The following is a 55,623-nucleotide window of genomic DNA, read 5'->3' on the forward strand; positions in this document are numbered from 1 at the left end:
TAGTCACCGGCCGCCGGGATGAACGTCAGCAGCGTGCCGGAGACGACGCCCGGCATCGACAGCGGGAAGGTCACCTTGCGGAACGTGGTGACCGGCTTGGCGTAGAGGTCGCCGGCCGCCTCGTGGAGGCGGGTGTCGATGCGCTCCAGCGAGGTGTACAGCGGCAGGATCATGAACGGCAGGAAGTTGTACGTCAGACCGCAGACCACCGCCAGCGGGGTGGCCAGCACGCGGTCGCCGGTGGTCCAGCCGAGCCAGCTGGTGACGTCCAGGACGTGCAGCGAGTTCAGGGCGCCGACGACCGGGCCGCCGTCCGCGAGGATCGTCTTCCAGGCGAGGGTGCGGATCAGGAAGCTGGTGAAGAACGGCGCGATCACCAGGATCATGATCAGGTTCCGCCAGCGGCCCGCCCGGAAGGCGATGAGGTACGCGAGCGGGTAGCCGAGGATCAGGCAGAGGATCGTCGCCGAACCGGCGTAGAGGATCGAGCGCAGGTACTGCGGCCAGTACTCGGACAGCGCGTCCCAGTAGGTGGCGAAGTGCCAGGTGACCTTGTAGCCCTGCTCCAGGGAACCGGTCTGCACGGACGTGGAGGCCTGGTAGACCATCGGCAGCGCGAAGAAGACGATCAGCCACAGCATGCCGGGCAGCAGCAGCCAGTACGGCACGAGCCGGCCCCGCTGGCGCGGGGGCTTCTTCTCCGGTGCCGTCGGGGCGAGAGGCGGCGGCGCCTCGGTGAGCGTCGCCATCAGGCCGCCGCCCCTTCCTCGACACCGGCGAAGCCCTCTGTCCCTGCAAGCAGGGACTGAGCGGCGTCGAGGCCGAAGGTGTGGGCCGGGCTCCAGTGCAGGACGACGTCGGCGCCGGGCACCAGCCGGGAGTCCCGCTCGATGTTCTGGACGTAGACCTCGAACTCGGGGCAGACCGCGCTGTCGATGCCGTACTGGGTGGAGACGCCGATGAAACTGCTGTTGGCGATCTTGCCGGTGATGCGGTTGCGGCCCTCGGGGATCTCGCCCGCGTCGTCGGCGTGGGTGAGGGAGATCTTCTCCGGGCGGACGCCGACCAGCACCTTGCCGCCGGTCGTGGCGGGCGCCGAACAGCGCGACTCGGGCAGCACGAGCTTGCCGCCACCGGCCTTGAGGACGATGTCGTCGCCGTTCTTCGTGTCGACCTCGGCCTCGATGAGGTTGGAGGTGCCGAGGAAGTTGGCGACGAACGTGGTCTGCGGGTTCTCGTACAGGTCGGTGGGCGAGCCGAGCTGCTCGACGCGGCCCGCGTTCATCACGGCGACCGTGTCGGCCATGGTCATGGCCTCCTCCTGGTCGTGCGTGACGTGCACGAAGGTGATGCCGACCTCGGTCTGGATGCGCTTGAGCTCCAGCTGCATCTGGCGGCGCAGCTTGAGGTCGAGGGCGCCGAGGGGCTCGTCGAGGAGGAGCACCTTGGGGTGGTTGATGAGCGCGCGGGCGACGGCGACGCGCTGCTGCTGGCCGCCGGAGAGCTGGTGCGGCTTCTTGCGGGCCTGCTCACCGAGCTGGACGAGGTCCAGCATCTCCTCGACCTGCTTCTTCACCGACTTGATGCCACGTCGGCGCAGACCGAAGGCGACGTTCTCGAAGATGTCGAGGTGCGGGAAGAGGGCGTAGGACTGGAAGACCGTGTTCACCGGCCGCTTGTACGGCGGCAGGTGGGTGACCTCCTGGTCACCGAGGAACACGGTGCCGGTGGTCGGCTCCTCAAGGCCCGCGATCATCCGCAGGGTGGTGGTCTTGCCGCAGCCGGAGGCGCCGAGCAGGGCGAAGAAGGAGCCCTGCGGCACGGTCAGGTCCAGCGGCTGCACGGCGGTGAAGCCGTTGTCGTACGTCTTGCTGATGCCCGAGAGGCGGACGTCCCCGCCGGTTTCGTTCTTGTTCGTCACGGTGGTCACGCCCCAGTCAGCTTCGCGAACTTCTCTTCGAACTCGGTCTCTTCCTTCGAGCTCAGTGAGCGGAAGGCATGGGACTTCGCGGCCATGGCCTTGTCCGGGATGATCAGCGGGTTGTTCGCCGCATCCGCGTCGATCTTCTCCAGCTCGGCCTTCACCCCGTCCACGGGCGTCACGTAGTTGATGTACGCGGCGAGCTCGGCGGCCGGCTGGGGCTCGTAGTAGAAGTCGATGAGCCGCTCGGCGTTGGTCTTGTGCCGGGCCTTGTTCGGGATCAGGAAGTTGTCGGTCGACGTCATGTATCCGCTGTCGGGGATCAGGAAGTCGATGTCCTTGCTGTCCGCCTTCAGCTGCACGACGTCACCGGCCCAGGCGATGCAGGCCGCGAAGTCGCCGCTGGTCAGGTCGGAGGTGTAGTCGTTGCCGGTGAAGCGGCGGATCTGGCCCTTGTCGACGGCCTTCTGGATGCGGGCGACCGCGGCGTCGTAGTCGTCGGCGGTGAACTTCCCCGGGTCCTTGCCCATGTCGAGCAGCGTCATGCCGATGCTGTCGCGCATCTCCGACAGGAAGCCGACCTTGCCCTTGAGCTTGGGGTTGTCGAGGAGGTCGGAGACCGACTTCACCTCCACGCCGTCCAGCGCCTTCTTGTTGTAGGCGATGACGGTCGAGATGCCCTGCCAGACGTACGAGTAGGCGCGTCCCGGGTCCCAGTCGGGGTTGCGGAACTGGGCCGAGAGGTTGGCGTAGGCGTGCGGCAGGTTGGAGGCGTCCAGCTTCTGGACCCAGCCGAGGCGGATGAGCCGCGCGGCCAGCCAGTCGGTGAGGACGATGATGTCGCGCCCGGTGTCCTGGCCCGCCGCAAGCTGCGGCTTGATCTTGCCGAAGAACTCGACGTTGTCGTTGATGTCCTCGGTGTACTTGACCGAGATGCCGGTCCGTTTCCTGAACTGGTCGAGCGTGGGGTGGTGTTTCTCGCTCTCGTCCACGTCGATGTACTCGGTCCAGTTGGAGAAGTTGACGACCTTCTCCTTGGCCGAGTGGTCCTCCGCGGAGACGCCGCCCTGGGTGTTGCCCGCCGCGGGGATGCCGCAGCCGGTCAGCGCCCCGAGGCCGCCGACCGCGAGCGCGCCGCCCGCGGAGGCGCGCAACAGGGACCGCCGGGTCATGGCGGCCCGGCCATTGCGGAAGCTGCGCCGCATGGCGGCCACTTGGGCCGGGCTCAGGCGGTCGGGCTCGTACTGCTCCATGCGCGTGGTGCCCTTTCGGAAGTGGTCGGCCGCGGGTCGGGCGGCCTGATTCTCCACCCGGCGGTAGCCGGAAATCGACTACGTCCGGTCCCCGAAGATCGTGCGGTGCCAGTCCTTCCTGGCGACCGCCGTATTGTCGAACATGACGTGCTTGATCTGGGTGTACTCCTCGAACGAGTACGAGGACATGTCCTTGCCGAAGCCGGACGCCTTGTACCCGCCGTGGGGCATCTCGCTGATGATCGGGATGTGGTCGTTGACCCACACACACCCGGCCTTGATCTCCCGCGTCGCCCGGTTCGCCCGGTACACGTCCCGGCTCCACGCGGAGGCCGCGAGCCCGTACGGGGTGTCGTTGGCGAGCGCGATCCCCTCGTCGTCGCTGTCGAAGGGGAGGACCACGAGGACCGGTCCGAAGAGCTCGGACTGCACGATCTCGCTGTCCTGGGCGGCGTCCGCCACCAGGGTGGGGCGATAGTACGCGCCGTTCTTGAGATCCCCCTGAGGAGCCTCGCCACCGGTGACCACGCGCGCGTAGGCACGCGCACGGTCGACGAAGGCGGCGACCCGGTCCCGCTGGACGTGCGAGATGAGCGGTCCGAGGTCGGTGCCGACGGCGAAGGGATCGCCCAGCCGGACGGTCTCCATCAGCGCCGCCGTCTTCTCCACGAACGCCTCGTAGAGGGGCCGCTGCACGTACGCGCGCGTGGCGGCCGTGCAGTCCTGGCCGGTGTTGATGAGCGCGCCCGCGACGGCGCCCTGGACGGCCGCCTCCAGGTCCGCGTCGTCGAAGACGACGAAGGGCGCCTTGCCGCCGAGTTCGAGATGGATGCGCTTGACCGTGGCGGTCGCGATCTCAGCGACCCGCTTCCCCACCGCCGTGGACCCGGTGAACGAGGTCATGGCGACGTCGGGGTGGCCCACGAGATGCTCACCGGCCTCCTTGCCCGTCCCGGTGACGATGTTGATCACACCGTCGGGGATGCCGGCGTCGGTGGCGGCCTGCGCGAAGAGCAGCGAGGTGAGCGGGGTGAGCTCGGCGGGCTTGAGCACGATGGTGTTGCCCGCGGCGATGGCCGGGAGGATCTTCCAGGCGGCCATCTGGAGGGGGTAGTTCCAGGGCGCGATGGAGCCGACGACGCCGATGGGTTCGCGGCGGACGTACGAGGTGTGGTCGCCGGAGTACTCACCGGCGGACTGCCCCTGGAGATGCCGTGCGGCGCCGGCGAAGAAGGCGGTGTTGTCGATCGTGCCCGGGACGTCGAACTCCCGCGTCAGCTTCAGCGGCTTGCCGCACTGGAGCGACTCCGCGCGGGCGAAGTCCTCCGCGCGTTCGGCGAGCACGGCGGCGAACCGGTGCAGGGCGTCCGAGCGCTCGCCGGGGGTGGTAGCGGCCCAGCCGGGGAAGGCGTCACGGGCGGCGGCGACGGCCGCGTCCACGTCCGCCGGGCCGGCGAGTTCGTAGGTGTAGACCTCCGCGCCGGTCGCCGGGTCGACGACCGCGTGCGTCCGTCCCGAGGTGCCCTGGGTGAGGCGGCCCGCGATGAACTGCGCGCCGGCCGCGAGGCGCTCCTGGGCCGGGAACCGGTCCGAGGTGTCCGTGGTGCCGGGGGGTTCCGGGGTGGCGTTGCCCGGGTTGTGCATGTCGCTCGCTCTCCTCCGCCGCCGGCCCGTGTTCACAGGCGGTGGGCGTAGCTCCAGCTCGATTTGAGTGCCGATCCTGACAGAGCAACTGTCGTCCAACAAGTGATTCCGTTGTTGCCTTTTGGTTACGCGACGGAATCTGTCGACCAGGTGTCGAGCGAGCATGGAAAAGGAAGGACGGAGTGTCAGTGGCGCCTGCCAGACTCGCATGCATGACGAAGATCGATTCTCGGGACGCGCTGGTCAGAGCGGTCGAGGCGGGGGCGAGGGTCAAGTACCTGCACTTCTGGGGACACCGCCCGCTGCCGGACGGGCGGATCGGCGCGAGCTGCTTGAGCCAGTGGTGGCCGTCACCGTTCGTGGTGGACGGGGTGACGTATGCGACGGCTGAGCACTGGATGATGGCGGGCAAGGCGCGGCTCTTCGGCGACGCGGAGGCGGAGCGGCAGGTGCTGGCGGCGGACCACCCGTCCCTGGCGAAGAAGGCGGGACGGCTGGTGCGGGGCTTCGACGAGGAGACCTGGGAGCGGGAGCGCTTCGGGATCGTCGTCGAGGGCAGCGTCCACAAGTTCGCCTCGGACGCGCGGCTGCGGGAGTTCCTGTTGAACACCGGGGAGCGGGTGCTGGTGGAGGCCAGTCCGGTGGACCGGGTGTGGGGCATCGGACTCGCGGCGACGGACGAGGGGGCGTCCGATCCGGAGCGGTGGCGGGGGCCGAACCTGCTGGGGTTCGCGTTGATGGAGGCGCGGGGGCGGTTGCGGGTCGCGGAGGCAGGGCACGACAGGCCCTAGGCCGGCGTCAGGCCACGACCAGCAGGACGGCCATTCCCACGCCCAGCACGATCCCCACCGCTCCGCAGATGATCCCGGCCAGGGCCTGGCCAGGGTTGGTGGCCGTGCCCTTGCTCGCCCTGCCCCGGCCGATCGCTCCGAAGATCACGCCGAGGATGCCCAGGACGATGGCCAGCGGCCACAGGCAGAAGACGATCGCCGAGAGGATGCCGAGGACCAGCCCGGCGGTGCCCATGCCGTTGGCGGGCAGGGGCTGCATGCCGGGCCAGCCGTAGTAGCCCTGGGGCTGGCCGGGGTAGCTCGGAGGCTGGCCCGGATAGCCCTGAGGCCGGCCCGGGTATCCGTAGCCGCCGCCCGGATAGCCGTAGGGCACCTGTCCGGGACCGTCGGGCGCGATGGGGGGCGGCGGGACGGCGGCGTCCGGAGCGTAGAGGGTGGGGCCGACGGGGGGTGCGAAGGGGTTCGGCGGGGTCGCAGCCGACGGCGGGGCGAAGGGGTTGGCGGCGCCGTTCGAGGGGGCCGCGGAGCCGCCTGCCGGACCGGTCGGCGGGGCGAAGGGGTTGGCCCAGGGCTGGGGCGTGGAGGTGCCGCTCCCCGGTGCCGACGGCGTGCTGTCCGCCCCCGGCATCGAAGTGACCGTCTGCTGGTCGTGGACCGACGGAGGCGGCCAGGAGAGCGGGTCGCCGGACACGACGGTGCCGCCCGGGCCGGAGGGACCACCGGGACGACCGGGGTCGCCCGGGCCGACAGGAACACCGGGACCACCGGGGCCGCCCGGACCGGAGGGGCCACCGGAGCCACCGAGGCCGCCCGGGCCTTCCAGCTCCCCCCGCCCCTCCAGATCTTCCGGCCCTTCCAGGTCCGCAGGCCCTTCCGGCGTCGCGGAGGCGTCGCCCGACAGCGGTACGTCCTTCCCGAACACGGTCGGCATCGCTCCCGCGTCCCCGGTGGGCGGCGCCCACGGGTCCCGCCCGCTGTGCGCCCCGCTGCGCTCCCCCGCCCTGTCCGCGGCGTCCGGCTTGTCCAGCCCCACCTTGGGAGCCGTCGGCGGAGTCGACCGGTCCCGGGTCGGGTCCGGGGTCTGCGCCTCGTCGGACATGCGTGGGATCCCCTCGGTTCGGATGCTCCGTCATGCTAAGGCCAGGGCCGGTCCGGCGCGGGGGCGGCCTACGATGATCCCCGAGTCACCGATCAGCCGATCACCCGCGCCCCGCCGTACCCCGGCCGAGGGCGCCGTTCCGGGGAGGAACCTTGACCGACCGCCTTGTCGACCCCAGCATCCCGCGCGACCTGCACGCCTTCATCGCCTCGCTGCCCAAGGCCGAACTGCACGTCCACCACGTGGGCTCCGCCTCCCCCCGGATCGTCTCGGAACTGGCCGCCCGGCACAGCGACTCCAAGGTCCCCAGCGACCTCGAAGCCCTCGCCGACTACTTCACCTTCACGGACTTCGCCCACTTCATCGAGGTGTACCTGTCCGTCGTCGACCTGATCCGCACCCCGGAGGACGTACGTCTGCTGACGTACGAGGTGGCCCGCGATCTGGCCCGGCAGCAGGTGCGCTACGCCGAGCTGACCATCACGCCGTTCTCCTCGACCCGCCGCGGCATCGACGAGAAGGCGTTCATGGACGCGATCGAGGACGCCCGCAAGGCGGCCGAGGCCGAGTTCGGGACCGTGCTGCGCTGGTGCTTCGACATCCCCGGTGAGGCGGGGCTGGAGTCCGCCGAGGAGACGGCCCGGCTCGCCACCGACGACCGCCTCCGCCCCGAGGGCCTCGTCTCCTTCGGGCTCGGCGGCCCCGAGATCGGCGTACCGCGACCGCAGTTCAAGCCGTACTTCGACCGGGCCATCGCGGCCGGCCTGCACTCCGTCCCGCACGCCGGTGAGACGACCGGCCCCGAAACCGTGTGGGACGCCCTCACCCACCTCCGCGCCGAGCGCATCGGGCACGGCACCAACTCCTTCCAGGACCCGAAGCTGCTCGCGCACCTCGCCGAGGAGCGGATTCCGCTGGAGGTGTGCCCGACCTCCAACATCGCCACCCGCGCGGTGCGCACGCTCGACGAGCACCCGCTCAAGGAGTTCGTGGAGGCCGGGATCGTCGTCACGATCAACTCCGACGACCCGCCCATGTTCGGCACCGACCTCAACAACGAGTACGCGGTCGCCGCCCGCCTGCTCCAGCTCGACGAGCGGGGCGTCGCCGACCTGGCGAAGAACGCCGTCGACGCGTCCTTCCTCGACGAGCCGGGCAGGACGAGGATCAAGGACGAGATCGACACGTACACCGAGGCATGGCTCGCCCCCTGACCCCCGCACAATGGGCGCATGCAGAAGCTGACGGCAGTCGCCCATCGCGGCGACCCCTACCGCGTCCGTGAGAACACGCTCGACTCCTTGCGTTCCGCGCTCGATCTGGGCGCGGACGCCGTCGAGGTCGACGTACGCCTCACCAGGGACGGTGTCCCCGTGCTGCTGCACGACGCGACGCTGAAGCGGCTGTGGGAGCACGACCGGCCGCTGCTGTCGCTGTCGTCGGACGAGGTGCGCGGTCTCACGGACGGCAGGGTGCCGACCCTGGCCGAGGCGCTGGCGGCGGCCGACGGCGCGCGGCTGATGCTCGACCTGCCGGGCACGCCGGACGTGAAGGCGGCCCGCCGGGTGGTGGACGTCGTACGGGAGGCCGGTGCCGAGGACCGTGTGTACTACTGCGCGGGCGCCCCGGCCATGCTCGCCGTCCGCGCCGCCGACCCCGCCGCGGAGATCGCGCTGACCTGGACCTCCCTGGCCCCGCCGCGCCCCGCGCTGGTGGACGCGGTCCGCCCGCGCTGGCTCAACTACCGCTTCCCCCTTGTCGACAAGGCGCTCGCCGAACGCGTCCACCGCGACGGCTGTCTGCTCTCCGTGTGGACCCCCGACACCGTCCGCTCGATGCGCCGCCTCGTGGCCGCGGGCGTCGACTCCATCACCACCAACCGCATCGACGCCCTCTGCGCCCTGCGCGACCTGCACGCGTGAGCGTCGGGCCACCGTCGCAGTAGCCGCAGCCGCGGATGCGCCGGGCCAGCCGTTTGCGCCGGACGGAGTCCGGGCGGCCGCCCCAGCGCGTGGTGAGGTCGCGCAGGCCGGGGGCAGGCGCCGTCGAGGGCGCGGACGATGCCGAGGGCGGTCTCCACCCGTTCCCTGAGCCGCTGGACGCGCACGGTGGCGTGCTGCCTGCTGATCCGGCCGCCGCGGCCGGCTCACGCCGGGTCAGCTCGCCCGCGACCTCCAGCCAGCACAGCGACAGCAGGTGCCGGTCCTCGTCGTCGAGCCAGCGCACCGCCTCCGCGACCTCGCGCCGCCGGCCCTCCAAATGGATTCGCAGCACGGTGAGTTCGGGGAAATCGGCGAAGCCCTCTGCGGCGGAATCGTCCCGCGGGGCGGCGGCTGTCCGGCGCCGGGCGCGGTGCCGTATCTGACGCACGGAGATCGCGACGAGCCAGGACCGGAAGCTGTCCGGGTCGCGCAGGGCGCCGAGGTTGCCGACGGCCCGCAGCATGGTCTCCTGCACCACGTCGTCGACGTCGGCATGGCCGTTCAGGGCGCGGCCGACGATGTTGTGGACGAGCGGCAGCCAGCCCGCGACCAGCTCGTCCAGCGCCCGCCGGTCACCGGCCTGCGCCGCCGCGATGGTGTCGCGCCACTCCCGCGTGTCCACGTCGTCCTTCGTCGTCCTTCGTCGTCCTTCGTCGTCCGTCGTCGTCCGTCGTCGTCCGTCGTCGTCCTTCGTCGTCCTTCCGGGCCGGAGATCGCCCCACTCAGGCGGACCCCACGGCCCGGCCAGCCGGGGGGTCACAGCGGGGAGACGGAGTGAGCGCCTCCGCGATAACACCTTTTCCCGTCCCCTAGGGGAAACCCTCAGCAACTCCCGGCGCCGCAGCGACAGTTGCTGGGGGGCGCATCAGGGTCGGGCACCCTCCCCGCCGACGATCCGGGCCGGGCGGCAACGCCGCATGATCATCACGATCACCCCGTCACCCCTGGAGTCGCCTCATGCCCGCCCTGCACCGCAGGACCTTCCTCACCGCCTCGCTGGCCCTCGGCCTGAGCGCCGCGACCGGCACCCTGGCCACCCCGGCCGCCGCCCGCGGCTCCTCCGCCCCCGGCTCCTCCTCCGCCCCGGACGCCGCGGCCCTCCGCGCCGCCGTCGCCGGGCTGCCCGACGCGGACGCGACCGCCGCCCTCGTGCGGATCGGCGGCAGCGACGGCGTGTGGCGGGGCAGCTCCGGGGTGCACGACCTGGAGAGCGGGCGGGCGGCCGACCCGCGGGCCCGCTTCCGGGCCGGCTCGACGACGAAGGTCGTCACCGCCGCCACCGTCCTGCAGCTGGCCGCCGAGCGGCGCCTGGACCTCGACACCCCGGTGCAGCGCCATCTCCCGGGCCTGTTCACTCCCGACTTCGGCCCCGTCTCCGTACGTCAGCTGCTGAACCACACGAGCGGCATCAAGCCGGGCGACGGCTTCGACGACCCGTACGCCCACCGCTTCGACACGCTGCCCCCGGCACGGGTGGTGGCGTCGGCGATCGCGAAGGGGCCGGAGTTCGACCCGGGCAGGCAGCAGCACTACCTCAACATCAACTACACGGTCCTCGGCCTGCTGATCGAGAAGGTGACCGGGCGCTCGTACGCCTCCGAGGCCACCCGGCGGGTGCTGCGGCCGGCCGGGATGCGGGACACGTACTTCCCCGGCACCGACCCCCGTATCCACGGCCGGCACAACCGCGGCTACCAGCGGATGACGGCGGCGGACGGGACGACGACCCTCGTCGACGTCACCGACTGGAACCAGGCGGACCGCTGGGCGGCCGGCGACATGATCTCGACGACCGCCGACCTGGAGCGGCTGCTGCACGCGCTGTTCCGGGGGCGGATCGTGCCGGGACCGCAACTGGAGGAGATGTTCACGGTCCCGGCGGACATCGACGGCGCGATCTACAGCGCGGGGCTGCAACGCATGCCGGTGGGCGACCGGGTGTACTGGTACAAGACGGGGGCGCGGTACGGCTACAGCGCCGCCCTCGCCGCGACGCGCGACCTGAGCCGCACGATCGTCTACTCGGTCTGCGACACCGACGCCAAGGACGAGACGTCGAACCCGGTCATCGACCGGATCGTCGCGGCCGCACTCAAGTAGCGAGCGCGGCGGGCACGGAAGGCGCGGCGGGCATCGCCTCCAACCGCTTGATCTTCTTCCGTACGACGTACAGCGGTACGACCCCGAGGACCCCGAACGCCATGTCGATCACGCTCCACCACACCGGGATGCCACGGATCGGCCCGCAGACCAGCGCGAGCGGGATGATCCCGGCGCAGGCGATCATCCCGAACTCGACGACCCAGATGTTGCGGACGGGGTCGCGGTAAGGGCCGTAGAAGGCGACCGCGATGACGAGGTGCGCGAAGGCCAGCCAGTCGGTGCCGTAGAGGAGGAAGGGGTAGTCGGCGTCGGCGGTGTCGAGGCCCTGCCGGACCCGGGTGATCCAGTCCGTCAGGGCGTCGGGGGCGGGCAGGTGCCCGAGCAGCTCCTCGGTCCAGCGCAGTTCGTGGACGAGGGGGAAGGCCGTGGCGCCGCTGAGCACCAGGCAGATGACGAAGAGGACCAACCAGGCACGGATGCCCTTGAGCAGGGCGGCTCTATCGCTCATGGGAGGAGCGTACGCCTGAAGTTGAACATGTTCAAAAAGGTTCGGTGGCCCGAGATCCCAGCGGCGTCACCTGCACAGGACCTCAGCGGCGGTACGCGGTGCGGTCGTCGCCGGGTACGGGTACCACCGTGCTGTCGCTGGGGCCCGCCGTGGGAACCGGGCTGGGAGTGGAGCTCGGCCTGCGGCTGGGACCGGGGTTCGGCCCGGGCGTCCCCCGCTCGGGCGTCGGCACGGGGCTGCTCGCGGACGGCGGGGCCAGCGGGACCGTGGGGCGCGCGGGACCGTCGGAGGTCCCACGGGACAGCGGCAGTACGACGAGCGCGGCGATACCGCAGGCCACGGCGGCGCCCGCCGCGGCGCGCAGCAGCTTGCGGCGGGCGGCGCCGCGGCGGACCGCCTCGAAGCGGCCGGGCGGCGGGCCCAGATAGGCGGCCGGGGGGCGCAGGACCACGAGGAGCGGGTCGTCGGGGTCGACGTCCGGGCCCTCGTCAGAGTGTGTGATCAACGCTTCTCCTCAGGTGGGCGCGGAGCAGTTCGCGGGCCGCGTGGAGATCGGCCTTGACGGTGCCCTCCCGGCGTCCGGTCAGCACGGCCACCTCCCGGATCGGCATGTCAGCGTAGTAGTGCAGCAGGATCGGGACACGCAGTCGTTCCGGCAGCGACTGGACGAGCAACCGCACCGAGGGGTCGGCCTGTTCGGGCTGCGGGGTCATCGCCGCCTCCGTGGTCGCCCGGCGCACGGCCCGCCGTTCCCGCTCCAGCTTGCGCCAGTGGTCCCGGACGAGGTTGGCCGCGGTGACGTAGAGGAACCCCTGCGGCTCCGCGACGGACGTCCAGCGGGCCCAGAGCCGGGTGAACGCCTCCGAGGCGATCTCATGGGCCGTCTCGTCGTCGTCGACCAGCCGACGGCACCAGCCGGCGAGGCGCGGATAGAGGGCGGCGAACAGCTCGGACGCGGCCTTCTCGCGGGACCGTTTCAACGTTCTCCAGGGGACGTGGTGACTTCGGTGGGGAAGAGCCCGGGCCGACGGCGGACGTTCCGTCGGCCCGGGTTCCGGACGGCGGAGGGCCGTCAGGGGCTCGTGGAGCTCAGGGCCGCGAACACGATGACGTTGTCGCGGTAGCCCGCACCGGTTCGCGGCCCGCCGCAGGTGATGAGCCGCAACTCCGGCCGGTCCACGTCCCCGTAGACGTCCTTCGTCGGGAACTCCGCCTTGTCGACGGTCCGTAGGGAGGTGACGGTGAACTCCGCCGTGGAGCCGTTCTCCAGGCGCGCCAGGATGCGGTCGCCCCGGCGCAGTTCCGCCATGCGCCGGAACACCCCGTCCCCGTGGGGGCCGACCGTGACATGGCCGAGGATCACCGACGGGCCGGTCTGTCCCGGTGTCGGCGAGTGCTCGTACCAGCCCGCCCGATCGTGCGCCTCGACCGGCGGCACCCGCACGCTGCCGTCCGCGGCCAGCCCGAGCCGGATGACCGGGGTGTCGACGCCGATGGCCGGTATCCGGAGCCGGGCCGGGACCGAACGCGCGAGCGGGGCAGCCGACTTGGCGGTCGTGGACGGCGAAGTCGGCACTGCGGGGCGGGCCTTGGTCGTGGCCGCCTCACCGCCGCCGCACCCCACGAGGAGCGAGGCCAGCACCGCCGTACCGAAGGCACGCCTGGAGAGCGGGCTCATGCCCCGTTCGCCCTCCGCCGCCGTACGAGGACGAAGGCCCCGCCGCCCACGGCGACGGCCGCGGCGGCGCCCCCGCCGATCAGCGTGCCTCCGGAGCCCGACGAGGACTCGGCGACACCGGTGTCGGCCGCCCCGCGGGGCACGACGGAGACCTGGTCCGAGGGGGCCAGGGTCCGGTCGTCGCTCGGGGCGGCACTCGGCTCGGCGGAGGGCCGGGCCTCGCTCGGGACGGGGGTCGGCTCGGTGGAGGGCCGGGCGTCGGTCGGAACGGGGCTCGGCGTCGCGGTACCCCCGTCGGCGAAGGCGGGTACCGCACCCGCCACTACGGCAGCGCAGGCAAGTGCCAGGGCACTGATGCCGGTTCGGCGCATGAATCGCTCGCTTTCCTCTTCATCGGCGCCGCCGACTGGTCGGGTCGGCGGGCTGTGCGATGGTTCGAATGAATCGAGCGGAGAGACGAGACAGCCGTGGGGCGGGTTGCAAAGAGATGGCAAAGCCGGATGGGCGGTACCGACGCCGGTCCGTAGCCGGTCAGTTGCGCATCCGTAGCCGGTCGATGCCGGTTGCCCCGCGTTAAAGCCCCACGATGGCGTTCCACCGCTTGGCGAACTCCACGCGCTCCTTCGACGTGATGTCCCGTGCGATCGCGAGCCGTCGGCGCATCGCCGAGTCGGGGAAGACGAGCGGGTTCTCGGCCAGTTCCGCGGTCTCCTTGTCGTCGGAGGAGGCCAGGACGTCCTGCGCGGCGGGGACCGGGCAGACGTAGTTGACCCAGGCGGCCAGCTCCGCGGCGACCTCGGGGTCGTAGTAGTGGTCGATCAGCTTCTCGGCGTTCGCCTTGTGAGCCGCCAGGTTGGGGATCATCAGCGACTCCGCCCACAGCTCCGCGCCCTCCTCCGGGACGACGAAGCGGATGTCGGGGTTGTCGGCCTGGAGCTGGATGACGTCACCGGAGTACGCCTGGCAGGCCAGGACGTCACCGCTGACCAGGTCCTTGGTGTAGTCGTTGCCGGTGAAGCGGCGGATCCGGCCGTCGTGGACGTGCCGCTCGACCTGGTCGCAGACCTCGTCGAAGTCGTCCTCAGTCCACTGGGTGATGTCGACGCCGTTGCCCTGCATCAGCAGCGCGAACGCCTCGTCGAGCCCGGAGAGCAGGGTCACCCGCCCCTTGAGGTCGCTCGCCCAGAGGTCGGACACGTGGCGTATCTCGCGGCCCAGCCTCCTGCGGTCGTACGCGATGCCGGTGATCCCCGACTGCCACGGCACGGTGTACGCGCGGCCGGGGTCGAAGGCCGGGGAACGCAGCAGCGGGTCCAGGTACTCGGTGACGTTCGGCTGGTTCGCCCGGTCCATCTCCTGCACCCAGCCGAGCCGGACGAACCGCGCGCACATCCAGTCGCTGATGACGATCAAGTCGCGGTCGGTGGACTGGTGGTTCATCAGGGCCGGGCTGATCTTGCCGAAGAACTCGTCGTTGTCGTTGATCTCCTCGACGTAGTCGACGGCGATCCCGGTCTTCTTCCCGAAGGCCTCCAGGGTCGGCCGCTTCGTCGTGTCGTCGTCGTCCGTGTCGATGTACAGCGGCCAGTTCGCCCAGGTCAGCCGCTTGTCGTCGGCGGACAGATCAGCCGCGGCCCGCTCTCCGGGCGCCACGTAGGCGGCGGGCACACCGCACCCGGCGAGCGCGCCCAGCGCCGCACCTCCGCCGAGCGCGCGCAGCAGGGTCCGACGGGCGAGCGGGGGAGTCTTCGGCGTGCGGGGCATGAGGGGCATGGAGGGCAGCATGCCGTTCGCGGCCGGGGGCGGACAATCGACGCTGCGTCGAGCCGTGGCAGGCGCAGCGGACACCCTGTCGATCACGCGGGCACGGGAAATTCCAGGCCGGAGGGTACGTACGCGGGCAGCCCGACCTCCACCACCAGCCCGCCCTGCGGTCTCGTCCGGGCCAGCACGCGACCGCCGTGCGCGGCGACGACGGCCGCGACGATGGACATGCCGAGCCCGTCCCCGTCCCGTTTCCGCACCCGCTCGGGCCCCAGCCTCCGGAACGGCTGGAACAGCCCCGCGGCCTGGTCCGCCGCGATGACCGGCCCGCTGTTCTCGATCCGCAGCCCGGGCCGCCCCGCCGCGTCCACGCCCGTCCATACGCTCACCCAACTCCCCTCCCCGTCCGGGAGGTTGTGCCGTACGGCGTTGTCGGTGAGGTTGACGACCAGCCGCTCGACGAGTTGCCGGTCGCCGAGCACGGGAGCGGGGTCGAGCCGCGCCTCGACTTTCACGCCCGCGTCGGGCAGCCGTTCCCGTACGACCTCGGCCAGGTCCACGAACTCCCTCCGCTCCACGCCCCGTTGGCTGCGCGCGAGCATCAGCAGCGCGTCGATCAGCCGTTCCTGTTCCTGTCCGGCCGCCCGTACCCGGCCCAGGGCGGCCCGCAGGGCGTCCGTGGAGGCGTCGGGGTCGGCGAGCGTCACGTCGACGATCGCCTGCTGGAGCGTGAGCGGGGTGCGCAGCTCGTGCGAGGCGTTGGCGACGAAGCTCTTCTGGGCGTCGAACGCCCCCTCCAGCCGGGCGAGCACGGCGTCGAAGGTGTCCGCCATCGCCTTCAGCTCGTCCTCCGGCCCGGCCACCGCGAGCCGTTCGTGCAGGTTGTCGGCGGAGATGCGGCGAGCGGCGGAGGTCATGATGCGCAGCGGCGCGAGCACCCGCCCGGCCATCAGCCAGCCGAGGGCGACCGAGGCCAGCGCCATCACCGCGAGGGCGACACAGCCCTTGACGAGCAGTTCGTGCAGCTGGTCCGAACGGACCGCCTCCACCACGGCGTTGACGCTCGGCGGATCAAGGGTGCCGGGCACCCCGGCCGGCATCGGCCCCTGCCCCTCGACGGAGGTGACCGCCTTGCCGCCCTTCGAACTCGCGGCGAGGAAATAGGTGAACCCCAACAACAGCGCCCCGGCCACCACGAACAGGGCACTGTAGAGCAGAGTCAGCCGCCAACGAATACTGCGCGCCCCCCGCACCGGCCTCACCGCCGCCCCCCGCCCGTACTGCACGACTCGCACCCCCGCCTCACCGCCGCCCCCCGCCCGTACCAAACGGCTGCCGGGCCCGCATCACCGTCGGCGCCCCACTCCTGCGACCGCGCCCCCGCCCCCGCCTCACAGCCGGTACCCCGCCCGCTCGACCGTCTCGATCAACGGTGGCTCCCCCAGCTTGCGCCGCAGTCGGCTCATCGTGACCTTCACGGTCTGGCTGAAGGGGTCGGCCGCCTCGTCCCAGGCCCGTTCGAGCAGTTCCTCCGCCGACAGCACCCCGCCCTGCGCGGCCATGAGCAGCTCCAGTACCGCGAACTCCTTCGGGCTGAGCGGCAATTGGCACCCCGCCCGGCTCGCGGTGCGCCGCGCCGGGTCCAGCCGTAGTTCCCCGCGCACCAGCACCGGCGGCAGCGCGGGCTGCGCCCTTCGCGCCAACGCCCGTATCCGGGCGACGAGTTCGGCGAAGGCGAACGGCTTGGACAGATAGTCGTCGGCCCCGAGGCCGAGCCCCGCGACCCGGTCCGCCACCGTCCCGGACGCCGTCAGCATCAGCACCCGCGCCCGGCTGCCGCCCGTGGCCAGCCGCCGGCACACCTGGTCGCCGTGCAGACCGGGCAGGTCGCGGTCGAGTACGACGACGTCGTAGCCGTTCACCTCGGCCCGCTCCAGGGCGGTCGGACCGTCGAGGGCGAGGTCGACCGCCATCCCCTCGCGGCGCAGCCCGGCGGCCACCGTCGCGGCGAGCTCTTCGTGGTCCTCGACCACCAGCACACGCATGGCGCCCAGTGTGGCGGGCGGGCGGTTACACGCGGATAAGTGCGGCCGTTCCCGTGCCGTTACCGCCCCGGCGCTTGTGTGGAGCCCGTCAGCACCACCACCGCACCCCAGGAGGAAGCATGCGTGCTCTGGCGACCAAGCCGCAGCGGCTCGCTCTCGGCATCGCCGTCCTGACGGCCGTCGCACTCGGCACGGTCAGCGCGTCGGCCGCGCAGTCGGCCGGTACGAGGTCCACGGACGTGGCCCCGGCCGTCCGCTCCGTCTCGACGGTCGTGCAGGACGGCGGCGCGAAGGGAACCAGCCCCGGCCGTGCGAAGCACCCGAAGCAGGCGGCCTTCGCGGTCGCCTACCACCCCACAGACAACGCCCCCGACGACGTCAACGCGGCCAACGACGACTTCGCGGCCTGCATGCGCGAGCAGGGCCAGACGTCGTTCCCCGACTTCCACGCCGGCAGGGACGAGGAGGGCCGGGTACGCCTCGACGTGAAGGTGGACTCCCCGGACGCGTTCGACCCGACGTCGAAGAGCTACGAGAAGGCGCTGCAGGCCTGCGCCCCGATCCTGGCGGAGGCCGGCATCACCTTCCCGGACCCGGCGAACCTGCCGCCGCTGCCGGAGCCGGGACAGCCGGGAGACCCGGATGACGGAGAGCCGTCACTGCACCGGCGGACCGAAAGCGCCTGAGCCCGACGCGGAGGGGGAACACGGCGGCCCCGGACGGTACTTCCGACCGTCCGGGGCCGCCTGTCACGTCGTAAGGACTACGCGTCCGGCGTCACGTCGTAAGGGCTGCGCCTCCGGCGTCACGTCGTAAGGACTACGCGTCCAGGGACGTCATCACGTGCTTGATCCGCGTGTAGTCCTCGAAGCCGTACCCCGAGAGGTCCTTGCCGTAGCCCGACTTCTTGAAGCCGCCGTGGGGCATCTCCGCCACCAGCGGGATGTGCGTGTTGATCCACACGCACCCGAAGTCCAGCTTCTTGGACATGCGCATCGCACGGCCGTGGTCCTTGGTCCACACCGACGAGGCCAGCGCGTACTCCACGCCGTTGGCCCACTCAACGGCCTGGTCCTCGTCCGAGAAGGACTGGACGGTGATGACCGGCCCGAAGACCTCGTTCTGGATGATCTCGTCGTCCTGCTTCAGCCCGGACACCACGGTCGGCGCGTAGAAGTAGCCCTTCTCGCCGACCTGGTGGCCACCGGCCTCGACCTTGGCGTGCGCGGGCAGCCGCTCGATGAAGCCGGAGACCTGCTTGAGCTGGTTGGGGTTGTTGAGGGGGCCGAACAGCACGTCCTCGTCGTCCGGCTGACCGGTCTTGGTGTCGGCGGCGGCCTTCGCCAGCGCCGCCACGAACTCGTCGTGGACGGAGGACTGCACCAGCACGCGCGTGGCCGCCGTGCAGTCCTGGCCCGCGTTGAAGAAGCCCGCCACCGAGATGTCCTCGACGGCCTTGGCGATGTCGGTGTCCTCGAAGACGACGACCGGCGCCTTGCCGCCCAGTTCCAGGTGAACCCGCTTGAGGTCCTTGGACGCGGACTCGGCGACGGACATGCCGGCGCGCACGGACCCGGTGATGGAGGCCATGGCCGGGGTCGGGTGCTCGACCATGAGGCGCCCGGTGTCACGGTCGCCCGTGACGACGTTGAAGACGCCCTTGGGCAGGATCGACCCGATGATCTCGGCGATGAGGACGGTCGAGGCCGGGGTGGTGTCGGACGGCTTCAGCACGACCGTGTTGCCCGCGGCGATCGCCGGGGCGAACTTCCACACGGCCATCATCATCGGGTAGTTCCACGGCGCGACCTGGGCGCACACACCCACCGGCTCGCGGCGGACGATGGAGGTCATCCCCTCCATGTACTCACCGGCCGAGCGGCCTTCGAGCATCCGGGCGGCACCGGCGAAGAACCGGATCTGGTCCACCATCGGCGGGATCTCCTCGGACCGCGTGAGCCCGATCGGCTTGCCGGTGTTCTCCACCTCGGCGGCGATGAGGTCCTCGGCGCGCTCCTCGAACGCGTCCGCGATCTTCAGGAGGGCCTTCTGGCGCTCGGCGGGCGTCGTGTCGCGCCAGGCGGGGAAGGCACGCGCGGCGGCCTCCATCGCGGCGTCCACGTCCGCCTGCCCGGACAGCGGCGCGGTCGCGTACGCCTCGCCGGTCGCGGGGTTGACCACGTCCGTGGTCCGTCCGTCGGCGGCGTCCCGGAACTCACCGTCGATGTAGTTGCGCAGACGACGCAGCTCGGTGCTCACTGCCGGCCTCCTGTGTCCTGTCGAGTTGATGTACTGCTCGAACTGTCCATTGACTGAGACACCCACCCTAGTCACCCGACCACGTTTTCAACACCCCCGCTCCCGCCGTCGCTGCGAAATCCGCAGGTCTCAGACGCGTAAACAACGAATTTCATCGGTACGGCCTTGCGGAAGTGTCGAGACGTCGTGCACAGTGAGCTCGTGGCCAGTCGAAGCGCAGACCCCAGGGACTCCCGAGAGTCCAGGAACGGCACCCCGCACCTGGATGCCGTCTCCCTCGCCATCATCGAACAGCTCCAGGAGGACGGCCGCCGGCCGTACGCCGCGATCGGCAAGGCCGTGGGCCTCTCCGAGGCGGCCGTGCGCCAGCGCGTCCAGAAGCTGCTCGACCAGGGCGTGATGCAGATCGTCGCCGTCACGGACCCGCTCACCGTGGGTTTCCGCCGGCAGGCGATGGTCGGCATCCATGTCGAGGGCGACGTCGAGTCCGTGGCCGACGCGCTGACCTCCATGGCCGAGTGCGAGTACGTGGTGATGACCGCGGGCTCCTTCGACCTGATGGTGGAGATCGTCTGCGAGGACGACGACCACCTGCTGGAGGTCATCAACCGACGCATCCGCGCCATCCCCGGCGTGCGCTCCACCGAGAGCTTCGTTTACCTGAAGCTCAAGAAGCAGACCTACATGTGGGGAACCCGATAACCCGTGAGGACCCGATAACCGTGAGCACCAAGGACCTCAGCCAGACCGCGTACGACCACCTGTGGATGCACTTCACCCGCATGTCCTCGTACGAGAAGTCGCCCGTCCCGACCATCGTCCGGGGCGAGGGCACCCACATCTACGACGACAAGGGCAAGCGCTACCTCGACGGTCTCGCGGGCCTGTTCGTGGTCCAGGCCGGCCACGGCCGCACCGAACTCGCCGAGACCGCCTTCAAGCAGGCGCAGGAGCTCGCGTTCTTCCCGGTGTGGTCCTACGCCCACCCCAAGGCCGTCGAGCTGGCCGAGCGCCTCGCGCACCACGCGCCCGGCGACCTCAACAAGGTCTTCTTCACCACCGGCGGCGGCGAGGCGGTCGAGACCGCCTGGAAGCTGGCCAAGCAGTACTTCAAGCTGGTCGGCAAGCCCACCAAGTACAAGGTCATCTCCCGCGCGGTCGCCTACCACGGCACCCCGCAGGGCGCCCTGTCCATCACCGGCCTGCCCGGCCTGAAGGCCCCCTTCGAGCCGCTGGTCCCCGGCGCGCACAAGGTGCCGAACACCAACATCTACCGCGCCCCGATCCACGGCGACGACCCCGAGGCCTACGGCCGCTGGGCCGCCGACCAGATCGAGCAGCAGATCCTCTTCGAGGGCCCCGACACGGTCGCCGCGGTCTTCCTGGAGCCGGTCCAGAACGCGGGCGGCTGCTTCCCGCCCCCGCCCGGCTACTTCCAGCGGGTCCGCGAGATCTGCGACAAGTACGACGTCCTGCTGGTCTCGGACGAGGTCATCTGCGCCTTCGGCCGCCTGGGCACGATGTTCGCCTGCGACAAGTTCGACTACGTCCCGGACATGATCACCTGCGCCAAGGGCATGACCTCGGGCTACTCCCCGATCGGCGCCTGCATCATCTCCGACCGCCTGGCCGAGCCGTTCTACAAGGGCGACAACACCTTCCTGCACGGCTACACCTTCGGCGGCCACCCGGTCTCCGCGGCCGTCGGCCTGGCCAACCTCGACCTGTTCGAGCGCGAGAACCTCAACCAGCACGTCCTCGACAACGAGGGCGCCTTCCGCGCCACCCTGGAGAAGCTGCACGACCTGCCGATCGTCGGCGACGTCCGCGGCAACGGCTTCTTCTACGGCATCGAACTGGTGAAGGACAAGGCGACGAAGGAGTCCTTCAACGACGAGGAGACCGAGCGCGTGCTCTACGGCTTCCTCTCCAAGGCCCTCTTCGACAACGGCCTGTACTGCCGTGCCGACGACCGTGGTGACCCGGTCGTCCAGCTCGCCCCGCCGCTGATCTCCAACCAGGAGACCTTCGACGAGATCGAGCAGATCCTGCGCGCCACGCTCACGGAGGCGTGGACCAAGCTGTAACCCCCCGGCGGTTCCGCGGCCCGGGTGCACCCGTCCGAGTGAGAAGGGTGCACCCGGGCCGCGCGCTGTCCAGCGGCGCTGCCCCCAGTCCCTAGCGTGCCCTGTAACCGATCGGCCCTGTCTTCGTTCCCCCGCACGGGGGATCACCGCAGGGAAAACGGATCAGAAGAAGGTGTACGCGCATGGAGGCCCCGCCCGACAACGACGTGCTCTGGGCACGAGCCCTGCACTTCACCCACCCCGACGGCTCGCCCGCGCTGGGCGGCGTCTCGCTCGGCGTCCGCGAGGGCGAGATCCTCGCCGTGAGCGGCCCGCGCGGCAGCGGCAAGACGACCCTTCTGCACTGCCTGTCCGGGCTGATCCCCGCCCAGCGCGGCGAGGTCTGGTTCAACAGCGTCCCGGTGCACACCATGGGCCCGATGACCCGGGAGCGCCTGCGCCGCGACCGCTTCGGCTGGATCGACCCGGCACCGGTCCTCGTCCCCGAGCTCAACGTCTGGGAGAACGCCGCCCTCCCCCTGATGCTGCGCGGCACCAGCCGCCGCCGCGCCAAGGTCGCCGCCCTGGAGTGGCTGGAGCGCCTCGACATCGGTGACAGAGCCCGCAGCCGACCCCACGAACTGACCCAGCCGGAGCGCCAGCGCGCCTGCATCGCACGGGCGTTGGCCCCCGCCCCGACCGTGCTCTTCGCGGACGAACCGACGGCCCCGCTGCACCGCGCCGACCGCGGCCATGTGCTGCGCACCCTCACCACGGCGGCCCGCTCCCACGGCATCACGGTGGTGCTGGCCACCCACGACCCCGACACGGCCGCGCTGGCGGACCGTACGGTGTCCCTCCTGGACGGCCGCCGCGTGCACACCGTCCACCTTCCGCCGGTCGCGGAACCGGCAGGCCAGGGGGCCGCGTGCTCGCTCTCCGTCTGACCCGCGGCGCCCACCCGGCCGTCCACCTGCGCCGCCTCCTGGTGGCGGCGGCCACGGCCGGCACGGGCTTCCTCCTCCTCTGCACCCTCGGCTACGCGATGGCCCACCAGGACGACCCGCGCGGCTCCCTCCTCCGCCTGGCCTGGTGTCTGACCCCGCTGGCCGCCACGGTCCACTTCGCCCTCGCGGTCGCCCGCACGGACCCGGGCACCCGCCCCCGCCCCGGCCTGGCGGCCATCGGCCTGGGCCCGGCCCGCCTGATGGCCGTCTCGGCGGCGACCACGGCCCTTTCCTGCCTCCTCGGCTCGATGCTGGCGCTCCTGTTCTTCCTCCACCTCCGCGGCGACCTCACGGGCATGCCGTTCGACGGCGCCGGAGCGGACTTCCTGGCCCCCGACAAACCCCTCCCGTTGCCGGCCGCCCTGACCCTGCTGGCCCTGGTCCCGGTGACCGCGTCCCTGACGGTGGCCCTGACGATGCGCCCACGGGACGACAGGCCGAAGGGGGCGGGGAGGTCGTACGGCAGGTTCGGGGCACGAGGCGCGACGGCTGCCAGGGAGACGTTCGGGTCGTACGGCCGCTTCAGGGCTCGCTCACCTGCGAACAGCCGATCCACCCAGTCCGCGGGCAGTCGTGCCGCTGGGGCGGCACGGGTGGGCGCTGCGGGTCCCCCCTCCGGCGGAGGCACCCCGCCGGCGCGGGCAAGCGAAACGCCCTCGACGGCAGCCCCCACCGACCCCAGCCCTCTCGGCACCCTCCCACCGATCCCCCGAGAGACCCCCAGAGGCCTCCCCTGGGGCATCGCGGTACTGGCGGCCGGCCTCGCCGTAGAGGCGTACGCGGGCAAGCAAGACACCACCCCCCTCCCAGGCGGCCTCACCGGGGGAGCCCCCGCCACGCTCATCGGCTGGCTCCTCACCGCCGCAGGCCTCGCCATCGCCGGCCCCGGCCTCACCCACCTCTGCGGCCGCCTCCTCCAGTCCGCCCGCCCCGGCGCCCTCCGCCTCCTGGCAGGCCGCGTCCTGATGGCGGAAGCCACCCGCATCGGCCGCCCCCTGGGCGTGGTCTGCGCGGTCGTCTCCGGCACGTACGCCATGCGCACGCTCCACAGCACGGCGACCGCCCCGGACGTCGGCCCCCTCACCACCCTCGGCCTGTTCCTGGTCACCGGCTGCACCCTGGCCACGCTCGCCACCGCGGCCGTGGAGGCGAAACACGCCCGCGCCGACACCACCGCGGCGCTCCTCCGCCTCGGCGCTCCCGCCACGATGCTCCGCAGCGCGGCGGCTCTCCGGGCAGGCGCCGTCCTGGCCCTGTTCGGCCCGCTCACCCTGATCGTGGCGGAACTGGCGGCACTCCCCCTGACCCGCTGATCACAGGCCGCCGAAAAAAGATCTCCGGGCGCCGATGAGTTCTTGATCCGCCCCCGGTCTACCCACCGAACAGCACACACCCCGATGGGAGAGACCACGATGACCGCGACGCCCTACCAGCAGATGATCTTCGTCAACCTGCCCGTGAACGACCTGGACGCGTCGAAGAAGTTCTTCACGGAGCTCGGCTACTCGATCAACCCCCAGTTCAGCGACGACAACGCGGCCTCCGTCGTGATCAGCGACACCATCGTCGCGATGCTGCTCACCAAGCCCTTCTACGCCACGTTCACCGACAAGGAGATCGCGGACGCGACGAAGACCAGCGAGGTGCTGGTCTGCCTGAGCGCCGAGAGCCGCGAGAAGGTGGACGACCTGGTCGAGAAGGCCGTCGCCGCGGGCGGCACCGCCTCGGCGAAGGTGCAGGACATGGGTTTCATGTACGGCCGCGCCTTCGACGACCTCGACGGCCACACCTGGGAGGTCGTGTGGATGGACCCGACGGCGGTACAGGGCTGAACCGTTCCCGGAAGGCGCCGTGTCTAGCATGGGCGGGTGCAGACGATGCCCGCCCATGCGGCCCACCACGACGACCGTGAGATCGAGACGCTCGAGGAGTTCGACGCGACCGTCTCGGCCCGCCGCTCACTGGCCGGATTCCGTGTCCAGGCCGTTGATCTGACCGACCGCACCCGGGAGTTGCTCGCCACGGACACGGCGGACGCGGTGTTCCTCGGCTGCCCGATGCGCGAGAACGCGGCCGCCAAGGTACGCGCGGACGGCGCGATGGTCTTCCCGCCCGTACCGCACCTGCCCTTCGACCCGTACCGGGGCCTGCTCTACTCCCCGGACGAACTCTTCACCGGCCTCGACAAGGGCTACGAGGAGACGCTGGACGCCCGCGCGTACGCCTGGTTCCAGCAGACCAAGGCCGACGGCGACATATTCGCCTCGATGCTCCGCTCGATCCACGACGACGCCGTCTCCGACGCCCTCGACGAACTCCTGCGCGGCACACGGGTGGTGGGCGTCATGGGCGGCCACGCGATGGGCCGCGGCACGGAGGCGTACGCCGGTGCCGCCCGCCTCGGCCGGGAGCTGACCCGGGCCGGCCTCACCGTCGCCACCGGCGGCGGACCCGGCGCGATGGAGGCGGCCAACCTCGGCGCGTACGCCGCCCCGTACGACGACGAGATGCTCACCGAGGCCCTGCAACTCCTGGCCAAGGCGCCGAAGTTCACCCCGTCGATCACCGACTGGGCGGCCGCCGCCTTCGAGGTGCGGGCGCACTGGCCGAAGGGCGGCACGTCCGTCGGCATCCCGACCTGGTTCTACGGCCACGAGCCGCCGAACCCGTTCGCGTCGCACATCGCCAAGTACTTCGCCAACGCCACCCGCGAGGACGGCCTGCTGGCCCGCTCGAACGCGGGTGTGGTGTTCCTGCCGGGCGCCGCCGGCACCGTACAGGAGATCTTCGACAACGCGACGCCCAACTACTACGAGTCGCGGGGCGAGCCGACGCCGATGGTGCTCGTCGACCGGGCGCACTGGACCGAGCGGCTGCCGACCTGGCCGCTGCTGACGGCACTTGCGCGGGAACGTTCGATGGAGTCGCGAATCGCCCTGGTTGACCGAATCGAGGAGGCCCCGGAGGCGTTGAAACGTCTCGGTGGTTAATAAGCAGGCAAAGCCAATGCCCTTGATGCGCTCACGCGTTGACACTACTTACGCCGCACTTATAAACCTGTGAGCCTCTTGGGAATGGTGTTGTCGCATCCCGTGATGTTCCGTCACCACTCCTCCCACCCCCCGCAATTGCGCTTCCCGTAAAGGACAAACGTGGCAGTTCTGTCCATATCCCGTCGCACCGTCGCCCGTTCCGTGCGTGCCCTCGGTGTCGCCTCCGCCTCCGCCGCGCTCGCGCTCGGTGTCGCCGGCAACGCGCTGGCGTGCAACATCAACGAGTTCTCCGCCGAAGCCAAGTGCGACGGCACCCAGGGCGTCATCACCGTCACCGACGTCGACAAGGCCGGCGTCGAGGCCACCGTCTCCGTGTACCTGGTGGAGAACAACGCCGACGTCCGCAAGGTCGGCGAGCAGACGGTCAAGGGCTCCAAGGCGGGCACGACCATCACCTTCGAGGAGGACTGGGCACCCAACGCGGAGTACCGCGTCCACGTCGAAGCCCAGCCGTACATCAAGGGTGAGGACATCAAGCCGAACCTGACGACCCCGGCCACGGCCTGCGGCAAGGACGAGGAGTCCCCGACGCCGACCCCGACGCCGTCGGAGTCCGCCTCGACGCCCGCCGAGGAGACCGGGACCCCGACCCCGTCGGCCTCGGAGAGCGAGAGCACCGCCCCGGCCGGCTCCACCCCGAGCAGCGCCCCGTCGGCCGCCGGTGAGTCCAACCTCGCCGAGACCGGTGCCAACTCCAACACCGGCATGATCGCGGGCATCGCGATCGCCCTGGTCGCCATCGGCGGCGGCGCGGTCTTCTTCGGCCTGCGTCGCCGTGGAGCGAGCAGCAGCCGATAAGCACGGCACGCACGCGGGTGTGGCCCGTCCCCTGTCGAGGGGACGGGCCACACCCGTATCCGTGCCGCCACCCGGCCGGGCCCGCCCAGGGAGGGCCCGGTCAACCGAGCACGGCGACCTCGGCCACGTCGAACTCCACCCCCACCACGTCCCCCACCGCCGGCGCCTCCCGCAACGCACACGCCGCGTCCAGCAGCGGTGCGCCCCCGTCCCCCTCCGGACGCAGCCGCACCGTGACATGCGTGCCCTTGAAGGTGCGGGCCGTGACGGAACACCGCAGTCCGGCGAGTCCGGCGTCCACGATCCGCACCCCGGTGGGCCGCACCAACAGGCTCCGCACCCCCTGGGGGGCTCCCTCGGGGACCGGCACCTTGCCCCACGGCGTGTCCGCGGCCTCGCCGCCGACCGTCACCTCGACGACGTTCTCGAAGCCGAGGAAGCGTGCGACGAACTCGTCCGCCGGCCGCTGCCACACCTCCAGCGGCGTACCGGACTGGGCGATCCGCCCGTCCCGCATCACCACCACCCGGTCAGCCAGGGCGAACGCCTCACCCTGGTCGTGGGTGACCGCGAGCACGGTCGTGCCCAACCGCCCGAACAACTCCCGCAGTTCGACGACCAGCCGCTCCCGCAGCGAACGGTCGAGCTGCCCGAGCGGCTCGTCCAGCATCAGCAGCCGCGGCCGGGGCGCGAGCGCCCGTGCTAGCGCCACCCGCTGCTGTTCACCCCCGGAAAGCGAGGCGACGGCTCGCGAGGCGGCTCCGGGCAGCCCGACGAGGTCGAGCAACTCCCCGACCCGACCGGCCTGTTCGCCCTTGGGGGCGCCGTGCATCCGCAGCCCGAACGCCACGTTCGCGCCCACGTCCCGCTGCGGGAACAGCTGATGGTCCTGGAACATCAGCCCCACCCCGCGCTTGTGCGCGGGCACCCTCGACTGGTCCCGCCCGTCGAGCGACACCCGCCCGCCGTCGAGCGGTTGCAGTCCCGCCACCGCCCGCAGCAGCGTCGACTTCCCGCTCCCGCTCGGCCCCAGCACGCACACGATCTCGTGCTCGGCAACGGACAGATCGACCCCGTCCAGCACGGCCCGCCCGCCGAGGCGAACCGTCGCACCCTCCAGCGCCAGCAGCATCAGAACTCCCCGGTCCGGTCCGTCCGCAGCCGCTCCAGCACCAGCAGCGCCACCGCGCACACCACCATCAGAATCGTCGAAAGGGCCATCGCCTGCCCGTAGTTGAGCTCACCGGCGCGCCCGAGCAGCCGCGCCACGGCAACCGGCAGCGTGGGGTTGTCGGGCCGCGCGATGAACACGGTCGCCCCGAACTCCCCCAGCGACACGGCGAAGGCGAACCCGGCCGCGACCAGCAGCGCCCGCCGCACCATCGGCAGGTCCACCTCCCGCCACACCCGCCACGGCGACGCCCCCAGCACGGCCGCGGCCTCCCGCAACCGCTGGTCGACGGCCCGCAGCACCGGCAGCATGGTCCGCACGACGAAGGGCACCCCGACCAGCGCCTGCGCCAGCGGCACCAGAATCCACGAGGCCCGCAGATCCAGCGGCGGCTCGTCGAGCGCGATGAGGAATCCGAACCCGACCGTCACCGCCGACACCCCCAGCGGCAGCATCAGCAGCGCGTCGAAGCCCCGTACGAACCGCCCCGCGTCCCGCCGCGTCAGCGCGGCCGCGGCGAGGCCGCCGATCAGCACGGCGATGGCGGTGGCGGCGACGGCGTACGAGAGGGAGTTGCCGATCGCGTCGATCGGCGGGACCAGGAAGACTCCCCCGTCGGAGGAGGTCAGCGCCCGGTAGTACCCGAAGTCCGGTGCGTCGAGCGAGCGTTGCACCAGCACGCCGAGCGGCAGCAGAAGCAGTACGACGACGGTCAGCAGCACCCCGCCCAGCAGGGCCCACTGCCCCGCCCCGCGTGGCCGCCGGGCCGTGACCGACGCGTCCACCAGCCGCAGCGCGGTCTCCCGCCGGCGTACGGTCCAGGCGTGCAGCGCGAGGATCGCGCCCACCGCCACGAACTGGATGATCGTGAGGACCGCGGCGGTCGCGAGGTCGAAGATCTCCGAGGTCTGCCGGTAGATCTCCACTTCGAGGGTCGAGAAGGTCGGCCCGCCGAGGATCTGCACCACACCGAAGGAGGTGAAGGTGAACAGGAAGACCATGAGCGCGGCGGCGGCCACGGCGGGACCGAGCGCGGGCAGGGTCACCTTCCGCCAGGCCGCGAAGCGTGACGCGCCCAGCATCCGCGCCGCCTCTTCCTGCCGCGGGTCGAGCTGCGCCCACAGCCCGCCCACCGTCCGTACGACGACGGCGTAGTTGAAGAAGACGTGCGCGAGCAGGATCGCCCACACGGTGGTGTCCAGGCGTACGCCCCACAGCTCGTCGAGCAGCCCGCCACGGCCGACCAGCGCCAGGAAGGCCGTACCGACGACGACGGTCGGCAGCACGAAGGGGACGGTGACCACGGCCCGCAGGACCTGTTTGCCCGGGAAGTCGAGCCGGGCGAAGACATAGGCACCCGGCAGGGCGACCAGCAGGGTGAGCGCGGTGGAGACGAGGGCCTGCCAGGTGGTGAACCACAGGACGTGCCGGATGTCGGACTGCGCGAGGACGTCCCACACCCGCCCGAACCGCCAGCTCCCGTCGATCTTCAGACCGCGGGTGACGATCGCGGCGACGGGATAGGCGAAGAAGACGCCGAAGAACGCGACGGGCAGGGCCATCAGCCCGAGCCGCGCCGCGTTCCCCTTGAGGCGCGGGGTTACTTCAGTACGAGCGAGGTCCACGACTTGACCCAGTCGTCACGGTGGTCGGCGATCTTGGCGGGGTCCATGGTCTCGGGGTCCTTGGCCTGCGGACCGAACTTCGTGAACTCCGCGGGCACCTGGGCACCCTGCCGCACCGGGTAGACGAACATGTTGAGCGGCATGTCGTCCTGGAACTGCTGGGTGAGCAGGAAGTCGAGGAGCGCCTTGCCGCCCTCGGCGTTCTTGGCGTTGCTCAGCAGCCCGGCGTACTCGACCTGCCGGAAGCAGGTGCCCTCGGCCACCCCGGTGGGCGCGGTGCTCGGCTTCGGGTCGGCGTAGATGACCTCGGCGGGCGGCGAGGAGGCGTACGAGACGACGAGCGGCCGGTCTCCCTTGGCCTGCTTGCCCCCGGCGGACCCGGAGAACTCCTCGTTGTAGGCCTGCTCCCAGCCGTCGACGACCTTCACGCCGTTGGCCTTGAGCTTCTTCCAGTAGTCCGGCCAGCCGTCGTCCCCGTACGCGGCGGCGGTCCCGAGGAGGAAGCCGAGGCCCGGCGAGGAGGTGGAGGCGTTCTCGGTGACGAGGAGGTTCTTGTACGCCGGCTTGATCAGGTCGTCGAAGGAGGCGGGCGGGGTCAGCTTGTGCTCGCTGAAGTACGCCTTGTCGTAGTTGACGCAGATGTCGCCGGTGTCGATCGGCGTGACCCGGTGCTTGTCCTCGTCGACCCGGTACTCCGGGCGGATCAGGTCGGCGCCCTTCGCCTCGTACGACTGGAAGAGCCCGTTGTCGAGCGCCCGGGACAGCAGGGTGTTGTCGACGCCGAAGAAGACGTCGCCCTGCGGGTTGTCCTTGGTCAGGATCGCCTTGTTGACGGCCTGCCCGGCGTCGCCGTCCTTGAGGACCTTGACCTGGTAGCCGGAGCTCTTCTCGAAGGCGGCGAGGACGCTCTTGGAGACGGCCCACGAGTCATGGCTGACCAGGGTCACGGTCCTGGACCCGCCGGACGAGCCGGAGGAGTCGGCGCCGTCGTCGGACGAGCCGCACGCGGACAGTGTGACGAGACCGAGCCCGACGGCCAGGACTGCGGCCTTCTTGGTGATGCTCACTGGATTCCTCCTGGGGTGACCAGGAAGAGACGCGGCCCCGCCCGGGACCGGGGGAAGAACCCACCGGCTCCCGGGCAGGGCGCAACAGCTTGAGTGATGACCGAACTTCCTACCCAGAATGACCTGGGCGAGGTTCAGAGGGTCTGCGGCCCGATCGCCGCACTCTCAGCGCTGTGGCGCTCCCCTGTCGGAATATGAAGATGTACTGACGAAAGCTTTTGAAGATGTACTGACGGCAGCCTTACGGTGGCCAGACTACCGCTCGCCGGCGGCAAGCTGCCCGCAGGCCCCGTCGATCTCCTGCCCCCGGGTGTCCCGGACGGTCACCGGCACCCCGTGCGCGGCGATGGCCTCGACGAACGCCTTCTCGTCCTCGGGCCGCGAGGCGGTCCACTTCGAGCCCGGGGTCGGGTTCAGCGGGATGAGGTTGACGTGCACGGGCTTGCCGCGCAGCAGCCGCCCGAGCCGGTCCCCACGCCAGGCCTGGTCGTTGATGTCGCGGATGAGCGCGTACTCGATCGACAGCCGCCGCCCGCTCTTCTCGACGTACTCGAACCCGGCGTCGAGCACCTCGCGCACCTTCCACCGCGTGTTCACGGGGACGAGGGTGTCGCGCAGCTCGTCGTCGGGGGCGTGCAGCGAGATCGCGAGCCGGCACTTGAAGCCCTCGTCGGCGAACCGGTGGATGGCCGGCACCAGCCCGACCGTCGAGACGGTGATGCCGCGCTGCGACAGCCCGAGCCCGTCCGGGGCGGGGTCGGTGAGCGCCCGGATCGACTGCACGACCCGCTTGTAGTTGGCGAGGGGCTCGCCCATGCCCATGAAGACGATGTTGGAGAGCCGCGCGGGCCCACCGGGCACTTCTCCGTCCCGGAGCGCCCGCATCCCGTCGACGATCTGATGGACGATCTCGGCGGTGGACAGATTCCTGTCGAGCCCCGCCTGCCCGGTCGCGCAGAACGGGCAGTTCATCCCGCACCCGGCCTGCGAGGAGATGCACATGGTGACCCGGTCCGGGTACCGCATCAGCACCGACTCGACGAGCGTCCCGTCGAACAGCCTCCACAGCGTCTTGCGCGTGGTCCCCTGGTCGGTCGACAGATGCCGTACCACGGTCATCAGCTCGGGAAGCAGCGCCTCCTGGAGCTTGGGCCGTGCCGCGGCCGGGATGTCCGTCCACTGCTCGGGGTCGTGCGCGTACCGCGCGAAGTAGTGCTGCGAGAGCTGCTTGGCACGGAACGGCTTCTCACCGATCTCGGCCACGACGTCCTTGCGCTCGGCAGGAGTGAGATCGGCAAGGTGCCGCGGCGGCTTCTTGGCTCCGCGCGGGGCGACGAAAGTGAGTTCTCCGGGCTTGGGCATGGTCATACCAGTGTCGCAGATCGAATGGAGTGACCCGCGTTCCCGATCGTCACCCGCGGTGACCGGCAGTCGCCCGACGTCACCGATGAGTTCCCGGCGCCGCCCCGGTCTCCCTGGCATACGCCCGCGTACCCCCCGGACACCGGATGTGATGACGATGCCCTACGCCAAGGTCAACGGCCTGGAGATGTACTACGAGGTGCACGGCACCGCCCTGGACGCCCCCGACGCACGCCGCCCGCTGGTGCTGCTGCACGGCGGCGTCACCACCATCGGGCTGTCCTTCGGCGCCGTATTGCCCGCCCTGTCCGCCGACCGCCCGGTCATCGCCCCGGAGCTCCAGGGGCACGGCCACACCGCCGACACCGCGCGCGACCTCACCGTCCCGAACCTCGCCTCCGACGTGGTCGCCCTGCTCGACGAACTCGGCATCCGGCAGGCCGACTTCCTCGGCTACAGCCTCGGCGGGCTGACCGCGCTGGAGATCGCGGTACGGCATCCCGAGCGCGTCGGACGGCTCGTGACGGTCTCCGCGCCGTACACGCAGGACGGCATGCGGGACGAGATCCGCACCCCCGACTACAGCTCGCCCCTGCTGCCCACGCAGGCCGACTTCCAGGAGATGGCCGACGCGTACGCCGCCGTCGCCCCGGACCCCGAGCACTTCCAGGCCTTCCTCGCCAAGGTCTCGGCGGCGGCCCACGCCCCGCTGCCCTGGACCGCGGACGACCTGCGCGCCCTGGCCGCCCCGACCCTGCTGCTGATCGGCGACTCCGACTTCGTCCGGGTCGAGCACGCGGCCGAGATGCAGTCGTTGATCCCCCGCTCGCACCTGGCCGTGCTGCCCGCGACCACCCACATGACGGTCCTGCGGCGGACGTTCCTGGTCCTGCCGCTGCTCGATGAGTTCCTCGGCGACGAGGAGACCGGTGCCGCCGCCTCGCCGCAGGACGCGGACGCCTCTTAGGGGGTGGGACGCTCCAGGCACTCCTTGAGCAGTTGCTCGTCCCGCGGAAGCTCCTTGCGGACCTGCGGGCGGACGACGAGAGGCACCAGCGCCTTGCCGAGGCCGTGTCCCTCGAGGTCGATCTCTATCGTCACGCGGGACCGGCGCCCGTCGTCGAGCGGCTCGATCTCACCGTGGGTCCGGGGCCGGACCGGTCCTCCGACCCCGTGCAGATCCCAGCTGTACGGAGGGTTCAGCTCGTCGAACTCCATGGTCATCGGAATCTCGCGGTTGCCGACGCGCCGGGTGACCCGGACCCGGGAGCCGGCGTGGACGGGCCCCTCTTCGAGCGGTTCCGCCTTGACGGCGCTCAGCTGCCATTCCGGCAGGTGGGAGGGGTCGGTGAGGTACGCATAGACGTCTTCGGGCGTGCGGTCGACGTCGATCACTTCACGGATGGCGGACATGACGCCCTCCTTCCAGGGCGGTCCCCTTCGAGGGCTTACAGGGGAATCCTCCCACCGGAAGGGCGGTCACGACAGAAGAAGCCCCCGCCGAAGCGGGGGCTTCTCTCCCTTACGCACGGTGCTCAGCCCGAGCCCACGAACAGCACCAGCAGCAGCCACACCACAGGCGCGGTCGGCAACAGCGAGTCCAGCCGATCCATGATGCCGCCGTGCCCCGGCAGCAGCGTGCCCATGTCCTTGATGCCGAGGTCCCGCTTGATCATCGACTCGCCGAGGTCGCCGAGCGTCGCGCTCGCCGCCACCGCCAGACCCAGCAGCAGACCCTGCCACCAGGTGCCGTCGTCGATCAGGAACTGCATGCACAGGGCGCCCGCCACCATCGCGAACGACACCGCCCCGAGCAGGCCCTCACGGGTCTTGCCGGGGCTGATGCGCGGCGCGAGCTTGTGCTTGCCGAAGCGCCAGCCGACGGCGTACGCCCCGGTGTCGCTGACGACGGTGAGGAGCAGGAACGTCAGCACCCGCTGCGGGCCGTCCTCGGCGGTGAGCATCATCGCGACGAACGTGGCCAGGAACGGGACGTAGAAGGCCGCGAAGACGCCCGCGGTGACGTCCTTGAGGTAGCCCTCCGGCGGTTCCGTCATCCGCCAGACCAGCACCGCCAGCGCGGTGAGCGCCATCGCCACCCACGCGCCCTCGGCCTCCCGGACGTACCCGGCGACGACCATGGCCGCACCGCCGACCGCGAGCGGCACGAGGGGCGCCTTGATGCCCTTGCGCTCCTCCAGCCGCGAGGTCAGCTCCCACAGACCGACGACCACGGCGACCGCTATCACGCCGACGAAGACGGCCTTGACGACGAAGAGCGACGCGACGATCACCACGCCGAGGCCGACGCCGACCCCTATGGCCGCGCCCAGGTCACGCCCCGCGCTCTTCTTCTGCGGCGCGGGAGCCGGCTGCGGGGCGTCGGGCATGGGCTCCGGATTCTGCGTCTGCGGCGCAGCCGCTCGGGACTGCGCCGACGTGGTCTCGTCGCGGAACATCTCGTCCCGGAACGTGTCGTCCGGGAACGGCTCGTCCCGGAACAAGGGGCCACTCAGCCGAGCGGCCCCCTGGTCGTCATCCTGGTCTCCGCCATACGCGGGTACGTCGGGCACGATGGGCATGGGGCGAGTCTGCTGCGCCTCAGGCGCATCGTACGCGGGACCCGCCGGGGCGGCCCCCTGGACAGGCCCCTGGTCGGTGGGCCCCCAGTACCCGGCGTGCGGCCCGGCCCCAGGCGGAGAGCCCCAGGAAGAGTCGTTCATCAGACTTCGAGAAGCTCCGCTTCCTTGTGCTTCAGGAGCTCGTCCACCTGGGCGACGTACTTGTGCGTCGCGTCGTCGAGCTCCTTCTCCGCACGGCGGCCCTCGTCCTCACCGATCTCGCCGTCCTTGACGAGCTTGTCGATGGCGTCCTTGGCCTTGCGGCGGACCGAGCGGATGGAGACCCGGGAGTCCTCCGCCTTGCCCTTGGCGACCTTGATGTAGTCGCGGCGGCGCTCCTCGGTGAGCTCGGGGAACACCACCCGGATGATGTTGCCGTCGTTGCTCGGGTTGACGCCCAGGTCCGAGTCGCGGATCGCCTGCTCGATGTTGCGCAGCGCGGTCTTGTCGAACGGCGTCACCACGGCCATGCGCGGCTCCGGCACGGAGAACGAAGCCAGCTGGTTGATCGGCGTCGGCGCGCCGTAGTAGTCGGCCACGATCTTGTTGAACATCGCCGGGTGCGCACGGCCGGTGCGGATCGCGGCGAAGTCCTCCTTGGCGACCACGACGGCCTTCTCCATCTTCTCCTCGGCCTCGAGGAGGGTCTCTTCGATCACCACTTGCTCCTGCGTGTCTTGAAGTAGGCCCGGCTGCGGTTCCATGTGCGTGGGGGCGGCGGCCGGCTGCGTCGCGTCTTCTTCCTGCACGGTTCCCGACCGGCAGGACATTGTCCATCCCCCGGTCAGGGACCGGGTCCAACTGGGGTCAGTCCCGGCTGCCCTGGTCGCCCACAAGCGTGCCGATCTTCTCACCCTTGACGGCGCGCGCGATATTGCCCTCCGCCAGAAGCTCGAAGACGAGGATCGGGAGCTTGTTGTCGCGGCACAGCGTGATGGCGGTGGCGTCGGCGACCTTGAGGTCGCGGGTGATGACCTCGCCGTAGCCGAGGGAGTCGAACTTGACCGCGTCGGGGTTGGTCTTGGGGTCGGAGTCGTAGACCCCGTCCACACCGTTCTTGCCCATGAGCAGCGCCTCGGCGTCGATCTCCAGGGCGCGCTGGGCGGCGGTGGTGTCGGTGGAGAAGTAGGGCATGCCCATACCGGCGCCGAAGATGACCACGCGGCCCTTCTCCAGGTGGCGCACGGCGCGCAGCGGGATGTACGGCTCGGCGACCTGGCCCATGGTGATGGCGGTCTGCACGCGGCTGTCGATGCCCTCCTTCTCCAGGAAGTCCTGGAGGGCGAGGCAGTTCATCACGGTGCCGAGCATGCCCATGTAGTCGGAGCGGGCACGGTCCATGCCGCGCTGCTGGAGTTCGGCGCCGCGGAAGAAGTTGCCGCCGCCGATGACGACGGCGACCTGCGCGCCGTCGCGCACGACGGCCGCGATCTCACGGGCGATCTTGTGCACCACGTCCGGGTCCACGCCCAGGCCCCCGCCACCGGAGAAGGCCTCTCCGGACAGCTTCAGCAGAAACCGGCCGCTCACTTTGCCGTCGTCGCTCTTCTGGGCCTTGGTGGTCATCGGAATCTCGCCTCTTTCAAGGGGTCGCACATACGAAGAAGGCCACTGCCGGCGGGAACGGGTTTCTGTCCCATGCTCGGCAATGGCCTCCTCGTCAGATCTGCTGTCGTCCGCCACACGCGTGCGTGGCGGCGTACCGGACGACTGCCTACGACCCTATCGGGGTCCGGCGTCGAACGCGGTACGGACTCAGATGCCGACCTTGATACGCGTGAAGCGCTTCAGGGTGACACCGGCCTCGTCCAGAACCTTCTGGACGGACTTCTTGTTGTCCAGCGCGTACGGCTGGCCGAGCAGCGTGGCGTCCTTGAAGAAGCCGTTGAGGCGACCCTCGACGATCTTCGGCAGGGCGGCCTCGGGCTTGCCCTCGGCGCGGGTGGTCTCCTCGGCGACGCGGCGCTCGGACTCGACGACCTCGGCCGGGACGTCCTCCTTGGAGAGGTACTTCGGCGCGAAGGCGGCGATGTGCTGGGCAACGCCCTTGGCCAGGTCGGCGTCGGCCTTGTCCAGCTCGACCAGGACACCGATCTGCGGGGGCAGGTCGGGCATGGTGCGGTGCATGTAGGCGAAGACGAAGCCGTCGGCGAACTGCGCGAAGCGGTCCAGGACGATCTTCTCGCCGAGGTTGGCGTTGGCCTCGTCCACGAACGCCTGGACGGTCTTGCCGGCCTCGATCTCGGAGGCGAGCAGGGCCTCGATGTCGGCCGGGGAGGTGGCGGCGACGTGCTGCGCGATCTGGTTGGCGACGGCCTGGAACTTCTCGCCCTTGGCGACGAAGTCCGTCTCGCACTTCAGCTCGACCAGCACACCGGAGGTGTTGTCGTCGGCGATGAGGGAGACCACGGCGCCGTTCTCGGCGGAGCGGCCCTCGCGCTTGGCGACGCCCTTCTGGCCCTTGATGCGGAGCGCCTCGACGGCCTTGTCGACGTTGCCCTCGGCCTCGTCCAGCGCCTTCTTGCAGTCCATCATGCCGGCGCCGGTGAGCTCACGGAGCTTCTTGACGTCGGCGGCGGTGTAGTTCGCCATGATTCCTGGAATCTCTCTCGAAGTCTGAAGATCTACGGGCCGGACGGCGGGGGCTGGTCAGCCCCCGCCGTCCAAAGACCCGAAGGGGTGAGGGGTCAGGCCTGCTCGGCCTCGGCGGCCGGAGCCTCGGCCTCGGCAGCGGGGGCCTCGGCGGCGGGCGCCTCAGCCTCAGCGGCGGGAGCCTCGGCGGCCGGGGCCTCCTCGGCCTTCTTCTCGCCCTCGAGCAGGTCGCGCTCCCACGCGGCGAGCGGCTCGCCCGCGCCCTTGTCACCCTTGTCGCCGGTGGCGACGCCGGAGCGGGCGATGAGGCCCTCGGCGACGGCGTCGGCGATCACGCGGGTGAGCAGGGTGACGGAGCGGATCGCGTCGTCGTTGCCCGGAATCTTGTAGTCGACCTCGTCGGGGTCGCAGTTGGTGTCGAGGATGGCGACGACCGGGATGTTGAGCTTCCGGGCCTCGCCGACCGCGATGTGCTCCTTCTTGGTGTCCACGATCCAGACGGCGCTGGGCACCTTCTGCATCTCGCGGATACCACCGAGGGTCTTCTCGAGCTTGGCCTTCTCACGCGAGAGGACCAGGAGCTCCTTCTTGGTCAGACCCGAAGCGGCGACGTCCTCGAAGTCGATCTGCTCGAGCTCCTTGAGGCGCTGCAGACGCTTGTAGACGGTGGAGAAGTTGGTGAGCATGCCGCCCAGCCAGCGCTGGTTGACGTAGGGCATGCCGACGCGGGTGGCCTGCTCGGCGATGGCCTCCTGCGCCTGCTTCTTCGTGCCGACGAACATGACCGTGCCGCCGTGGGCGACGGTCTCCTTGACGAACTCGTAGGCGCGGTCGATGTACGACAGCGACTGGAGCAGGTCGATGATGTAGATGCCGTTGCGCTCGGTGAAAATGAAGCGCTTCATCTTCGGGTTCCAGCGACGGGTCTGGTGACCGAAGTGGACGCCGCTCTCCAGCAGCTCCCGCATCGTGACGACGGCCATGGCCGTTCTCCTTGGTTTCTCGGTTATGTCCTGACGCCCGACACGCGCCGTGCCACGTACCCATGTGCGTACGGGACCGAAAGGCGCTGACATCGATGGCCACGAGAGCCCGATGTCGGGGCGTGCGAAGTCGACCCGGTGACCCGGATCGCCAGAAGAAGTGTACGGGACCCGCGAGGCACCGGGTGACGCCGCTGTCCACAACCGGGGAGCGGTCCACAGCTCCCGGCCATGATCGGGCCCGCTCGGGCAGGGTTTCCGCCATGCGACGCCTGCACAGCGCTCTCCTGCTCCTGCTAGTGGCCCTGTTCCTGACGCCCCTGCCCCCGGCCGCGGGCGACCCGGCACCACCACCCCCGCCGCCCGCCCCTTCTGCCGCCCCGGTCCCGGCTGTCGCCGGTGCCTGGCCGGTGGGTTTGCGCCCGCCCGTCCTCCGCGCCTTCGAACCCCCGCCGACGGCCTACGCCCGAGGTCACCGAGGCGTGGACCTGGCGGCCCCTGCGGGCACACCCGTACGAGCGGTGGCGGCCGGCCGGGTCTCCTTCGCGGGCCGGGTGGCCGGAAAGGGAGTGGTCTCGATCGACCTGACCGGCACAGACCTGCGAACTACGTACGAACCGGTACGGGCGACGGTACGGAAGGGCGCAGAGGTGACACCGGGTGAGGTGGTGGGCACGGTGGAACCCACGGGGTCCCACTGCACGGCAATGTGCGTGCACTGGGGCCTGCGCAGAGGGGACCTCTACTTGGACCCGCTGTCACTGCTGCCACCGTGGCTGCTACGCAGGGCTCCATCGAGATTGCTCCCGGTCCTGGGAGTCCCCCTGCCCTAGCCAGCGCCCATCCACCTCTCAGCCGCGAACCCCCCGCAGCGCCATGGCCACCGCCGCCTCAGTGATCGCCACAGGATCCTCCGCAGCCCCCAGCTCGATCCGCCGCACAGCCGCGTCCACGACCCCCTGCAGCAACATCGCCGCGAGCCGGGGCTCCGCATGCCCCATCTCCGCGAGCGCCTCGCCGATCATCGCGACCAGCCCGCCGTGCGCCGCCCGGATCTTCTCCCGGGCCCCCGCATCGAGCTCACTCGCAGAAATGGCGACCACGGCCCGGTGCCGCCGGTCCCCCACCAGCGCCAACTGCCGCCGCACATACGCCTCGACCTTGGCCTCGGCCCCCTCCGCGGCGCCCATCGCCGCGGCGACCTCCGCCGCCCAGACCGGGAAGTCGACCTCGCACAGCTCCTCGACCACCGCGGCCCGCGACCGGAAGTACTCGTACACGGACGACCGCGCCAGCCCCGTCCGCTCGGCGAGAGCCGGAAACGTCAGCGCTTCCGTCCCGCCCTCGGACAGCAACGACCGAGCCGCGTCCAGCAGGGCGGCTCGCTGCATCGACCGGTGCTCGGCCACGGAGGCCGCTCGAATCCTTGGCACGTCGACCACTTTACGGACGCGCCGCCCCGGACGGGAGTCACTCTCACCGACCGCCGCTCATCGGGCCAGGTCAGCGCCCGAAGCTCGCCAGTTTCGCCCGCAGCTGGAGCACCGACTTGGTGTGGATCTGGCTGACCCGGCTCTCGGTCACCCCCAGCACGTTGCCGATCTCCGCGAGGGTCAGCCCCTCGTAGTAGTAGAGCGTGACCACGGTCTTCTCCCGCTCGGGCAGCGTGTTGATCGCCCGCGCCAGGAACCGCCGCAGCTCCCGGTCCTCGGCCACCTCCACCGGGTTGTCGGCGGCGGTGTCCTCCAGCGTGTCCATCACGCTGAGCCCGTCCCCGCTCTCACCCCCGACGTGCAGCAACTCCTCCAGCGCCACCACGTTCGCCAGCGACAACTGGCTGAAGACCGCGTGGAGTTCGTCCACGCCGATCCCCATCTCGGCGGCCACCTCCCCCTCGCTCGGCGTCCGCCGCAGCCGCGCCTCCAGCGTCGCGTACGCCCGCTCGACGTTCCGCGCCTTCTGCCGCACCGACCGCGGAATCCAGTCCAGCGCCCGCAGTTCGTCGATCATCGCGCCCCGGATGCGGGTGATCGCGTACGTCTCGAACTTGATCTCCCGGTCGACGTCGAACTTCTCGATCGCGTCGATGAGCCCGAAGACCCCCGAGGAGACGAAGTCGGCCTGCTCGACATTGGGCGGCAGACCGACGCTCACCCGTCCCGCCACGTACTTCACCAGCGGCGAGTAGTGCAGGATCAGCTGCTCCCGCAGCCGCTCGTCCCCCGTCGCCTTGTACGACCGCCACAGCTCGTCGAGCGTCGAGGGAGCGGGCGGCCGCACGCTGCCACCGTCGCGGGCGGCTGGGGGGACCGCCGCCCGGTCGGACCCGGAGGTGTGCTGGGGCATTCGTCGCCTTGTGCCGTTCTGCCGTGAAGTGGGGCTGCCTGGGTGAGCTGTCGGTCTGATGTGGATCTGGAGTCGGGTTGCCGTTCTGTGCCGGAATCCCCGTGAGCGTAGCGTGACTGGAGTGTCGCGGTGTGCGAAGGAGCGGCCCCGGACCGTGCGCAGATACGTTCCTCCCACCGCCCCGCCGGGTCACGCCGACAACTCAGCGTGACCACGGACAACCCTCAACTGCGGGAATTCCCAAGGCTGTAGGGGTTCCCCCGGACGGCCGAACACGCTCGGTCAACTCAGAGTGCGAGAACCGCGGACGGAGATCATCGCCTGGCGTGTCAACTTCCAGCCGTCGCCGTGTCGTTCGACGTAACCAAGTGCTCGGAGCTCGTACAGTCTCGCGAGCGCGTCGTCCTGGGTGGTCAGCGCTCCGCGCCCGACCTCGGCCACCGTCGCCGCACGGCGTGACGGCAACGCGTCGAGGACGCTCCGGGCGCCGGGTTCGAGCAGGTCGCGCGGGAGCACGGGCCCTCTGCGCTCCGGCGCGAGCTCGCCCATCTCACCGACCACCTCGACGACCTCCTCGGCGTCGGTGACGAGCTCGGCGTCGCCGCGCAGCAGTTCGTGGACCCCGGCGGAGAGCCCGCTGGTCGCCGGCCCGGGCACGCCCATGGTGTGCCGCCCGAGCCGCTGCGCGGCGCGCGCCGTGACGAGCGAGCCGCTCCGGTAGGCCGCCTCGACGACCACGGTGCCCCTGGTCAGCGCGGCGATCACCCGGTTCCGCAGCACGAACCTGCTCGGCGTCGGATGTTCCCCCGGCGGCAACTCCCCCACCACCAGCCCCTGTTCCGCGATCCTGGCGATCAACTCGGTGTGCCCGCGCGGATAGGGCCGGTCGACCCCGCAGGCCAGCACGGCGACGGTGGCACCCCCTGCGCCCAGCGCCCCACGATGGGCGGCCCCGTCGACCCCGTACGCGCCGCCGGAGACGACGACCCACCCGCGCTCGGCGAGCCCGGCGGCGAGGGTGGCCGCCATGTGGGCCCCGTACTCGGTGCAGGCCCGCGCCCCCACCACGGCGACGGACCGCAACGCCCACATCCGCAGACTGGGCCGCCCCCGCACCCACAGCCCGAGCGGCCGGGCGTCCCCCAGATCGTCCAACTGTCCGGGCCACTCCCCGTCCCCCGGGCCCACGAACCGCACCCCCGCACCGGTGGCGGCCGCGAGATCCCCCCGGGGGTCGGCGCGCGCCGCCCGAGCCACCAGCCCGGCCCACCGCTTCCCGCTCACCCCCGGCAACCCGTCCCGCCCGTCCCGCACCCTCCGGGCCACCTCCCCCACCCCGAACTCCCGCACCCACCGCCCGGCGACCTCGTCACCGGGCTCGATGACACGGGTGAGGAAGACCCGGGCGAGCAGTTCGCGGCCCGGGTCACCGTCTCCGTTCACGTGAGCGCCCCGATGGCCATGGGCACGCCCCTGGGGACCCCGGTGCGCAGTTGCAGCGCCAGGGCGACGTCGACGGCATCGGGCCGGTCGTGTCCCAGCAGGTCGGCGACCGTCCACGCAACACGCAGCACCCGGTCGAGCCCCCGGGCCGTCAGCACACCGCGTTCGAGGTTGCGCTCGGCCTCGTCCATCGCGCCGGGCACCGCGTGCCAGCGGCTGCGCAGCTCGCGTCCGGGCACCTCGCTGTTGGTCCGCCACGGGGTGTCGACAAGGCGTGCCGCCGCCCGTTCCCTGGCAGCCCGCACCCGGTCCGCGACCACCGCCGTCGACTCCCCCCTCGCGCCGCGCTGGGCCAGCTGCGCCCGGGTGACACGGTCCACCTCCACCCGCAGGTCGACCCGGTCGAGGAGCGGGCCGGAGAGGCGGGCCTGGTACCGGCGGATCGCCGAGGGCGGGCATTCGCAGAAGTCGTCGGTCTGGGAGAAGCGCCCACAGGGGCACGGATTGGCCGCGAGGACCATCAGGAACTTCGCCGGGAACCGCACCACACCCGCACTGCGGGCGATCACCACGTGCCCCGCCTCCAGGGGCTGTCGCAGTGCGTCCAGGGCCTGACTGTTGAATTCAGGCGTTTCATCCAGAAAAAGCACCCCTCGGTGAGCGAGCGACACCGCGCCGGGCCGGGCGATGCCGGGTCCCCCTCCGACGAGGGCCTGCATGGTGGCCGAGTGGTGTGGCGCGCAGTACGGAGCGACGTCGATCAGCGGCTTGCCCGGCGGCAGCAGCCCGGCCACCGAGTGGACGGCCGTGACCTCGAGCGACTCCTGCCGGGTCAGCCTGGGGAGCACCGCGGGCAGGCGTTCGGCCAGCATCGTCTTGCCGGCGCCCGGCGGCCCCTCCAGGAAGAGATGATGGCCACCGGCCGCCGCGACCTCCACGGCCGTGCGGGCGGAGAGCTGGCCCACGACGTCGGCCAGGTCATGGCCGTGGTCCTGCTGCGCGGCGCCCATGCTGTGCATGCCGGTGGCCGCGCCCGTGCCCGGAACCCGCAGCCCGGCGAGCAGCGGATCGGGACGTCCCTCCTGCTCCGGCTCCTCGTCGGGCACGGGCTCGTCCGCCAGAACGGCGATCAACTGCCGCAGGCTGCGGATGCCCAGCACGGACACGCCCGGCACCAGTGAGGCTTCGGCGGCGGAGCACTCCGGTACGACCACCTGCTCGTAGCCCGCGTCCGCGGCGGCGAGCACCGCCGGCAGGATGCCCCGGACCGGCCTCACCCGTCCGTCCAGGCCCAGTTCTCCGATCATGACGATGTCAGCGAGGACACGAGGATCGATCCGCTCGGACGCGCCGAGCACCGCGCACGCGACGGCGAGATCGAACCCGCTGCCCGCCTTCGGCACCGACGCCGGACTGAGCCCCACCGTCAGCTTCTTCTGCGGCCACTCGGCACCCGAGTTCACCACCGCCGCCCGAACCCGGTCCCTGCTCTCCGTCAGACTCTTGTCCGGCAACCCCACCAACGTGAACGCCGCCACCCCCGGCTCCAGATCCGCCTGGACCTCCACCACGACACCCTCGACGCCCACCAGCGCCACCGAGCACGTCCGCGCGAACCCCATCTCAGGCCACCCCCCGCGCATGCTCGACCACCGGCGCGCCGCGCGCGGGCAGGAGTACACCGACCAGGTCGATGCGGACGCCGCCCGGTGGCGCCCCTCCATGGGCGTGGATCCAGCGTTCGGCGAGGCCCCGCAGGCGCTCCGCCTTCTCGGGGGTCACCGCGGCCATCGGGTGCTCGAAGGCACCCCCCGCACCCGCCCGCCGCGTCTTGACCTCGCAGACGACCAGGACCTCTCCGTCCCGCGCCACGATGTCGATCTCACCGGTCCTGCCACAGCGCCAGTTGCGCTCCAGGACGGTCATCCCGGCCTCCGCCAGCCGCCGCGCGGCCAGCGTCTCGCCGTACTTGCCGAGTGCACTGCGTGCGTTCATGTCGGCACCACCTCCGGCGCCAACGATCACGCAGTCGAGCCACCCTTGTTGATCTTGGTGGACTACTCAGCGGTTGTGGAAAACCCCGTCACTCACAGGCGTCACCCACAGGGCGGACCCCAGAATGGGCCGTCACCCACCCGGCAGCTCCAGGTCGCTCTTGTTCAGCTCCTCGATGTTCACGTCCTTGAACGTGAGCACCCGCACCTGCTTCACGAACCGAGCCGGCCGGTACATGTCCCAGACCCATGCGTCAGCCATCGAGACCTCGAAGAACACCTCGCCCTGGACCGAGTGCACCTGCATCTCGTAGTCGTTGGTCAGGTAGAAGCGCCGCTCGGTCTCGATCACGTACTTGAACAGACCGACGACATCGCGGTACTCGCGATAGAGCTTCAGCTCCATCTCGGTCTCGTACTTCTCGAGGTCCTCGGCGCTCATGGCATGTTCCCCTTCAGCCGTGCGATCCCCCCATTGTGCGCCAGTCCCGTCAGCCCCTAGACGATTTCGGTGTCGAGGGTCACGGGCCCGGCCGGGGGACCTTCGTCGAGCAGCCTGCGGAGCAGCTCGGCGAGTCTGGTCGGATACACCGTCTCATGTGCCCGGGTCAGTTCCTGACACGTCCACCAGCGCGCTCCGGCGACGCTGCGCCGCTCCAGATCGGTCAACGCCGTCGCCGCCGTCACCGTCTGGGTCGTACGGGCCAGGTAGTACCACTCGTCCTGGTCCCAGCGGCGCCCCGCGAACGGGAAGGAGCACATCCGCCGCCACAGCACCGGCCCGAGCTCGACCTCGGTGATTCCGGTCTCCTCGACGAGTTCCCGCAGAGCCGCCTCTTCACGAGTCTCGTCGCCCTCGACCCCGCCGCCGGGCGTGAACCACCAGTCGTCGGCCGGATCGTCCGGCTCATGGCCGTGCAGGAGCAGGATGCGGTCGTCGGGGTCGAGCAGCACCACCCTGGCGACCCTGCGCAGTCCGCCCTCGTAGGTGTCCGCCGATGCCTCAGCGCGCACCCACGGGCTCCGTCCGGGGCCGGGCGGCGCGCCGGTTGCCCAGGCGCTTGGCGATCGGACCGTAGGCACCGCCGCCGAGCACCAGCACCGCGCCGCCCACGATCAGGGCGACGATCGTCCGCAGCGGCCCCGGGGAGGATAGCGCACCGAGCTCCTTGAAGCCGCTCGGCTCCTGGAGCATGCCGTTCATGGGCCATACGACGGCGTCGACGCGGGCCGTCACCGCACTGGCCGCCACCGTGCCGCTCGCGGCGTCGGTGAGGTGGGCCGAGGAGTCCAAGGAGCCCTGCCGTTCGTCACCGAGCAGGAACAGCCGCCCCTTGGGGACCGTCACGGTCGGGATGTTCTTCCACTCGGCCAGGCTGTCCTTGGGCAGATACGGTTCGTCGATCTGCTTGCCGTTGACGGTCAGCTTGCCCTTGGTGCAGCAGGAGACGGTGTCCCCGCCGACCGCGACCACGCGCTTGACCACGGGGGCGTTGCTCACCCAGGTCTTGTCGGTGAAGACGACGACATCGCCCCGGCGGATGTCGGCGGCGTCGATGCGCTGCGCCAGCACCCGGTCGCCGGCGTCGATGGTGGGCGCCATCGAGCTGGTGGGGACGGTGTACGGCCGGTAGACCACCGCTCCCCAGGCGAACCCGCCCAGGAACAGCACCAGGCCCAGCGCGACGGCCAGCCCGGACAGTCGCTGTCCGGTCCGGCTGCCCACCGGGCCCGTGTTGGTGCCACCGCTGCGCGGGGCCGTACGTGTCGTGCTCTCGCCACCCATGGGTCCGCACCCTACCCGGCGGTACCGGAAGCGGTCAGCCCCCTTTGGGCGCCGAGGGCACCGGCTCCGTAAAGGTTTGCCTAGGTCAGCCGGTCGACCTGATCAGCCCGGTGAGCGGGTCAGCCCGGTCGGCATGACAGCCCGGTGAGCAGGTCAGTCAGGTCGGCATGACAGCGCGGTGAGCAGGTCAGTCCGGTGAGCAGGTCAGTCCGGTCAGCGCGTCTCCGCCGGCGCGATCCTGCGCCGCCGCCACAGCACCACCGGCACCGCGCCCGCCAGCGCCAGCCCCTGCGGGGCCACCGTCAGGGCGGTGGACGCCGAGGACTGGGTGTTCAGGCCGTCCTGGTCGAAGGTGTCCGGGACCGGCAGGGTGCCCCAGCGGTTGATCGGCCAGGCCTTCACGATCGCCCGTCCGACGACCTCGTCGACCGGGACCATGCCGTGGTACTTGTCGTCCTGGTTGTAGCGCGAGTCCCGGGAGTTCTGGCGGTGGTCGCCCATGACCCAGATGAAGCCCTTGGGCACCTTCACCTTGAACTGGCCGCCCGCGTCGTCGACCGTGCAGGGCGTGTTGCCGGCGAAGACGTAGTCGCTCTCGTTCAGCGCCTTGCCGTTGACCTTCACCGGGCCGGTGCCCTTGCACTCGACGGTGTCGCCGCCGACGCCGATGACCCGCTTGATGAGGTCCTTCTCCTCCGCCGACGGCATCAGGCCGATCCAGCTGAGGAACGTCTGGACGGCGTTGGGGTCGGCGGTCGGTTCGCCCGCCAGCCACTCGGCGGGGTCGTGGAAGACAACGACCTCACCGCGCTCGGGCTCGGAGCCGAACCACGGCGTCAGCTTGTCGACGAGGACGCGGTCACCCTGCTGGAGGGTGTTCTGCATCGAGTCCGACGGGATCGAGAACGCCTGCACCAGGAACGTCTTGATCAGCAGCGCCAGCACGAGCGCGATACCGATCAGGATCGGCAGCTCCTTCCAGAAGGAACGCTGCTTCTTCGGCGCGGGCTTCGACTCCTCCTGGCCCTCGTCGGTTCTGGTCCCGTCCCCGTCTCCACCGGAGCCGTCGTTCGAGGTCACGACGCTGTCCGCGGCCGGGTCGGCCGCGTCCACGGGGCGTCCGCGGTGCTCCTCGCCGTCGTGTCCGGACCGTGCGCCAACCGCCACATCCCCCACGCCAACTCCTCACTCTGTGCCGCCGCCTGCCCAGGACACGGTGCAGGCCCACCACTCCCATAACGAGCGGGAGTTCCGCAGGGGTCGGGAGCCGGACAAGTCCATTCGGATCGTCGGAGGCAACCCTATGCGACAGCAGGGAAGCAGCGGTCGACCCGGTCGCCGAGTCGGACACCGAAGCGTAGGTTTTCGGCTCCTTCAAGGTGCTCCAGTGACCGAGGGGCCAGGCGATGACCATCGCCCGTCCCACCACCGAGTCCTCGGAGACCGTACCCCCGTAGTCGGTGTCCTGATGCACGCGGGAGTCCGCGGAGTTGGCCCGGTGGTCGCCCATCACCCACAACCGCCCCTGGGGGACGGTGATGTCGAACTGCTGGGTGGAGGGCGCGTTGCCGGGATAGAGGTAGTCCTCGCTGAGCGGGACGCCGTTGACGGTCACCCGCCCTTGGGTGTCACAGCACTTGACGCGGTCGCCGCCGACACCGACGACGCGCTTGATCAGGTCCTTCTCGTTGTCGGACGGCAGCAGACCGATGAAGGTGAGGCCTTCCTTGATCTGCTTGACGACGACGGGGTCCTCTTTCTTCGTCGTCGTCTGCTCGTCCTTGAGCCAGCCGCCGGGGTCCTTGAAGACGACGACGTCGCCGCGCTGCGGCTTGGAGCCGAACCACGGGGTGAACTTGTCGACCAGGACGCGGTCGCCGATCTGGATCGTCTGCTCCATGGAGCCCGACGGGATCACGAAGGCCTGCACCAGGAAGGTCTTCAGCACCAGGGCTATGAGGACGGCGACACCGACGAGAAGCGGTATCTCCTTGACGGCGGAGCGCCTGCGGCGCCGCTTGACCTTGCGCTGGAGCTTGCGGCGCTCCGCGCGCGTACGGCCGCCGGAGGGGCTGGCGGCGCGCCGGGCGCCGGTGGGCAGGAGGTTCTCGGCGGGGCTGCTGGACACTCCGCGCGGTTTGCCGCGGTTACCCATGCGCACCGTCCGCGGCGGGCACGCGCGCGTAGGCGTCGGAGGACCTGAGGCGGGTCCAGTGGGCGGTCGGCCATACGATCCAGTCGGCGCGGCCGATCACCTCGCCGACCGGGATCATGCCGCCGCCGGGCGAGCCCAGGTGGTCGCGGGAGTCGCTGGAGCGGCTGCGGTGGTCGCCGAGGACGAAGAGGGTGCCGTCGGGCACGACGACGTCGAAGGACACCGTCGACGGGCTGTCACCGGGGTACAGGAACGTCGACTCGTCGACCGACCGGCCGTTCACCTCGATCCTCCCCTTCTTGTCGCAGCAGACCACGTGGTCTCCCCCCACCCCCACGACGCGCTTGATGTAGTCCGCATCCCCGAAATACCCGGATCCGTCGAACACGACCACATCCCCGCGGCGCGGCTCGGCACCGAAACGGTACGCCAACTTATTTACGAGAACGCGGTCCCCGATCCTCAATCCGTTTTCCATGGATCCGCTGGGAATCTGGAAGGGTTGCGCCACGAAAGCGTTGAGAAGCAGCAAAAACAGCAGGCAGACCAGCGCACTCAGGGTGATCCGCCCACCGGGGAGCCAGTCGGTGAGCCGCGACAGCAACGCAAAACGCGACCGTTCCTCCTGACCTCCTGTGTCCGAGATCTCCTCGGAATCGGAAGGGCGGGAGGAGCGGTCGCGCTCCGTCTGCTGTGCTTCGGTGTCCATCGGGGCCAGATGCTATCCGGCCCCTCTGTGGAGCCCCGAACGCGAGATCAGTTCTCGCGCTTCTCCTTGATCTTCGCGGCCTTGCCGCGCAGCTCGCGCAGGTAGTACAGCTTCGCGCGACGGACGTCACCGCGGGTGACGAGCTCGATCTTCTCGACGATCGGGGTGTGCACCGGGAAGGTGCGCTCGACGCCGACGGAGAACGAGACCTTGCGGACCGTGAAGGTCTCGCGGACACCGGCGCCCTGGCGACGGATGACTACGCCCTTGAACTGCTGCACACGGGAGCGGTTGCCCTCGATGACGCGGACGTGGACGTTGACGGTGTCACCCGGGCGGAAGGCCGGGATGTCGCTGCGCAGCGACGCGCTGTCGACGGAGTCGAGCAGGTGAGACATTTCGTCTGCTTTCTTCGCCCATGCCACAGGTCATAGGCGGGAGATAGGTGTTTCATGAGGAGCTGTCCGTGTCGGGGCGGGCGTCGTGTCCCCCTGTGGCAGGGGCGCACGCCGGACGACGCACAACAGCGGTCTATTCTTCCACGCCCTCGACCCGACGCCAAAATCGGCCGTACGGCTCCCCCGCCGGGTCCGGCGCCCAGCCCAGGATGGAGAGCATCTCGCGGTCCTTCTTGTCGAAGGCCTTGGGGTCGCAGCGCTCGATGAGGTCGGGCCGGTGGGCCGTGGTGCGCTTGAGGGCCTCGTCGCGTCGCCAGCGGGCGATCTTCCCGTGGTGGCCGCTGAGCAGCGTCTCCGGGATCTCCCGGCCGCGCCAGGCGGGCGGCTTGGTGTAGACGGGGCCTTCCAGGAGGTTCGCCATGGCGCCGGGCGCGAAGGAGTCGTCCCGGTGGGACTCGGCGTTGCCGAGGACGCCGGGCAGCAGCCGCGCCACGGCCTCGGTGATGACCAGGACGGCCGCCTCGCCGCCGGCGAGGACGTAGTCGCCGATGGACACCTCGTAGACGGGCATGCGGGTGGCGTACTCGTCGATGACCCGGCGGTCGATGCCCTCGTAGCGGGCCGGGGTGAAGACCAGCCAGGGCCGCTCGGAGAGCTCGACGGCGAGTTCCTGGGTGAAGGGGCGTCCGCTGGGCGTCGGGACGATGAGGGCGGGCGCGTGGGAGCCCGTCTCGTAGCCGTCGGCCAGCACGGAGTCCAGCGCGTCCCCCCAGGGTTCGGTCTTCATGACCATGCCCGGGCCGCCGCCGTAGGGGGTGTCATCGACGGTGTTGTGCCGGTCGTACGTCCACGCGCGCAGGTCGTGCACCTGGACGTTGAGCTGTCCACGCGCGCGTGCCTTGCCGACGAGGGAGACGTTGAGGGGTTCGAGGTACTCGGGGAAGATCGTGACGACGTCGAGTCTCATGCGCTGTCGTCCCTGGACGAGGCGATCTCGGCCCGGTCGTCGATCAGCCCGGGCGGCGGCGTGATGACCGCCTTCTGCTCCTCCAGGTCGATCTCGGTGACGATCTCCGCCACGAACGGGATCATCACCTCACTGCCGTCGGGCCGCTCCACGATGAAGAGGTCCTGCGAGGGCAGGTGCGAGATCTCGGTGATCCGGCCGACCTCCACGCCGTCCGCGGTGACCACGTCCAGGTCGATCAGCTGGTGGTCGTAGTACTCGTCCTCGTCCTCCGGCAGCTCCTCCGGGTCGACCTCGGCGATCAGGAGGGTGTTGCGGAGGGCCTCGGCGGCGGTGCGGTCCTTGACGCCCTCGAAGCGCAGGAGGAGCCGGCCGCTGTGGACCCGGCCGGTCTCGATGGTGAGGGGGCCGGTGGCGGCGGGATCGGTGGCGAGCACGGCGCCGGGAGCGAGCCTGAGCTCCGGCTCGTCGGTCCGGACCTCGACGGTGACCTCGCCCTTGATGCCGTGGGCACGGCCGATGCGAGCGACTACGAGCTGCACTTTTCGAAGATCTCCTGATCGATCGTACGTACGACTACGGGCCGGGGACGGCACAGAGGCCCTCCCCGGCCCGAGCCGGTGCTGCGTTGTGACGTCAGCGGACGTGGTCCACGTCGACGAGGTCGACGCGGACACCGCGACCGCCGATGGCGCCCACGACGGTGCGCAGAGCGCGCGCGGTGCGGCCGTTGCGGCCGATCACCTTGCCGAGGTCGTCGGGGTGGACCCGGACCTCGAGCACGCGTCCGCGGCGCAGGTTGCGGGATGCGACCTGCACATCGTCAGGGTTGTCGACGATGCCCTTCACGAGGTGCTCGAGAGCCTCCTCGAGCATGCTCAGGCCTCGGTCGACTCGGACTCGGCCGCGGCCTCGTCCTTCTTCTCAGCCTTCTTCTTCTGGGTGATGGCCTCACCCTTGCCCTCGTCGTCGCCACCAAGGGCCTCGAACGAGGGGCGCGCCTTCTTGGGCTCGGCGACGAGCAGCGGAGCCGGGGCGGGCTCGCCCTTGAACTTCTGCCAGTCGCCGGTCTTCTTCAGGATGGCGAGCACGGGCTCGGTCGGCTGCGCGCCGACACCCAGCCAGTAGGCGACGCGCTCGGCGTCGACCTCGATGCGCGACGGGTTCTGCACCGGGTGGTACAGACCGATCTCCTCGATCGCACGGCCGTCACGGCGAGTGCGGGAGTCGGCGACGACGATGCGGTAGTGAGGCGAACGGATCTTGCCCAGACGCTTCAGCTTGATCTTGACTGCCACGGGAGTGGGTTCTCCTGGTTTTGACGTGGTTGGGCACGGCGAGAAAGCCGCGTGGGGTTGCGGTACCCGAGTGCCCGACGGACGCGTCAGCCGGAGGAGAGAGGGGTCCTGTGCGGCTGTCGAGTACAGCTAGCCATTGTGCCACACCCCGCGGGTCGCGTCGGACCGAGGCTGCCGTGGGGCATGCCTGACGGGCACCCGGCGCTTCGGGTGCCCGTCAGGCATGCCCCACGGCGCTGCTCCCGGCACCCACGAGATGCCGGCACCGCGCGTGGCTACGCCGCCCCGACGACCTCCGGGATGCGGAACGGCTTGCCGCATCCGCCGCACATGATCGGCGCCTGCGCCAGCACCGACGGGACGACCCGTACGTTGCGGCCGCAGTCGCAGACGGCCTTCACTCGCACTCCGCCGCCGGACGAGCCGTGCCGGGCGGCCGGGCCGCGGAAGGTGCTGGAGGTGTCGGCGGAGGTGGCCGCCGTGTGCGCCTTCAGGGCGCGGTGGAGGCGGTCGATCGTCGGCCGGTAGCGGCGCTTCGCCTCGGGGTTGAGGGTGACCAGCGAGAAGCCGCTGCTCGGGTGCGGCTCGTCGGGGTGGTCCAGGCCCAGTTCCTCGGCGATCGCGAGGAATCTGCGGTTGTGGTAGCGGCCGGCGCGGGAGGTGTCACGGACGCCGCGGGCGGCGGCGATCCCATGGACTGCCTCATGGAGCAGTCGCTCGAAGGAGAGTTCGTGCCCGCACGCGGACGACGACTCCCCGATCAGGGACTCTGGCGCGGCGAGGTCCGGCAGCTCGGGGTGGTACCGCTGAATGTCGGCCCACGCCTGCGCCAGCTCGGCGGCGAGAACAGGTGGTGTCTGTGTCGTGCTCACGTAATGACAACGAGCCGGAGGGCTCCAGTGTTCCGATTCCGGGGCATCCCAAATAATTTGCACGTACCCGTCAGTTGCCGCTGATGCGTCCTGACGAGGGCGGGTGCGCTGATCTGCGGAGAAGCCTCACAGCTCCTACCAAGGCGGTACGTAGTCCGATATACGCCCCGGCGCGTAGACGGTGTCCGCGCGCCGGGGCGAGTGAGGTCCGCGGATGCGCAAGAGGCGTTTCGGTCGCTCTCCCGCCGGAAGGGCGCTACCTCAGTAAGCGCATGCGACGACCGCGACGTTACCCGGCGCTCGCCCGCCGTCCGGCACCGCCCCGTCCCCAGCGACCAGACGCCTTACGGTCACCGCGTGCCCAACCGGCCTGACCTCGCCTTCCCGTACGAGGAGGTGGACGGCGCGCGGTCCCACGTTGCCGGAATGTGAAATCTCGTCACCGGCACCGCCGAGCCGCAAGCGGGGCCCTACGGCCTCTGGACGTGGGGACGGACGCGGAGTTTGCTGGGCAATGCGGGGGGAGTGCGAGCGCATGTCACGGGGGCCATGGAAACGGGCACAGGGGCAACTCTCGGCGGATTGGGGCGCTTTCGATGACACCTACGCTCGTGCGGCAGCACCTGGCTCACGGGGGAGCAGCAGCCCGCGTGGACTCAGGAGCACGCGCGCGTGACTGGTCCGAGATCCAGGAGCGGATGCTGGTCCCGCTCTACGAGGCCGTCTACGAGCGACTCGATGTGGGCGACGGCACCAGGCTTCTGGGCCTGGGCTGCGGCAGCGGTCTGGCCCTCCTCATGGCCGCCTCCAGAGGGGCCGCGGTCACCGGCGTCGAAGCCTCCCGCCCGGAACGGCTGGCCCTGGCCCGGGAGCGGCTGCTTCCCGAGGCGTGGGGCGCACGCGCGCGTGGGGACACGCGGTTGATCGAGGGCGCACCACAGGACGCGGCCGACGCGGAGACGCCCGCGTACACCCTGGTGACCGCTTTCGAGCCCATCGGGTGTCTGGCGGGCGACTCGGAGGGGCTCGGCGAGCTGTTGCAGGCAGCGACCCCGCTCGCCGAGCGCGGGGCGCCCGTGGTGCTCGCCGGCTGGGGTCCGCCGGAACGTTGCGCCACGTCGTCCGTGCTGCGGGTGGCCACCAAGCTGGCCGATCCGCTGCGCAGCGCGGGCAGTTGGCGCCCCGCCCTTCGCGACGACCTGGAGGAGGTCGCGCAGCGGTCGGGGCTGAAGCCGGACGGCTCCGGGCGGGTGGCGTGCCCCTTCGGGTACGCGGACCTGGACAACGCCGTCAAGGGCCTGTTGTCGACCGGCCTCTTCGACGCGGCGATCGCCGCGACGGACCAGGCGCAGGTCGACAAGGAGCTGGCGGAGGCACTCCATCCGTACCAGCGGCGGGACGGGACGGTGTGGATGCCGAACGTGTTCAGGTATCTCATCGCGCGCGTGCCGTGAACAACATGGCCTGAACCGGGCGCTGCGGCCCGCCGCCCGCTTCGTTGCACAGGGTCCGTTTCCCCTGCGCACAGGAGCTGTTGTGCCCTTCCGCAAGACCGCGCTGCCCCTCGCCCTCGTCGCCCTCACCCTCACCGCCGGCTGCGGCGGCGGGGACGACGGCGTCGACGCGAAGAGCCCGGCGAAGTCGTCACCGTCGGCCACTGAAGCGCTCGCCCCCGGCGAGAGCGTCACGGGCAAGGTCGCCGAGGACCCCGGCACGGTCACGTACACGATCGCGGCCCGGAAGGTCGACGTCGGCACCGAGGCCGAGGCGCTCAAGGCGGTGTCGGAACCGGCGAAGGCCAAGGGCCTGGTGCTGGCCACCGCCCATGTCACGTACACCCACCAGGGCGGCCCGGCCCTCACCGACTCCCCCGAGGTCGGTGACGGCACCACGCTCTTCGCGGACGGGCAGCGCGGCGCGATCCTCATCGGCGCCGCCGAGGACGCCGCGGGCTGCGAGGACCCGTACGACGTGGAGAGCTGGAAGGAGGGCGAGAGCCACACGTTCTGCGAGACGTATCTCGTGCCCGCGCACGCCAGGAACGTGGAGGTCCACTGGTCGGAGAAGGACGACGAGCCGTACGTCTGGGCCTTCCCGCAGGCCTAGGCCTCGTCCTTCGTCAGCCGGGTGATCCCCGCGATCCGGTACGCGTCCGCCTCCTCCAGCGTCTCGTTCTCCAGCAGGGCCCGGGCGAGGGCGTCCAACTGGCCGCGGTGGTCGCGGAGTTTGCGGCAGGCCTCCTCGTAGCAGTCGTCGACGATGCGGCGCATCTCGCCGTCGATCACATCGAGGGTCTGCGGGGCGGCCGAGAGCCCGTAGGCCTGCTGGGCGTCGTTGGGCAGCGCCGAGAGCCTGCCCACCCGTTCGCTCATGCCCCAGCGCGCGACCATGCCGCGCGCGATGTTGGTGACCTGTTCCAGGTCGTTCTCCGCGCCGGTCGTGATCACGCCGTACACGACCTGCTCGGCGGCCATGCCGCCCAGGGCGCCGATGATCCGGCCGCGCAAGTACTCCTCGGTGTAGGCGTACTTGTCGGCGTCCGGCGTCGACAGCGTCACGCCCAGCGCCCGCCCGCGCGGCACGATCGTGATCTTGCGGACCGGGTCGGCGCCCGGCTGCAACATGCCCAGCAGGGCGTGACCGCTCTCGTGATAGGCAGTGCGGCGGCGCTCCTCCTCGGGCATCACCAGCGGGCGTTCGGCGCCGAGCTGGACCTTCTCCAGCGCCTCCGAGAGGTCGGTCTGCGTCACCGTCTCCTGTTTGCGCTTGACCGCGAGGAGGGCGGCCTCGTTGGCGAGGTTGGCGAGTTCGGCGCCGGTCATGCCCGGGGTCGTGCGGGCCACCTGGGCGAGGTCCACGCCGGCGGCCAGCGGGATCTGCCGGGTGTGGATCTCCAGGATCGCCTCGCGCCCGCCCCGGTCGGGCGGCGAGACCTGTACGACCCGGTCGAAGCGGCCGGGGCGGGTCAGGGCGGGGTCCAGGATGTCGGCGCGGTTGGTGGCCGCGATGACGATGACTCCCTCGGAGCCGGAGAAACCGTCCATCTCGGTGAGGATCTGGTTGAGGGTCTGCTCGCGCTCGTCGTGGCCGCCCATGCCGGAGCCGCCGCCGCGGGCCCGGCCGATGGTGTCGATCTCGTCGATGAAGATGATCGACGGGGCCACCTTGCGGGCCTCGGCGAACAGCTCCCGCACACGTGAGGCACCGACGCCCACGATCATCTCGATGAACTCCGAGGCGGACGCCGAGAAGAACGGCACGTCCGCCTCACCGGCCACCGCGCGCGCCAGCAGCGTCTTGCCGGTGCCGGGCGGCCCCGCGAGCAGCACGCCGCGCGGCATCTTCGCGCCCATCCGGCGATAGGCGTCGGGGTTCTTCAGGAAGTCGACGACGTCGTTGAGCTCGCCCTCGACCTCGTCGATGCCGGCCACGTCCGCGAAGGTCGTGCGCTTCTCCCCCGCCTCGATCGGTTTGGGCGGCGCCTTGCGGCCGAGCATGCCGCCCGCGCCGCCGAGCCCCGCGCTCATCCGCCGCGCGATGAAGATCCACAGCACGATCAGCAGCAGCATCGGGGCCAGCGAGATCAGCAGGTTGGCCAGAAAGCTGCGGTGCTGGACGACGGGTTCCGCCGTGACCGTGACGTTGTGCTTGGTCAGATCCTCCCAGAGCTGGTCGTCCGCGAAGGTCGGCCGCTCGGTGTTGAACTTGGTGTACTTGCCGTCGCCCTCCGGGTTGTCCTGCTCCTTCTTGAGCTGGCCCTGGATCGCGTCGCCCTTGGCGTAGATCTTGCTGACGTTCCCGGCGTCGACCTGCTTGCTGAACTCGGTGTACGAAATCGTCGGCTCGTCGCCCTCGTTGAAGAAGGACAGCACGAGGTTGGCGATCAGGAACACGACGAGCGCGGTGACGACCAGGCTCCACCAGCCGCCGCGCGGCCTGCGCCCACCGGGGGACGGCTTCTGCGGCTCCTCCGGGGTGCCCTCGGTACGCCAGAGCTGGTCCGGGGACTTGCGAGGCGGCGCAGGGTTGGTCATATCCGGACGTTACGACAGGAAAGCCGCGCCGGCATGCCCGCTTACGACGCCGGGGGCACCCCTCCGCAGAGGGGCGCCCCCAGGGACGTACGACAGGCCGGGACCGTCAGCCCATGAACTTCTTGAACTCGTCCGGCAGCTCGAAGTCCTGCGGAGCCTGCTGGCCCGGCACACCGAAGGCGTTGCCGCCCTGAGCGGCGGCGGCGCGGCGTGCGGCCTCCTCCTGCTC

59 protein-coding genes, 1 pseudogene and 1 riboswitch (2 of these 61 running past the window's edge) are annotated in these 55,623 nt (G+C 70.7%); of the genes and pseudogenes, 16 read left to right on the forward strand and 44 right to left on the reverse strand.

Features of this window, described 5'->3' with window-relative positions; translation table 11 throughout:
- The 4 genes from DI272_RS13890 to DI272_RS13905 form a co-directional block, all read right to left on the reverse strand.
- Positions 1-749, reverse strand: partial view of an ABC transporter permease gene (locus tag DI272_RS13890; protein WP_109495684.1) — the 5' portion only. Its footprint begins 181 nt before the window's first position; the window shows 749 of its 930 coding nt (coding positions 1-749); it begins with the start codon at positions 747-749; its stop codon lies beyond the left edge, outside the window.
- A complete protein-coding gene (locus DI272_RS13895; RefSeq protein WP_109495685.1) occupies positions 749-1,930 on the reverse strand; it encodes an ABC transporter ATP-binding protein in 1,182 nt (393 codons plus the stop codon). Before DI272_RS13895 ends, DI272_RS13890 begins: the two co-directional genes overlap by 1 nt.
- Positions 1,927-3,174: a spermidine/putrescine ABC transporter substrate-binding protein gene (locus DI272_RS13900; protein WP_109500827.1), complete on the reverse strand. Its 1,248-nt coding sequence runs from the start codon at positions 3,172-3,174 to the stop codon at positions 1,927-1,929. The genes DI272_RS13895 and DI272_RS13900 overlap by 4 nt, the downstream gene beginning before the upstream one ends.
- 78 nt (positions 3,175-3,252) lie before the next feature.
- Complete coding sequence (locus tag DI272_RS13905; protein ID WP_109495686.1) at positions 3,253-4,818, reverse strand: gamma-aminobutyraldehyde dehydrogenase; 1,566 nt, start codon at positions 4,816-4,818, stop codon at positions 3,253-3,255.
- A 212-nt stretch (positions 4,819-5,030) separates the two neighbouring features.
- Here DI272_RS13905 and DI272_RS13910 point away from each other — a divergent pair, with 212 nt between their 5' ends.
- Positions 5,031-5,609, forward strand: coding sequence for an NADAR family protein (locus DI272_RS13910; RefSeq protein WP_109495687.1), 579 nt, complete (start codon positions 5,031-5,033; stop codon positions 5,607-5,609).
- Positions 5,610-5,616: 7 nt separating this feature from the next.
- On the opposite strand, the gene DI272_RS45275 is transcribed toward DI272_RS13910, so the two are convergent.
- Positions 5,617-6,708, reverse strand: coding sequence for a DUF4190 domain-containing protein (locus tag DI272_RS45275; protein WP_258314550.1), 1,092 nt, complete (start codon positions 6,706-6,708; stop codon positions 5,617-5,619).
- Between the two features lie 152 nt (positions 6,709-6,860).
- On the opposite strand from DI272_RS45275, the gene DI272_RS13920 reads away from it, so the two are divergent.
- Both DI272_RS13920 and DI272_RS13925 read left to right on the forward strand, forming a co-directional pair.
- The gene (locus tag DI272_RS13920; protein ID WP_109495688.1) at positions 6,861-7,922 is read left to right on the forward strand and encodes an adenosine deaminase; all 1,062 of its coding nucleotides are present in this window, start codon (positions 6,861-6,863) and stop codon (positions 7,920-7,922) included.
- An 18-nt stretch (positions 7,923-7,940) separates the two neighbouring features.
- The gene (locus DI272_RS13925; protein WP_109495689.1) at positions 7,941-8,630 is read left to right on the forward strand and encodes a glycerophosphodiester phosphodiesterase; all 690 of its coding nucleotides are present in this window, start codon (positions 7,941-7,943) and stop codon (positions 8,628-8,630) included.
- Here DI272_RS13925 and DI272_RS13930 read toward each other — a convergent pair.
- The gene (locus DI272_RS13930; protein WP_375138039.1) at positions 8,578-9,312 is read right to left on the reverse strand and encodes an RNA polymerase sigma factor; all 735 of its coding nucleotides are present in this window, start codon (positions 9,310-9,312) and stop codon (positions 8,578-8,580) included. The two genes, DI272_RS13925 and DI272_RS13930, sit on opposite strands and share 53 nt — an antisense overlap.
- 335 nt (positions 9,313-9,647) lie before the next feature.
- Here DI272_RS13930 and DI272_RS13935 point away from each other — a divergent pair, with 335 nt between their 5' ends.
- Entirely contained in the window at positions 9,648-10,790 is a 1,143-nt protein-coding gene (locus tag DI272_RS13935) for a serine hydrolase (protein WP_109495690.1), read from the forward strand.
- Here DI272_RS13935 and DI272_RS13940 read toward each other — a convergent pair.
- From DI272_RS13940 to DI272_RS13975, 8 genes are all read right to left on the reverse strand, one after another.
- Positions 10,783-11,301 (reverse strand): hypothetical protein, encoded by a 519-nt coding sequence (locus DI272_RS13940; protein WP_109495691.1) that lies wholly within the window; start codon positions 11,299-11,301, stop codon positions 10,783-10,785. The two genes, DI272_RS13935 and DI272_RS13940, sit on opposite strands and share 8 nt — an antisense overlap.
- A gap of 82 nt (positions 11,302-11,383) precedes the next feature.
- Entirely contained in the window at positions 11,384-11,806 is a 423-nt protein-coding gene (locus DI272_RS13945; protein WP_109495692.1) for a hypothetical protein, read from the reverse strand.
- On the reverse strand, positions 11,790-12,281 hold the full coding sequence (locus DI272_RS13950; protein WP_109495693.1) for an RNA polymerase sigma factor: 492 nt from the start codon (positions 12,279-12,281) through the stop codon (positions 11,790-11,792). The genes DI272_RS13945 and DI272_RS13950 overlap by 17 nt, the downstream gene beginning before the upstream one ends.
- A 92-nt stretch (positions 12,282-12,373) precedes the next feature.
- Entirely contained in the window at positions 12,374-12,979 is a 606-nt protein-coding gene (locus DI272_RS13955; protein WP_109495694.1) for a class F sortase, read from the reverse strand.
- Complete coding sequence (locus DI272_RS13960) at positions 12,976-13,350, reverse strand: Tat pathway signal sequence domain protein (RefSeq protein ID WP_109495695.1); 375 nt, start codon at positions 13,348-13,350, stop codon at positions 12,976-12,978. Before DI272_RS13960 ends, DI272_RS13955 begins: the two co-directional genes overlap by 4 nt.
- 202 nt (positions 13,351-13,552) lie before the next feature.
- Entirely contained in the window at positions 13,553-14,743 is a 1,191-nt protein-coding gene (locus DI272_RS13965; RefSeq protein WP_109500829.1) for a spermidine/putrescine ABC transporter substrate-binding protein, read from the reverse strand.
- Positions 14,744-14,835: 92 nt separating this feature from the next.
- Positions 14,836-16,029, reverse strand: coding sequence for a HAMP domain-containing sensor histidine kinase (locus DI272_RS13970; RefSeq protein WP_258314551.1), 1,194 nt, complete (start codon positions 16,027-16,029; stop codon positions 14,836-14,838).
- Positions 16,030-16,134: 105 nt separating this feature from the next.
- Complete coding sequence (locus DI272_RS13975) at positions 16,135-16,788, reverse strand: response regulator transcription factor (protein WP_109495696.1); 654 nt, start codon at positions 16,786-16,788, stop codon at positions 16,135-16,137.
- A gap of 119 nt (positions 16,789-16,907) precedes the next feature.
- Between DI272_RS13975 and DI272_RS13980 the strand changes: the two genes are divergently transcribed.
- Positions 16,908-17,474 (forward strand): hypothetical protein, encoded by a 567-nt coding sequence (locus tag DI272_RS13980; protein WP_109495697.1) that lies wholly within the window; start codon positions 16,908-16,910, stop codon positions 17,472-17,474.
- 133 nt (positions 17,475-17,607) lie between these two features.
- On the opposite strand, the gene DI272_RS13985 is transcribed toward DI272_RS13980, so the two are convergent.
- Positions 17,608-19,047: a gamma-aminobutyraldehyde dehydrogenase gene (locus DI272_RS13985; protein ID WP_109495698.1), complete on the reverse strand. Its 1,440-nt coding sequence runs from the start codon at positions 19,045-19,047 to the stop codon at positions 17,608-17,610.
- Between the two features lie 186 nt (positions 19,048-19,233).
- Between DI272_RS13985 and DI272_RS13990 the strand changes: the two genes are divergently transcribed.
- From DI272_RS13990 to DI272_RS14020, 7 genes are all read left to right on the forward strand, one after another.
- Positions 19,234-19,749, forward strand: coding sequence for an Lrp/AsnC family transcriptional regulator (locus tag DI272_RS13990; protein ID WP_109495699.1), 516 nt, complete (start codon positions 19,234-19,236; stop codon positions 19,747-19,749).
- A gap of 20 nt (positions 19,750-19,769) precedes the next feature.
- Positions 19,770-21,134 (forward strand): aspartate aminotransferase family protein, encoded by a 1,365-nt coding sequence (locus tag DI272_RS13995; protein ID WP_109495700.1) that lies wholly within the window; start codon positions 19,770-19,772, stop codon positions 21,132-21,134.
- Positions 21,135-21,316: 182 nt separating this feature from the next.
- Positions 21,317-22,060 carry an ABC transporter ATP-binding protein gene (locus DI272_RS14000; RefSeq protein ID WP_109495701.1) on the forward strand — a complete coding sequence of 248 codons (744 nt, stop codon included), beginning with the start codon at positions 21,317-21,319 and terminating at the stop codon, positions 22,058-22,060.
- The gene (locus DI272_RS14005; RefSeq protein ID WP_109495702.1) at positions 22,042-23,433 is read left to right on the forward strand and encodes a hypothetical protein; all 1,392 of its coding nucleotides are present in this window, start codon (positions 22,042-22,044) and stop codon (positions 23,431-23,433) included. Before DI272_RS14000 ends, DI272_RS14005 begins: the two co-directional genes overlap by 19 nt.
- A 99-nt stretch (positions 23,434-23,532) precedes the next feature.
- Positions 23,533-23,952, forward strand: a complete 420-nt coding sequence (locus DI272_RS14010; protein WP_109500831.1) for a VOC family protein — start codon at positions 23,533-23,535, stop codon at positions 23,950-23,952.
- Positions 23,953-23,988: 36 nt separating this feature from the next.
- Positions 23,989-25,110, forward strand: a complete 1,122-nt coding sequence (locus tag DI272_RS14015) for an LOG family protein (protein WP_109495703.1) — start codon at positions 23,989-23,991, stop codon at positions 25,108-25,110.
- Between the two features lie 162 nt (positions 25,111-25,272).
- Positions 25,273-25,971 (forward strand): LAETG motif-containing sortase-dependent surface protein, encoded by a 699-nt coding sequence (locus DI272_RS14020; RefSeq protein WP_109495704.1) that lies wholly within the window; start codon positions 25,273-25,275, stop codon positions 25,969-25,971.
- Between the two features lie 100 nt (positions 25,972-26,071).
- On the opposite strand, the gene DI272_RS14025 is transcribed toward DI272_RS14020, so the two are convergent.
- The 4 genes from DI272_RS14025 to rlmN form a co-directional block, all read right to left on the reverse strand.
- Positions 26,072-27,103: an ABC transporter ATP-binding protein gene (locus tag DI272_RS14025; RefSeq protein ID WP_109495705.1), complete on the reverse strand. Its 1,032-nt coding sequence runs from the start codon at positions 27,101-27,103 to the stop codon at positions 26,072-26,074.
- Complete coding sequence (locus tag DI272_RS14030; RefSeq protein ID WP_109495706.1) at positions 27,103-28,767, reverse strand: iron ABC transporter permease; 1,665 nt, start codon at positions 28,765-28,767, stop codon at positions 27,103-27,105. The genes DI272_RS14025 and DI272_RS14030 overlap by 1 nt, the downstream gene beginning before the upstream one ends.
- Entirely contained in the window at positions 28,743-29,834 is a 1,092-nt protein-coding gene (locus DI272_RS14035; RefSeq protein WP_109495707.1) for a thiamine ABC transporter substrate binding subunit, read from the reverse strand. Before DI272_RS14035 ends, DI272_RS14030 begins: the two co-directional genes overlap by 25 nt.
- A gap of 88 nt (positions 29,835-29,922) precedes the next feature.
- A riboswitch (TPP riboswitch) is annotated at positions 29,923-30,030 on the reverse strand.
- A 59-nt stretch (positions 30,031-30,089) separates the two neighbouring features.
- Complete coding sequence (gene rlmN, locus DI272_RS14040) at positions 30,090-31,196, reverse strand: 23S rRNA (adenine(2503)-C(2))-methyltransferase RlmN (protein WP_109500832.1); 1,107 nt, start codon at positions 31,194-31,196, stop codon at positions 30,090-30,092.
- 151 nt (positions 31,197-31,347) lie between these two features.
- Here rlmN and DI272_RS14045 point away from each other — a divergent pair, with 151 nt between their 5' ends.
- Positions 31,348-32,163, forward strand: a complete 816-nt coding sequence (locus DI272_RS14045; RefSeq protein WP_109495708.1) for an alpha/beta fold hydrolase — start codon at positions 31,348-31,350, stop codon at positions 32,161-32,163.
- Here the strand turns inward: DI272_RS14045 and DI272_RS14050 are convergent.
- From DI272_RS14050 to rpsB, 6 genes are all read right to left on the reverse strand, one after another.
- Positions 32,160-32,609 carry an SRPBCC family protein gene (locus tag DI272_RS14050; RefSeq protein ID WP_109495709.1) on the reverse strand — a complete coding sequence of 150 codons (450 nt, stop codon included), beginning with the start codon at positions 32,607-32,609 and terminating at the stop codon, positions 32,160-32,162. The two genes, DI272_RS14045 and DI272_RS14050, sit on opposite strands and share 4 nt — an antisense overlap.
- Positions 32,610-32,731: 122 nt before the next feature.
- Positions 32,732-33,919, reverse strand: a complete 1,188-nt coding sequence (locus DI272_RS14055) for a phosphatidate cytidylyltransferase (RefSeq protein ID WP_109495710.1) — start codon at positions 33,917-33,919, stop codon at positions 32,732-32,734.
- Positions 33,919-34,476 (reverse strand): ribosome recycling factor, encoded by a 558-nt coding sequence (frr, locus tag DI272_RS14060; RefSeq protein ID WP_059198018.1) that lies wholly within the window; start codon positions 34,474-34,476, stop codon positions 33,919-33,921. Before frr ends, DI272_RS14055 begins: the two co-directional genes overlap by 1 nt.
- A gap of 148 nt (positions 34,477-34,624) precedes the next feature.
- On the reverse strand, positions 34,625-35,383 hold the full coding sequence (pyrH, locus tag DI272_RS14065) for a UMP kinase (RefSeq protein WP_109495711.1): 759 nt from the start codon (positions 35,381-35,383) through the stop codon (positions 34,625-34,627).
- A gap of 189 nt (positions 35,384-35,572) precedes the next feature.
- Positions 35,573-36,409, reverse strand: a complete 837-nt coding sequence (tsf, locus tag DI272_RS14070; protein WP_109495712.1) for a translation elongation factor Ts — start codon at positions 36,407-36,409, stop codon at positions 35,573-35,575.
- 95 nt (positions 36,410-36,504) lie between these two features.
- Positions 36,505-37,392, reverse strand: a complete 888-nt coding sequence (rpsB, locus tag DI272_RS14075) for a 30S ribosomal protein S2 (RefSeq protein WP_079309726.1) — start codon at positions 37,390-37,392, stop codon at positions 36,505-36,507.
- A gap of 263 nt (positions 37,393-37,655) precedes the next feature.
- On the opposite strand from rpsB, the gene DI272_RS14080 reads away from it, so the two are divergent.
- Complete coding sequence (locus DI272_RS14080) at positions 37,656-38,225, forward strand: murein hydrolase activator EnvC (RefSeq protein ID WP_109495713.1); 570 nt, start codon at positions 37,656-37,658, stop codon at positions 38,223-38,225.
- An 18-nt stretch (positions 38,226-38,243) separates the two neighbouring features.
- On the opposite strand, the gene DI272_RS14085 is transcribed toward DI272_RS14080, so the two are convergent.
- The 17 genes and pseudogenes from DI272_RS14085 to DI272_RS14165 form a co-directional block, all read right to left on the reverse strand.
- Positions 38,244-38,801: a TetR/AcrR family transcriptional regulator gene (locus tag DI272_RS14085; RefSeq protein WP_109495714.1), complete on the reverse strand. Its 558-nt coding sequence runs from the start codon at positions 38,799-38,801 to the stop codon at positions 38,244-38,246.
- Between the two features lie 94 nt (positions 38,802-38,895).
- Complete coding sequence (gene whiG / locus DI272_RS14090; RefSeq protein WP_109495715.1) at positions 38,896-39,738, reverse strand: RNA polymerase sigma factor WhiG; 843 nt, start codon at positions 39,736-39,738, stop codon at positions 38,896-38,898.
- A gap of 282 nt (positions 39,739-40,020) precedes the next feature.
- Positions 40,021-41,181, reverse strand: a complete 1,161-nt coding sequence (dprA, locus tag DI272_RS14095; protein ID WP_109495716.1) for a DNA-processing protein DprA — start codon at positions 41,179-41,181, stop codon at positions 40,021-40,023.
- Positions 41,178-42,803: a YifB family Mg chelatase-like AAA ATPase gene (locus DI272_RS14100; protein ID WP_109495717.1), complete on the reverse strand. Its 1,626-nt coding sequence runs from the start codon at positions 42,801-42,803 to the stop codon at positions 41,178-41,180. The genes dprA and DI272_RS14100 overlap by 4 nt, the downstream gene beginning before the upstream one ends.
- A 1-nt stretch (position 42,804) precedes the next feature.
- Complete coding sequence (locus DI272_RS14105) at positions 42,805-43,176, reverse strand: YraN family protein (protein ID WP_181387181.1); 372 nt, start codon at positions 43,174-43,176, stop codon at positions 42,805-42,807.
- Positions 43,177-43,308: 132 nt separating this feature from the next.
- Positions 43,309-43,617 carry a DUF2469 domain-containing protein gene (locus DI272_RS14110; RefSeq protein WP_003965949.1) on the reverse strand — a complete coding sequence of 103 codons (309 nt, stop codon included), beginning with the start codon at positions 43,615-43,617 and terminating at the stop codon, positions 43,309-43,311.
- A 56-nt stretch (positions 43,618-43,673) separates the two neighbouring features.
- On the reverse strand, positions 43,674-44,189 hold the full coding sequence (locus DI272_RS14115) for an NUDIX hydrolase (RefSeq protein ID WP_109495719.1): 516 nt from the start codon (positions 44,187-44,189) through the stop codon (positions 43,674-43,676).
- A complete protein-coding gene (gene lepB, locus DI272_RS14120; protein ID WP_109495720.1) occupies positions 44,179-44,961 on the reverse strand; it encodes a signal peptidase I in 783 nt (260 codons plus the stop codon). Before lepB (DI272_RS14120) ends, DI272_RS14115 begins: the two co-directional genes overlap by 11 nt.
- Before the next feature lie 213 nt (positions 44,962-45,174).
- Positions 45,175-46,137 (reverse strand): signal peptidase I, encoded by a 963-nt coding sequence (lepB, locus tag DI272_RS14125; protein ID WP_109495721.1) that lies wholly within the window; start codon positions 46,135-46,137, stop codon positions 45,175-45,177.
- A pseudogene (lepB, locus tag DI272_RS14130) lies at positions 46,034-47,116 on the reverse strand (signal peptidase I); the annotation flags it as partial. The pseudogene lepB (DI272_RS14130) and the gene lepB (DI272_RS14125), both read right to left, overlap by 104 nt.
- Positions 47,109-47,825 (reverse strand): signal peptidase I, encoded by a 717-nt coding sequence (gene lepB / locus DI272_RS14135; protein WP_109495722.1) that lies wholly within the window; start codon positions 47,823-47,825, stop codon positions 47,109-47,111. The pseudogene lepB (DI272_RS14130) and the gene lepB (DI272_RS14135), both read right to left, overlap by 8 nt.
- Positions 47,826-47,872: 47 nt before the next feature.
- Entirely contained in the window at positions 47,873-48,223 is a 351-nt protein-coding gene (gene rplS, locus DI272_RS14140; protein ID WP_053848457.1) for a 50S ribosomal protein L19, read from the reverse strand.
- Positions 48,224-48,356: 133 nt separating this feature from the next.
- Positions 48,357-49,190 (reverse strand): tRNA (guanosine(37)-N1)-methyltransferase TrmD, encoded by an 834-nt coding sequence (gene trmD, locus DI272_RS14145; RefSeq protein WP_109495723.1) that lies wholly within the window; start codon positions 49,188-49,190, stop codon positions 48,357-48,359.
- Entirely contained in the window at positions 49,187-49,732 is a 546-nt protein-coding gene (gene rimM / locus DI272_RS14150) for a ribosome maturation factor RimM (RefSeq protein ID WP_109495724.1), read from the reverse strand. The genes trmD and rimM overlap by 4 nt, the downstream gene beginning before the upstream one ends.
- A gap of 94 nt (positions 49,733-49,826) precedes the next feature.
- Positions 49,827-50,066: an RNA-binding protein gene (locus DI272_RS14155; protein WP_003973401.1), complete on the reverse strand. Its 240-nt coding sequence runs from the start codon at positions 50,064-50,066 to the stop codon at positions 49,827-49,829.
- Between the two features lie 2 nt (positions 50,067-50,068).
- Positions 50,069-50,488: a 30S ribosomal protein S16 gene (rpsP, locus tag DI272_RS14160; RefSeq protein WP_059198036.1), complete on the reverse strand. Its 420-nt coding sequence runs from the start codon at positions 50,486-50,488 to the stop codon at positions 50,069-50,071.
- A gap of 275 nt (positions 50,489-50,763) precedes the next feature.
- Positions 50,764-51,360, reverse strand: coding sequence for a hypothetical protein (locus DI272_RS14165; RefSeq protein WP_109495725.1), 597 nt, complete (start codon positions 51,358-51,360; stop codon positions 50,764-50,766).
- A gap of 596 nt (positions 51,361-51,956) precedes the next feature.
- Here DI272_RS14165 and DI272_RS14170 point away from each other — a divergent pair.
- Both DI272_RS14170 and DI272_RS14175 read left to right on the forward strand, forming a co-directional pair.
- The gene (locus DI272_RS14170) at positions 51,957-52,814 is read left to right on the forward strand and encodes an SAM-dependent methyltransferase (protein WP_109495726.1); all 858 of its coding nucleotides are present in this window, start codon (positions 51,957-51,959) and stop codon (positions 52,812-52,814) included.
- A gap of 82 nt (positions 52,815-52,896) precedes the next feature.
- Positions 52,897-53,466, forward strand: coding sequence for a hypothetical protein (locus DI272_RS14175; protein ID WP_109495727.1), 570 nt, complete (start codon positions 52,897-52,899; stop codon positions 53,464-53,466).
- Here DI272_RS14175 and ftsH read toward each other — a convergent pair.
- Positions 53,463-55,394, reverse strand: a complete 1,932-nt coding sequence (gene ftsH / locus DI272_RS14180; RefSeq protein WP_109495728.1) for an ATP-dependent zinc metalloprotease FtsH — start codon at positions 55,392-55,394, stop codon at positions 53,463-53,465. The two genes, DI272_RS14175 and ftsH, sit on opposite strands and share 4 nt — an antisense overlap.
- A 106-nt stretch (positions 55,395-55,500) precedes the next feature.
- Positions 55,501-55,623, reverse strand: partial view of a signal recognition particle protein gene (gene ffh / locus DI272_RS14185; RefSeq protein ID WP_109495729.1) — the 3' end only. The gene runs 1,431 nt beyond the window's last position; the window shows 123 of its 1,554 coding nt (coding positions 1,432-1,554); its start codon lies off the right edge, out of view; it ends in the stop codon at positions 55,501-55,503.

The sequence above is a fragment of the Streptomyces sp. Act143 genome (assembly GCF_003143935.1).
Lineage (GTDB): Bacteria > Actinomycetota > Actinomycetes > Streptomycetales > Streptomycetaceae > Streptomyces.

Excerpts from the sequence above, each read along its gene's own strand:
- DI272_RS13910 (WP_109495687.1), top strand. The coding sequence starts at position 5,031 with ATGACGAAGATCGATTCTCGGGACGCGCTGGTCAGAGCGGTCGAGGCG.
- DI272_RS14010 (WP_109500831.1), top strand. The coding sequence starts at position 23,533 with ATGACCGCGACGCCCTACCAGCAGATGATCTTCGTCAACCTGCCCGTG.
- DI272_RS13975 (WP_109495696.1), bottom strand. The coding sequence starts at position 16,788 with ATGCGTGTGCTGGTGGTCGAGGACCACGAAGAGCTCGCCGCGACGGTG.
- rplS (WP_053848457.1), bottom strand. The coding sequence starts at position 48,223 with ATGTCTCACCTGCTCGACTCCGTCGACAGCGCGTCGCTGCGCAGCGAC.
- DI272_RS14055 (WP_109495710.1), bottom strand. The coding sequence starts at position 33,919 with ATGAACGACTCTTCCTGGGGCTCTCCGCCTGGGGCCGGGCCGCACGCC.
- DI272_RS14105 (WP_181387181.1), bottom strand. The coding sequence starts at position 43,176 with ATGAACGCACGCAGTGCACTCGGCAAGTACGGCGAGACGCTGGCCGCG.
- DI272_RS45275 (WP_258314550.1), bottom strand. The coding sequence starts at position 6,708 with ATGTCCGACGAGGCGCAGACCCCGGACCCGACCCGGGACCGGTCGACT.
- pyrH (WP_109495711.1), bottom strand. The coding sequence starts at position 35,383 with ATGACCACCAAGGCCCAGAAGAGCGACGACGGCAAAGTGAGCGGCCGG.
- tsf (WP_109495712.1), bottom strand. The coding sequence starts at position 36,409 with ATGGCGAACTACACCGCCGCCGACGTCAAGAAGCTCCGTGAGCTCACC.
- rlmN (WP_109500832.1), bottom strand. The coding sequence starts at position 31,196 with ATGCCCAAGCCCGGAGAACTCACTTTCGTCGCCCCGCGCGGAGCCAAG.
- DI272_RS14000 (WP_109495701.1), top strand. The coding sequence starts at position 21,317 with ATGGAGGCCCCGCCCGACAACGACGTGCTCTGGGCACGAGCCCTGCAC.
- trmD (WP_109495723.1), bottom strand. The coding sequence starts at position 49,190 with ATGAGACTCGACGTCGTCACGATCTTCCCCGAGTACCTCGAACCCCTC.
- whiG (WP_109495715.1), bottom strand. The coding sequence starts at position 39,738 with ATGCCCCAGCACACCTCCGGGTCCGACCGGGCGGCGGTCCCCCCAGCC.
- DI272_RS13960 (WP_109495695.1), bottom strand. The coding sequence starts at position 13,350 with ATGCGCCGAACCGGCATCAGTGCCCTGGCACTTGCCTGCGCTGCCGTA.
- lepB (WP_109495720.1), bottom strand. The coding sequence starts at position 44,961 with ATGGGTGGCGAGAGCACGACACGTACGGCCCCGCGCAGCGGTGGCACC.
- DI272_RS14110 (WP_003965949.1), bottom strand. The coding sequence starts at position 43,617 with ATGAGCGCCGAGGACCTCGAGAAGTACGAGACCGAGATGGAGCTGAAG.
- DI272_RS14170 (WP_109495726.1), top strand. The coding sequence starts at position 51,957 with ATGACACCTACGCTCGTGCGGCAGCACCTGGCTCACGGGGGAGCAGCA.
- DI272_RS13940 (WP_109495691.1), bottom strand. The coding sequence starts at position 11,301 with ATGAGCGATAGAGCCGCCCTGCTCAAGGGCATCCGTGCCTGGTTGGTC.
- DI272_RS13980 (WP_109495697.1), top strand. The coding sequence starts at position 16,908 with ATGCGTGCTCTGGCGACCAAGCCGCAGCGGCTCGCTCTCGGCATCGCC.
- DI272_RS13955 (WP_109495694.1), bottom strand. The coding sequence starts at position 12,979 with ATGAGCCCGCTCTCCAGGCGTGCCTTCGGTACGGCGGTGCTGGCCTCG.
- DI272_RS14155 (WP_003973401.1), bottom strand. The coding sequence starts at position 50,066 with ATGCTCGAGGAGGCTCTCGAGCACCTCGTGAAGGGCATCGTCGACAAC.
- DI272_RS13935 (WP_109495690.1), top strand. The coding sequence starts at position 9,648 with ATGCCCGCCCTGCACCGCAGGACCTTCCTCACCGCCTCGCTGGCCCTC.
- DI272_RS14100 (WP_109495717.1), bottom strand. The coding sequence starts at position 42,803 with ATGGGGTTCGCGCGGACGTGCTCGGTGGCGCTGGTGGGCGTCGAGGGT.
- DI272_RS13925 (WP_109495689.1), top strand. The coding sequence starts at position 7,941 with ATGCAGAAGCTGACGGCAGTCGCCCATCGCGGCGACCCCTACCGCGTC.
- ftsH (WP_109495728.1), bottom strand. The coding sequence starts at position 55,394 with ATGACCAACCCTGCGCCGCCTCGCAAGTCCCCGGACCAGCTCTGGCGT.
- DI272_RS13965 (WP_109500829.1), bottom strand. The coding sequence starts at position 14,743 with ATGCCCCGCACGCCGAAGACTCCCCCGCTCGCCCGTCGGACCCTGCTG.
- DI272_RS14025 (WP_109495705.1), bottom strand. The coding sequence starts at position 27,103 with ATGCTGCTGGCGCTGGAGGGTGCGACGGTTCGCCTCGGCGGGCGGGCC.
- DI272_RS13905 (WP_109495686.1), bottom strand. The coding sequence starts at position 4,818 with ATGCACAACCCGGGCAACGCCACCCCGGAACCCCCCGGCACCACGGAC.
- DI272_RS14045 (WP_109495708.1), top strand. The coding sequence starts at position 31,348 with ATGACGATGCCCTACGCCAAGGTCAACGGCCTGGAGATGTACTACGAG.
- lepB (WP_109495722.1), bottom strand. The coding sequence starts at position 47,825 with ATGGACACCGAAGCACAGCAGACGGAGCGCGACCGCTCCTCCCGCCCT.
- rpsB (WP_079309726.1), bottom strand. The coding sequence starts at position 37,392 with ATGGCCGTCGTCACGATGCGGGAGCTGCTGGAGAGCGGCGTCCACTTC.
- DI272_RS14080 (WP_109495713.1), top strand. The coding sequence starts at position 37,656 with ATGCGACGCCTGCACAGCGCTCTCCTGCTCCTGCTAGTGGCCCTGTTC.
- DI272_RS13900 (WP_109500827.1), bottom strand. The coding sequence starts at position 3,174 with ATGGAGCAGTACGAGCCCGACCGCCTGAGCCCGGCCCAAGTGGCCGCC.
- DI272_RS14050 (WP_109495709.1), bottom strand. The coding sequence starts at position 32,609 with ATGTCCGCCATCCGTGAAGTGATCGACGTCGACCGCACGCCCGAAGAC.